Below are 57,516 nucleotides of genomic sequence, written 5' to 3'. Positions count from 1 at the left end.
CGCCGGCTGCACAACGGGAGTATCGACGCCGCCGTGGTCGGCGACACCATGGCACCGGAGGCGATCGCCGCCGAGCACGGCTGGCAGTTGCTCGCCTTTGTCGGCGACCACTTCCAGATTCCCACCGTGGGCGTGGCCGTCGACCCCACCTACACCGACCCGGAGGACCCCGCGGTCCAGGCGGAGTACGAGCCCACCGGCGCGCCCTGCAGGTGATCCACAACGACCCCGACACCACGGTGCGGCACATGCAGACCTTCCTCGGCCGACACACCGCGGACGAAGTTCGAGCGCACTACGAGAAGTTCATCGCACCCTATTTCACCACCGACGGCCAAACCGACCTCGCCGCCGCAGACACCGCGATCACCACGGTCGCCGCCGAACTCGGCGTCCCCGCCACCTTCACCGCGGCCGAGTTCTACCGCACCGCTTAGTAGTCGAAGGTAGTCAGTGGGCGGCTGACCACCTGGCCGGTCCGGAAGATGCACCACACCGTGGCGGCAAGGGCCCCGACGCGCTGGGCCACCCCTACGACGGCACCCTGGACGGCGCGTGCTCCGTGGTGTTGCAGGTCGAGGGGCACTTTCGCAGTGTCGTTGACCGATGCGACGAGCTCCGGATCGGCCGGGACCCAAAGGATGGGCATTCCGGCCGGGACGCATACCAGGGACGGCAGGTCTCCGGCATACCGGTCGCCGCGACCCGATCGCCACCGCACCGGCCGAAGACGCAGTCCTAGACCTCCAGGCGGCAGGCGCACTCCACATAGCGGCCTGTTTGCATGCGGACAGAACCGACTCTTCCGGCAGCCTCAGGGCCCCTCGCAGACGATCGCGAAGCCCTGCGTCCCCCGAAGAAACAAGCCCGAAGGAACAAGAGAGGAAGAGACCATGAAGGAGTTCCTGGTCGAGCTGACCGTCAGTGTGCCCGAGGGAACCCACCAAGCAGAAGTCGACCGGCGCCGCGCCGCCGAAGCTGTGCGAGCCAAGGAGCTCGCCGCCGAAGGTCACTTGTTCCGGCTGTGGCGCCCAGTCGGGGAGGATCGTGTCATCGGCGTGTGGCGCGCCGACGACGAGGCGGAGTTGCGTGAGAAGGTCCTCGGAAGCCTGCCCCTGCAGCCCCACCCCAACGATCCGGACCTGACCGGATGAGTGTTTTGGTGCGGCACCTCACGGCCACCGCTCACTGTGCTGATCAGGACCACCGCACTGAAGCGGGAGTCCATGCCTTGAGAAGCCATCCGCTTACCGAATCGGAAACAGGGGTTCCGCGATCGACAGCGGCCCGGGACGGAGGCAAACCCATGTCTGACAAGAACCATGCCACGGTGGCGGTCACCGGGGTGACCGGGGCGCTGGGCAGCCGGATCGCGGCCCGACTCGCCGGCCACGGAGTTCCCCAACTCCTCGTCGGACGCAGCCCCGACCGCATGCCCGAACTGCCCGGCGCCCAACGTCGCGGTCCGGCCGCCTACGCCGACGCCTCCGCCATGCGCAAGGCGCTCGAAGGCGCGTCGACCCTCATCCTGGTCTCCGGACACCGAACGGGGCACCGGCTGGAGGAACACGCCACCGTGGTCGAGGCCGCGATCGCGGTCGGCGTGGACCGCGTCCTGTACGTGTCCCTCGTCGGCGCAGCGCCCGCCGCCACCTACACCAACGCCCGCGACCAGTGGCTGACCGAACAGTTCCTGGCAGGGGCCGGGATCCGCCACACAGTGCTCCGGGCGGGCTTCTACACCTCGGCGCCGGCCGCCCTCGCCGACGAGGAGTTCGTCGTGAGCGGCCCCGCGAGCACCGGCCGGGCCGCCTTCGTCACCCACGAGGACATCGCCGACGTGATCACGGCCGTCGCCCTCGACGAGGGTCCCCGCTCCGAGCACGACGGCGCGACCCTTGAGATCACCGGGCCCGAAGCCCTGACCCTCGACGAAGCAGTCACCAGGATCGCCGCAACCACCGGCCGGCCCTACCGCTTCGAACCCGAGACCCTCGAGGACGCCTTCGCGCGGCGATGGGGACTGGGCATGAGCGGGGAACAGATCGAGACCTGGATCTCGTGGTACCAGGCGATCGAGAGGGGCGAGGTTTCCGTGGTCACCGACGTCGTCCCCCGGCTCACCGGCTCACCGGCGACCCCGATCTGGAACGCAGCCTGGTGGCCTGCGCCGAAGACAGCGCGCGGTACCCGCTAATCTCGCGCTTTCACGAAGCGGGCTGTCCGGCGACTGATCAAGAAAGCAGAAAGTGCCTCTGACCAGTGAGAATGAGGATTGCTGAGGTCTTTGTTCCCGCCACCGTCGGAGGCACTTCCCAGGTGAAAAAGCGTATCGGGTCCTACCCGCGTGACCGCGTCGAGGGCGGCGGGGCAGTGGTCTCGCAGGCGGGAGCCGTGCTGCTGGTCGACACGGTCCGCAAGACCGGGCTGGACCAGGCGATATCGGCGGCGCTGTCGCCCTGGCGCAAGCCCCGTGCGGTGCACGATCCCGGCAAAGTCCTGCTGGATGTGGCAGTCGCGGTCGCACTCGGCGGAGACTGCCTCGCTGACGTGGGAATTGTGCGGGCCGAACCGGGCGTGTTTGGGCGGGTGGCGTCCGATCCGACCGTCTCCCGTCTCATCGACACCCTCGTCACGGCGGGAGACAAGGCCCTGGTGGCAGTCCGCTCGGCGCGCGCTGAGGTCCGTGAATACGTATGGAAGTTGGCCGGTGTCTCGGCGCCGAATGGCGGCGGGCAGGTGATCGTCGACCTGGACGGGGTGCTCGTTCTTGCGCACTCCGATAAGCAGGACGCCGCCGCGACGTGGAAAAAGACGTTTGGGCACCACCCGCTGATGGGCTTCGTCGACCACGGAGCGAGCGGCAGCGGAGAGCCGGTCGCGGGCCTGCTGCGGCCGGGCAACGCGGGCAGTAACACCGCCGCCGACCACGTCACCACCGCCGGGCTCGCGCTGGCCCAGCTGCCGAAGAAGTACCGGCGCGGACGCCAGACGCTGATCCGCTGTGATTCGGGCGGTGGCACCCATGAGTTCGTGGCCTGGCTGACGAAGCGTGGCCGGTGGCTGTCGTACTCGGTCGGGATGACCGTCACCGACGCCATCCACCAGGCAGTCCTCAAGGTTCCCGCGTCCGCCTGGACGGTGGCCGTCGAGCCTGGCGGCGAGGTCCACGACGGCGCCTGGGTGGCCGAGCTGGACGGAGATGTGCTCAAGGACTGGCCCAAGGGCATGCGGCTGATCGTCCGCAAGGAACGCCCGCATCCCGGCGCCCAGCTGCGCTTCACCGACGCCGACGGGATGCGGCTGACCTGCTTCGCCACCAACACCAACAACACGCCGATCGCCGTACTGGAGCTACGGCACCGCCAACGTGCCCGCGCCGAGGACCGCATCCGCGCCGCCCGCGCCACCGGCCTGCGCAACCTCCCCTTCCACGACAGTGCGCAGAACCGGATCTGGCTGGAGATCGTCCAGATCGCCCTCGACCTGCTCGCCTGGATGCCGATGCTCGCCCTGACCGGCCAAACCCGTAGATGGGAACCCCGCCGCCTGCGCCTGCGGCTTTTCTCCGCCGCGGCCCAACTCGTCACCACCGCCCGCCGCCGGTACCTAAGATTCGCGGCCCACTGGCCCTGGACCGACCTCATCACTGACGCGACCGAACGGCTCCACGCCCTCCCGAACCCCGGCTGACCAGCAGATCCCACCATCCCGACGAGCCTGGACCACCCCTCCGGAGCTGTGGAACCCGGCGCCTACCCGACGCGACAGCCGGGCCGCTGGCCTGCCCACCAACACCCAGACAAGCCAAAACGGCCGGACGGACGAACCCTCCGACCGCCATGAAAGATCGAGGCTAGGACCGTCCTCAAGATCAAGTAATGGCGTCCGATTGAATTTTCGCTAGAGCGACCAGTCCGCCCAGTTGCCCCTGCGGCCCCGACGGACAGCCGCTCGGCTTTGACGGCCATTCAGCTCAGCGTGTGTGGCGACCAGAAGCCGGCCACGACCTCCGGCGGGAGGCTTGAGCGTCGAGGAGTGGCTCTCAATTTCGCCGCCCTGATGGCTCCGAATCATCCTGCCGAAAACACCTTGGGATTCACGAGATCGCTGACAGAACCAATTTCAGGAATCCTCATCAAACCCCGCCTGCGCGGGGAGGACAGAAGCGCGCGGGCGTCCAGAACCCGCGCGGCTCACCCCCGCCTGCGCGGGAGGACTCGCAATTCACGGAGATAGACGACGAACTCCGCGGCTCACCCACGCCCGCGCGACCGTTTCAGAATGAGGTGCGTAGTCGTCTCAAGTCCGGTCACAGCACTCCTAGCGGATCCTGCCGAGCCGGAACGCAGAAGCGGCGGGGTACCGGAAAGCCATCCGGCACCCCGCCACGGTCGACGACACGGTCACCGCGTCGCGTCCGAGCGCGGCAACGCGGGGCCGCGCGTCAGGGGGGCAGGAGGTCGTCGGCGGTGTACGGGTGGAGATGGAGGGGGAACGCCAACCGCCGGGTGACGAACCACTCGGCCATCGGCCCGCTCAGGCGCGCCAGCTCCCCGGGGTCGAGGACGGCCAGCTCATACGTCTCGGCGAACCATTCGGCCCGGTTCACCTTGGAGTACTCCGTGAAGGGCTTGAATCCGGACGCCCGGACCACCCACTGGAAGTACTCCAGGTACCGGGCGGATCCGCCGTACGCGAGGGCCTGTCGCAGCACCTTCGGCGTCTCGGCGAAGAGCATGTCGCAGACCTTGAGGAACCCCAGGCACTGGGCGCGCAGACCGGGGGTGCCGAAGGTGGCCTTCGCCAGCAGTAGGTCCCCGTAGGCCTTGATCTCCTCGTCGATCTCCTTGCCCACCCCGTAGGCCCAGCCGCCGAGGTCCTCGCACGCGTTCCGGGCGCCGTTGACGACGCGTCCCCATCCGGCCATCTCGTCACGCGAGACGCCGTAGCGTTCGAAGACGTCCGTGTAGGCCCAGAGGTCGTCGAAGTCCCGCCGGAGCGATTCCAGGTGCTCGCGGAGGCGCGCGTAATTGGACGTCCAGCGCCCGTGGAGCCGTAGGACGAATTCCCTCACCTTCGGCGCGTCCGCGTCGGTCGGCACGAACCGGTCGGCCTGCGCGACGGCCTCGCCGTGGAGAGCGAGGACCCGGTCGACGCCGTCGAGGAACGCTCTCCTGTTCCCGCGCACCAGGGTCGCTTCGGCGCGCAGATGACCCAGCTCGTGCAGGAGGGGGAAGTTCTCCCGTGCTTCGAAGAACACTCGTTTGTCGAAGGCGGCGTCGTAGAAGTGGATGTGCTTGACGTCTGTGTACCCATAGACGTTCTCGCCGTCCTTGGCGTCATTCCACTTGTAGTGAGAGTTGGCCTCGACACGGCCGAGGGGACTGGAGAGATCGCCTTCCCGGTACATCCAGCAGTCCCGCAGAACCCCCAGGTCCCATTCCGGAACGCAAGCCAGCTGTTCCAGGATCCGGGTCGCCTCGGCCGCCGTCCACCGGCCGTCGCCGTCGTTCAGGGTCACGCCGTACCGCTCCGCGACATCGGCTTTGATCTCCGTGATGCCGCGAGCGGGGGGCAAAGCGCCCGCCAGGACCCTGTCCTCGCCGCCCAGGGCAGCGGGGTCGAGCACCTTCACCTCGTCCCCCGCCGTACCCGGCAGCACCGCCTGCGCCCGCAACGCCCGATCGGACCGCGGATCCCGCGCGGTTTCATGGAACACGGATGCCGTCCGTCCCACTCGGGGTGCCGTCGCCGTCGGCGCCGCCCGGGACGCCGGCGCCCGGCATTCCCGTCACCGCGGCGTGGTCGATCTGGTTGACGATCTGCGGGCGCACGAACATCTGCTGGTACAGCCGCATGCGCTGCTCGTCGTTGTCCGACACGATCTTCAGCGCCAGCCGCAGCCGTTCTGCCTCCAGTTCGCGGAGCTGGTTCGCCGCCTCCTTGGCGCGTACCTCCTGCTCCTGCAGGCCGGTCGAGTAGGTGTCCAGGCCGTTGCCCTCGCCGAGGAAGGCCTCCACCACCACGCCGTCGGTGCGCAGTACGTGCTGCTCGGCGCCAACGATCACGCCGGGCACCGTCAGCGTCCGCCCGTCCGGCGAGGGGTAGGAGGAGGTCGCGTCCGGGTTGACGCGGGCGTAGGCGGTGGCGGGGTCGTCGCCGTCGCGGACGACCTCCACGAAGTCGGCCCGCGTCTCGCCGCGGTGGTCGGTGATCCCGCGCAGCTGCCCGAGCAGGTTCTCGTACACCGCGTCGACCCGCTCGGGCAGGACGCAGTCCTCCAGCAGGCGCCGGAGCTCGCCGAGCGGGACCTCGTCGCGGGATTCCGCGTGACCGTTGAAGAACGCCACCCGCACGTCCACCAGATGCAGCAGCGACACATACTCCTGGTTCATCTGGCGGAAGACGAAGTTGAGGGTGCGGCTGACGTTGATGTTCTCCAGGGTCCGTTCGACCGCCTGCTCCTCGCCCTCCTCCAGCTTGGTGTCCAGGCTGGTGTCGACCTGGATGTCGCGGCGGGAGGTCGCGCGTGCGGCGTTCTGGCTGACCGCGTTGGTGAGGTTCTTCGCGAACTCCTCCCGGGCGCTGTTGTTGCCGCCGGAGACGCCGCCGCTCACCTTGGCCTTCGCGCTGCCCCAGCCCCAGGTGGCCTGTCCCTCGGCCTCGGCGGACGCCCGGTACTCGAAGTTCTTGCTGGCGTTCTCCTGCGTGGACTGCTCCCGGTTGACGCTGTTGGTGAACTCCTGCTCGGTCTCGCTGTTGGTGGAGTCCAGGATCGACGACGCCTGCTGGAGGGCACTGCTGGACCGCTTGTAGGTGTTCAGCCGGATGTTCGTCCGCTCGCCCGGGAGCAGGGAGAACGTCTTGATCACCCGGCCGGCCCCGTAGCGGGCGGGATAGGCGGTCAGCCGGTAGTTCTCGACGAGGACGAGCCCGGGGTGGCAGTGCGCCGGGACGTCCAGGAAGCGGTAGTCGTACTCCCCGGTGACCCCGCGCTGGACCGCCAGGCGTGCGCCGGACAGCAGTTGTTTCACCACGGTCGTCTCGTCCAGCGGCGCCAGCGCCGCCATCACTCCGGCCAGCCCCGCCGCGTCCTGCGCGCCGCCGATGTTCGGGAACACCGCGGGGTCGAACCAGCCGGTGGACTTGGCGGTGCGCCACGCGGCGCCGATGCGCTCCGGGGTCAGCGCGATCGGCGGCACCCGGGTGATCGGCGTCTCGTAGCCGGAGTCCGGGTCCTCGTAGCCGTGCAGGTACAGCAGCGGCGTGTCGGCGTCCGTGGCGGGCAGGTCCCGCTCCCGGCGGTTGAGGGTGGTGTCCGCGACCGGCCGCTGGGCCAGGGTGAAGTTGATGGAACGGCGGTTGAGCGCCACCACCAGGGCGTCCCCGAAGTCGAGGGTGAGGATCAGGTCACGGACGTTCACGCTGTTGCGGTAGTTGAACCGGAACGTCAGCGACGTCCCAGGGAAACGGTCGAGTGTCAGGGGCACGCCCACGGCGTCGCCGCCCCACGGCCGCTTCGGGTTCTCCACCACGAGGTCCTGGACGTGCTCTCCGGTCTCGTTGAAGATTTGGCAGGTCAGCTCCAATTCCTCGTCCACGACGCGCAGACCGAACGATGTCGTGGAGACCGGAATCCCGATGTTGGGAGCGACGTGGTAACTGATTCCGAGGAACTGGAGCCAGTCCTGGTCGTCCACGCCCAGCGGGATGACGTACTGGCCGCGGTGGACCGCCGGTTCGGGCAGGTCGTCCCCCACCGCGGCGATCGCCGGCGACCATGACTCGATCTTCGCAGAACCCTCTGGCATGTTTCCCCCCATATTGGCCTTCGGACTCGACAACGTTTCTACGGGGAGGTCGCACCGGCAAGGCGCGGTAGCGTCATGAGAGCCCAAAATGAAGTCGACGGCGAACGTCCGGTTCCCCTGCCTTTCAAGTACCGCCGACTGCTGTGGAAGCGCGGCATCAAGCCCCTCATCGCCCGCCGCGGCGTCACCCACGGCTCCGGCCTGGGCAAAGCCCGCTGGGTCGTCGAGCGCACCTTCGCCTGGCTCCACCGGTTCAAACGACTCCGGACCCGCTACGAACGCCGCGCCGATCTCCACCAAGGCCTCCTGGAGCTGGCCTGCAGCATCATCTGCCTCAGGCGACTCCGTACGTCATTCCGCCAAGTCATTGCCGGAGCCCTGAAGAACGGGTCCCGGCAGCCGGATGTCGGAAGGACTGGGCGGCGCCGTCGAAACGCCGCTGGTCGAGCCGCTGCCTCCCCGCGTAGGCGGGGGCGCCGCCTACGAACGCCGGTCGGTGATCGTCACCTCGAACCTGCACCCCTCAGGCTTCGATTCGATCATGCCCAAGACCCTGGCCACCGCCGCCGTCGACCGGCTCCTGCACCATGCCCACATCGTCCTGACCGAGGGCTCCAGCCTGCGGTTGACCCAGGCCACGAGCGGTCAGGGGGTCATTCCGTTGGCTTCGTCATGAGTGATCAACCACCAGCCGTCAGAACGTCCCTTTGCCTCCGGTCACCCGGCCAGCCAGGGGCTGCCGGAACTCGTCGAACAGGCGGAAGAACGTGTCCAGCGGCGGCTCGTCGGGAAGATGCCGCTCAATCGCGCTGGCCCAGCCCAAGGCCATCGGCAGGCCGTACTCCCGACTCAGCCACGAGGCGAACGGTCCGGAGGAGGGATGGAAGGCGAACTCCTCATCCACTCCGTGGACCCGCAGGGCGACTGAGTAGCCGAACAACATCGTGCTCAGCTCTTCCAGCGAGCCGCCACGAACCCACATGCCGGGCCGCAGCCGCACCTGTTCCACGAACTCGAAGGCGTCCCGCCACTCGGCTATCGGCCGGGGCCGCAGTTCCCGATCATCTGGCACCCGGCCACCCTACGCAGAACGCACCCACGGTGATAGCCGCGGGCCAGTCGCCGGAACGTTGAGCCGCGCGGGCGATGAATTGTCATACCGGACAAGGAGATCAACCCAGCAAGGATCTGACGCGTAAATAGATCCTGGTCAGGGCGGGTGTGGGTAGGATTGTGCGCCCGGTGACCGTGGCGGGCCGCCGGGTGTCTGGGCTGCCGGTCAGGCGGCGGCCTCCCTCGGGTTGAGGGTGACGGTGTAGCCGAGTTGGTTGAGCTGGTTGACGGCCCGGCGGGTGGCGCGTTCGGGGTCGCGTTGGGTGTAGTAGGTGGCGCCGAGTTCCTGGTAGGGCACGTTGTCGGTGAGCATGTGCCAGAGCGCGGTGATGATCGAGTGCTCGACGGCGACCAGCGCCCTGAGCGGGCCGCGGCGGGCGGTCAGGCGCTTGTAACGGGCCTGCAGATAGGTGTCTTTGGTTTTCACGGCGCCGAACGCGGCGATGCCGAGGGCGCCCTTGAGGTAGGGGTTGCCGGGCCGGACTTTGGTGTTTTTGGTGCGGCCGGCGGACTCGTGGTGGCCGGGGCAGACCCCGGCCCAGGAAGCGAGGTGTTTGGCGGTGGCGAAGCGGTTCATGTCGCCGCCGGTCTCCGCGATGATCACTTCGGCGACGGCCCGGTTGATCCCGGGGATGGTGTCGAGCAGGTCGAGGGCGCCACGAAAGGGTGCCATTGCCTCCTCGATGCGTTCGGTGAGCTGCTCGATCATCGTGGTGAGCTGGTCGTACTGGTCCAGATGCAGGCGGGCCAGGAATGCGTGGTGCTCGCGGAACCGTCCGGTCAGGGCCTCGGTGAGTTCGGGGATCTTGTTGCGGAGCTTGCGTTTTGCCAGGTCCGCGAGGACCTGTGGGTCGGCTTCACCGCGGGTGAGGGCTTCGAGCATGGTGCGGCCGGAGACGCCCATGATGTCGGAGGCGACCGCGGAGAGTTTGATGCCGGTGTCCTCCAGCAGTTTCTCCAGCCGCTGGACCACGCGGCTGCGTTCACGGGTGGCGGTGGTCCGGGCGCGTGTGAGGTCCCGTAGTTCGCGGACCGGCTCGGGCGGCACGAAGGAGGGCCTCACCAGACCGTGGGCGCCGAGCTGGGCGAGCCAGGCCGCGTCCGAGACGTCCGTCTTGCGGCCGGGTAGGTTCTTGACCTGCCGTGCGTTGACGAGGATCACGTTCAACTCGCCGGCCGGCACGTAGTAGAAGGGCTTCCAGTAGTCCGAGGTCGCCTCGATCACCACCAGCGTCACCCGTGCGGCGAGCAGATGGTCCCGCAGGGCGAGGACCGCGTTCGTCGTCGATCCCCACGTGGTGGTCTCGGTCGTGAAGGACCCCCGCGGCTTCGTGCTCGGGGTACGGACACACGCCTTGGCGTCCTTCTTGCTGATATCGAGGCCCACGCAGCGTTCGTGCAGCACGTCCACGGCCTTGCTCCCTCCCGTGCCCAACAGTCGAGTACGCCGTTCCGGGAGGGCCAGGGTGAATCAGGAATTCTGACGCACGTGCTCACAGCAACACTCCACGGTTCCCGTGGACGGCCCCCAGCACCACGCTGACCTGCGAGCTCGCCGGCATCACAGAAATATCGGTTTCGTCCGGAACGGACACCACCACGATTCCGAACGGCATCACCCCAGGTCAGGGCGGACAGAAGCACCTCCGGCGCGCACTCGGGATTTACCACGCCCCCGGCGCGCACCGAAGGTGCGCTGGATCGCTGACCTGTCCACTCACCCGGATGTCCCACTGTCCGTGGACAGGGGGTGAGCCGACCACTGACGTTGTGCAGTCCGCGGCCACGGCGTCCTCCCCGCGCAGGCGGGGGTGAGCTGGACAACCCGGTCCTCAAGCGCATGCAGCTCCAGTCCTCCCCGCGCAGGCGGGGGTGAGCCGCGCATCGACAGCGCCAACGAAGAGCGGCACCGCGCCGTCCCACTGCGCTGCCCGCCGCATGGGCGCACGGCGCGGCCAGAACCCGCCGATCCACACCGGCGGACCGGGCCGCTGCACGATGGCGGGCAGCAGCGCCACGTCCCGGACTTCGTAGTGCCGGCCGTGGTGGTTCACCGGCTCGCCGGACCAGAAGCGCCCCAACAACTCCAGTCCCTCGTCCAGCCGCTCGGCGAGGAGGCGTTGCTCGACAGTGTCGCCGAAGCTGCGGTATTCGTCCTCGATCGGACCGCCCAGACCCGCGGCGAAGGTCACCCGGCCGCCGCTGTGGTGGTCCAGGGTGGCCACCTGGCGGGCGAGTTGCTGCGGACGGTAACGGGGGACCGGCGTCAGCAGGGTGCCCAGTCGGATCCGTGAGGTCGCCAGCGCGGCCGCGGTCAGCAGCATCCAGGGGTCTCCGAAGGGACGCTCCTGGTGCTGCCGGTGCAGTACGTGGTCCCAGACGAAGAGTCCGTCCCAGCCGGCCTGTTCGGCGGCAGCCGCAACGGTCGCGACGTTACGGGGGTCGGCGAAGTCACCGAAGTTCGGGATGTTGATGGAGAAGCGCATCCCAGCAGGATGCGCATCCGGCCATGAAGCGGCGACTGGATTCGGATACAGGCGGCCTTCACGGCAGACTGCGGACCACGTGCGATTCGTCGGGATCCCCGAAACACAGCCGGCCTGTCGTATTCGGGCAAGGCCGTCTACCGGGTGTTCGCCTCCGTCGGCCAGGAAGCCTTCTTCGAAGGCCACGTGCACGCGCTGCGGGTGCTGGGCGGGGTCCCTCCTACAGGCTCGCCTCCACCCGGGCCCGGGTGGAGGCGAGCCAGCCAAGGCCGGCTGAGAGGTAGGCCCGAAAGGGGCCGTGGGAGGGCGAGGGGGCAACGCAGATCTGCGGCACAAGCAAGCGCTGCGCCGAGCTCACTGCCCATTGGCCACCGCGACGACGGCCTCCGCTCACGGGGTACTGGGGCCCTCGGCGCACAGTGCGTCCGGTTCCTGCCCGACCTGATCCAGCTCATCTGGGACCGCACGATCGACCCCGGCAAGGTCTTCGACCTCACCCTGCCCCTGGAGCAGGCGGCAGAGGGCTACAAGGCCATGGACGAGCGCCGCGCCACCAAGGTGCTCCTCACCCTCTGACACGCCTGCCCATGAGCTCGGGGGCCGCTCCGCGCCACGGCGACGGAGCGGCCCCCGCGGGCTCGTCCGCTACCGTCGACGGCCGGAACCCCAGGGCCTCGCGGATCTGCTTGCGGTGGTACTCGGCAGTCCGGCCGCCCAGCGTGTACTTCGCGAAGTCGGTGGATGGGACCTTCACCAGATCGGCGACGTACTCCACCGCGGCTGTCAGGACCTCTTCAAGCACATCAGGGAACTGGCCCTCCATCTCGAAGAACTTCAGCAACAGGCTGAAGCCGAGCCGGGTCGCCCCGCTCTTGTTCGCCACCAGGTCCCAGTCGCCGTCTACCAGCGTCCAGTTTGCCAACAGCTCCTCTCGGCGAAACCCGCGGCGCGACACCGCCGGCCTGGCCCGACGACAAGGGCTTCCTCGGCAAGCCCACCGACGCCGACACCGGCCTCACCCACATCGGCGCCAGCGAGTACGACCCGGCCACCGGACGCTTCCTCTCCGCCGACCCCGTCCTCGTCCCCGACGACCACGAATCCCTCAACGGCTACGCCTACGCCAACAACACCCCCGTTACCCTCGCCGACCCCACCGGACTCCGCCCCGACGGCATGTGTGGCGGTGCCTCGAGCTCCTGCAACGGTGGTACCGAGTCCTGGACCTAGAGCAGGAACGGCTGGGACTGGAGCTACACCAAGACCTACACGAGCAATGGCACAGTGGGGGTGTAACCGGCACCTTGACCGCGGTAGTCACTCAGACCCAGAACAGCACAACGGCCAAGATCACCTTCAAAAGGGGCCCAGAACCGGTCCCTGTGAAGAAGTTCGGTCTCACAAACATCCTGAGTCATTTGGCCGGCGTAGCCGACGGTGTGATGGCGGCAACCGATCTTATAAATCCGCCTTGCTGGATCATTTCAGATTTCTGCCATTATCACCACGAAGCAACTGGGGATAGTGGCGTCCTGGCCCCCGAGGAGCTGGAAGGTCACTTCGGAAGCACGTTCAGATATCAGGAGGCCGGTGTGGCTGGGATCGCCAAAGAGCTGATCAAGGCAGGCGACGGATCAAGAGGAGTTATCTTCGCCTGGCGAGACGGTTCGGACATAGGTCACTTCTTCAACGCGGTGAACCATGGAGGGAACGTGAAGTTCCTTGACGGGCAAGCAGGCGGATACGCCGACCCAGATTGGGATCACTGGGAATTTATGTGCACGGGGGGTGGTGCGCGGTGATCACGCTGGAGGCCGCCACGCTGGCTGCACAAGAATTCGGATCCCGCAATCTTCCCGAAAACGATGAATTGCAATGGGGATTTCTCTTTCGAGGAATTTCGGAGTCTGGTCTCTACGTGTTCCAGATAACCGTGAATCCACCGGCTCCGAATGGAAGGCCAAGGTTCGGTGGCAGTCCCGGAGTCGTTGTCGACTCGAAGAGCGGGAATTGCCGCTATGTGCGAGGTCACTCGGAGTACAAAGATCTTCTGAGTCAGATAGCTGGCAGAGCATCGTAAGAGTCGAGGCGCCCCGCCAGTGACGGTAAACTGCTTCTGGCGAATCCTGTTGAACTCCTGCAGCCTGACGAGGTCTATTCTCGATCGAACAGGGTGTAGCCTGCCGCCCCCGAGTAGGGGTGACGGTGATCGGCGCGTCCTTCCTCGGCTGGCCGCCCGAATCAGCAGATCTTCAGTGGCCTTTGTCGCGCCCGGCGCGGACCTCCCCTTCCCGGGGAGTGTTCGTGCCGGGCGCGCGGTCGCCAGGCGGAGCCGAAGCTGATCCAGGCCTCGCCCCACCAACCGCCCACTGTTCGGCCTGCGGGACGGCCGGACGATGGGGTACTTGTAGTGGATTAACCCGCCGCCCTCAGTGAACGCGAAGCCGGGGGGAATTTCGCCAGTCTGGAAGTTCGGCATCAGTACTCCTTGTCCGTCACGACTTCGGTGCCTCGGGAAGTGACACCTCGCCGCAGCCCCACAGACCACGGCACGTCGCTGGTCATGACGGGGGCGCCGACCATCTGGTCGGCGTCGCCCCGAACTTCGCGCGTTTGATCCGCGGTGCTTGTGCCGGTGTACGAACAACGTGACGTCCAATAGGCGCCGGGTCAGCCAGTGAGCCCTTTCCAACCTCAGGTTGAGGCGTGGTGAAGGACGACGACAGCCTTCACGATGTTGGTGATCCGGTTGGTGCTGCAGCGGAGCTTGCGTAGCAGGCGCCAGCCCTTCAGGACGGCCATGGCCTGCAGGGCCTCGGCGTGAAAGTGAAATCAGCGGGTTCACCCCAACTTCCGTCGCTGGCGGCATAGGTGACGACATGCGGCAGGCACGGTCGCCAGCGATCATGTGAGTGTCTACGTCCCATGAGCTGGAAGACCATGCCTGCCGTTGCTGAATCATCCCCCATGCAGCTACGGGGAAGGTCAATTCTCCTGCGGCTGCGGCTGCGGCGGACAGGATGAACGGGTTCGGACACGCCAGGTGAGATGATTTTACATGTATTCAGACTGGCCGTAATAATTTGATTCCAACTGCGATGCCTGTCGAATTTCTGCTGAGATCGCCTTAATGAGTGGCCTTCCCAGACCGGAGCGGCGTGCTGCAGCAATGCTCCGAACCGGCCCTGTATGCCTTGAACGTTACTGAGGCGAGGAAGGGGCTGGAGACGATGGTTGGGCGAAGGAAATTCCTCATGGCCGGTGCCATGGGGGGTGCGGCTATGCTTCCACAGGGTGTTCTGGGAGCGCGGGCGTATGCGGGGACGGCTCACGGGGCAGTGTGTCCGGACATGCCGATCACGCATACCCCTGAGCTGACGAGGTATGTCGACCCGCTCCCCAGGCCGTTGCAGGCCGTCTCGGATCCTTCCGTCTATCCGGGCGCCGACTACTACGAGATCACGATGCGGCAGGGCTCGTGGCGCTTCCACCGGGATCTCAGGCCGGCAACCGTGTGGGGTTACTGGGCCAATAACCCGCACGATCCGCACAAGCCAACCGGCATGGGCTATCTCGGGCCGACCATCAGCGTGACCGCGGACCACCCGACGGTCGTGAAATACCGCAACGAGCTGCCGACGACCCACCTGTTCCAGTTCGTGATCGACGCCATTCGCAGCGGGTGCGACGAGCTGACCCCGACCCCTCCGCCCCCCTACAAGTCCATGGTGCCGTTTCCCTCGAATGTCAACGTGTGGAACGTCGTGCACCAGCACGGCGGTTTCACGGCGCCGCAGTCCGACGGCATGCCGCTGCAGTCGTTCAGTCCGGACGGTATCCATGCCGAGTCCTACTCCACCTTGGAGCCGGGCCGGGTCAAACCCAACGAAGCGATCTACGCCTACACCAACCACGACCGTTCGTGCATGCTCTGGTATCACGATCACGGCATGGGGATGACCAGCGTCAACGTCTATGCGGGCCTGGCCGGTCTCTGGCTCATTCGTGACCCCGCCGACGAGCGGCTCGGGCTGCCGCGAGGCCAATTCGAGGTCCCCCTCATCCTGCAGGACCGGACCTTCCACCCGGACGGTTCGCTCGCCTACACCATGACCCTGAGGGAAGGCGAGGACACCCCGGTCGTCAACGGGAAGGCGTATCCCTTCTTGGAGGTCGAGCCGCGACGCTACCGGCTGCGCTTTCTCAACGCTTCGAACGAGCGTTTCTGGCGGCTGAGGTTCGAGACTCAGCCCAGGGACGCAGTGCCTGAGGCCCAACTGCCGTTCTGGCTGATCGGTACCGACGGCGGTTTCCGTGCCCCGTTGCAGATGCTGAACTTCCTGATCTCGCCGGCCGAGCGGTACGACCTGATCATCGACTTCAGTCAGGTGCGCATGGGCACGAAGGTCAGACTGGTGAACTATCATGCGCCGGTCCACTACCCCGGCATGCCGGGCGAGGGGCCGGAAATCCGGGAAATCATGGAGTTCCGGGTCACTAAACCATTGTCCGGAGGCGGGGACAGGTCGAGGCCGCCCAAGGAACTCAGGCTGCCGACGCCCGCACTGGTCAAGCCGAAACCGCACACCCGTCGGCGGCAATGGGTCGTGTACCAGCACAAGCTTTTCAGGACCATGACGTTCAACGCGGTGCCGTTCGAGGCGCCTTCTCAGGACTTCATCGAGGAGGGCTCGACCGAGATCTGGGAGTACATCAATCCCAACCACGACGCCCACCCGATGCACGTCCACCTTGTCAACTTCCAGGTGCTGGACAGGCAGCCGATCGACGCGGCCGCTTACCAGGCCGATTACGACAAATGGATTGACGGTGGCCGCAAACCGAAGGACCTGCCGGTGCTGGAGAACTATTTCACCGGCCCACCGGTACCGCCGGACCCGGACGAAGCACGGTCCAGCAAGGACACGTTCAAATCCTATCCGGAGACGGTGACCAGAATCATCATCCAGGAATTCACCCCGCCGACGGCTACGATCGCGTCCATTCCGGGCAGCGGTACCAAGCTCCCGGCGACGTACATCCACCACTGCCACATTCTCGAACACGAAGACGACGACCTGATGCGCCCGTGGACGATCGTCGGCCACGGCGGCCACGGCCACTGACGGATCGATTGACCCGCGTGCGCCGGTCCGCGCCCAAGGGGCTCGGACCGGCACTGGCGCCATGACCCGGCCCTCCCCTGGATCCTTGCGAGTACCGCGCCCGCAAGAGGACGGATGCTCTGGGTGTACCTGGCGCACTGCGTTGCGGTCAGTAGCTTTCCGTGTCAAACGGCAGCACCATAAGGTCCGGTCCATGGACGCGTTGGCCCCTGTGAACCCTAATGCTGTCTGTCAAGCTCCGAGAGTGGTGGGTGGCAGGGTCTGGTAGGTCCGTCCGTCGCGGAGGAGGGCCCGGAGGACGTTGACGCCCCGGCGGGCCAAGGCCAGAACTGCCTGGACGTGGCGTTTTCCCTCGGCTCGCTTGCGTTCGTAAAACCGGCGGGACTCGTCGCAGTGGCGGATGCTGAACAACGCGGAGATGTAGAAGACGCGTTGGAGTCTGCGGTTGTAGCGCCGTGAGCGGCGGAAGTTGCCACTGATCTTGCCGGAGTCGCGGGGAACGGGTGCGACGCCACCGAAGCCGGCAAGGCGGTCAGCAGTACCGAAGAAGGCCATGCCGCCTCCGGTGGCGGCCAGGAACTCGGCCCCGAGGATGAGCCCATGCCCGGCATGCTGGTGATCACTTCGAAGTCCTGATGTTCGCGAAACCGGGCCTCGATCGCCTTGTCGAGCTCGGCAACTTGCTGGCTGAGGACCATCACCTGCCTCGCCAGCGTGTGCACCATGTGGGCGGTCAGCTTCTCCCCGGGCAGACTGGTGTGCTGGCGCTCAGCGGCGTGGACGACGGTCTCGGCGAGCCGGGCCGGCGTGGATGACCTTTCGGTTACGCAGCCAGGTCTCCAGCCGTTTCACGCCGATACGGCGGATGGCGGCCGGGGTCTGGTATCCGGTCAGCAGCATGAGCGGGCCGGCGTTGGTCAGGTCCAATGCCCGTTCCAGCCCGGGGAAGATGCCGGTGAGTTGGGCGCGGAGCCGGTTGACGCTGCGGGTGCGGTCGGCGACCAGGTCCGTGCGGCGGCCGGTGAGGATCTTGAGGCCGGTGACGGTTCCGTCGCTGGTGCGTAAGGAGTGCAGGTCCCGCCGGATGCGCGCTTGGTCGGCGATGACAGCGGCATCCTTGGCGTCGGTTTTGCCCTCGCCGCGGTAACTCTCGGAGGCGCGGTGGATGGCCCTGCCGGAGATGTAGTACACGGGTGGTCGTGGTTGAGGAGGATCGTGATGGCCAGGGCGGCACCGCCGTCGGCCAGGTCGATGCCCCAGGTCGCATCGTCGCCCAAGGCGAGGACGGCGGTGAGGAGTTCGAGCAGTTCGGGTTCGTCGTTGGCGACGCGTCGTGACAGAAGTCGGCGGCCGCTCTCGTCGATCGCGACGCAGTGATGATGGGTTTTGCCTGCGTCGATTCCGGCCCATATCGTGGCCATGTGGTGCCTCCGTGCGGTGTGCTGCTGGTGCCTGCCACGGACGACCTCGCTGTCGATTCCCTACTCAGCGATCATTCGCAGTTCCTGATTGGCAGCCGAGTCGTCGGGGGGGGGGGGCGCCGGGCGGCCAATCAGTGGAAGCCACAAGCGGCAGAGCTTTTTGAACCACACCCGGCACCCCTGGGCGGGTCAACCATACGAAGGGTTCACCACATCCCACTGAAACGTAGGGAGCTTCTTCAGCGTTGCCTCTCCAGGGCAGGACCTCGGCGTAAAGCGGGTATGACCGTTTCCTGATCATGGAATGTCCAGGATGTGTAGCGGCCGGGTGGCGTCGCGGGCGTTTCTCCTGAGGGTGGCGGCGATGCCGTGACGGCCGACAAGGCGGAGGGCTCCGATGGCGAGGTTGCGCCAGGTGGCCATGGCGCGGGGTGCGTTGCCCGTCCGGAGCTGCGAGGCGTCCTCGTCGAAGGTCCTGTCTCTGACGTGATGCAGCGCTTCCACCGACCAGTGCCCGCGGATGAAGGATGCGAGCTGGGCAGGGTCGGCCTGTTCGGCGCTCAGGCTGGTGACCGCGTACTCCGTCTTGATGCTGATCTTCCCGGTCCTGCGCTTCACCCGGCGGCGCTTGAGTTCGATGGCCTGGGCTGCTCCGGGGAAGAGCAGGCCGGTGACGGTGCAGACCTTGATCCGGCGGATCTCAACTCGGCCGTGCCCCTTCTCGGCTGTACGGTTTTGTAGCGGGATCTGCTTCCAGGGAAGGGACTTCATCTGTTTGCGGAGCTTCTTCTGGTTGCCCTTGACGATCACGATGTAGTGGGCTCCCCGGCCGGTGAGGTACTCGGCGTGCTCGCGCTGGGTGTGCATCGCGTTGCTGGTCATGACCGCTCCGCGCAGGTCGACGTCGTCCAGCAGGGGCTGGAAGCAGGTGATCTCGTTCGTCTTGGTCTCGACGTCAACCTGCCCCAGGACGACGGAGGTCGCGTGGTCGACGGCCGCCAGGAGGTGGATCTTCCGGTCGTGCGCGCGGGGGGCGCCGCGCAGGGACTTGCCGTCCACCGCGATCGCTCGCAGCATCCTCCCGTCGGCCTGCGGGCGTCGGGCGGACAGCCAGCTGCCGACTGCCCGGTCCAGTACATCGCCGTCGACCTTAGTCAGAACCCGGGGGATCGTGGTCTCGCACGGGGCCTGGTGGCGGCCGGTGAAGGGGTCGCGGCGGGCGCCGAGCCGGGCCAGGACCGGCTGCGGAGCGTCGGCCGCCCACTCGCTGATCGCCAGCAGGGAGGTCGCACCGGTCAGTACCGCGGCGGCACAGATGGCGAGCACACCGACCAGGGGATGCATCCGACCCCGTGGATCACGAGGATCGCTCACCGCCGCGAGGCAGGTCAGCAGGCCGGGGCACTCCTGGGCCGTCAGAGGCGAGGCAGGGGTGAGCTGGTCAAGCGCGGCGGGCATGGGGGATGATTCAGCAACGGCAGGCACGGTCTTCCAGCAGGATCATGGGACGTAGACACTCACATGATCGCTGGCGACCGTGCCTGCCGCATGTCGTCACCTATGTCGCCAGCAACGGAAGTTGGGGTGAACCCGCTCATTTCGCTTTCACGCCGAGGCCCTGGGGCGACCCCAAGGTCATCTCCTTCCGAACCTCGGCCCCTGCGGGGGCGATCCAGCGCCGAGTGAAACGGCGCACGCTCTCACCGCACCGGGCTCTCCACGGTCTCTGCCGTTCAAGCGTGGTTGAGTGTCCAGGGGTTGGGGATCGTGTTGCCCCGGTATCGGTAGCGGGTGACCGCGATCGAGACCATGGGGAACAGTTCGATCCCGTCCGCCGAGAGCTTGTGCCACCGGCCGTTCGGTCAGTGAAGCGTCGGCGGATGTCCTTCCACCTCCAGCGATACAGCACCATCCACCAGCTGGTCACCCGGCGCCATACGAACTGGTCCAAGGCTTTCAGGGTGGTCTTGCATACCGCGTGCCTGAAGTAGTTGACCCAGCCGCGCAGAATCGAGTTGATCCTCTTCAGCACGGTCCCCGGGTCCTGCTGCGACGTTCTGTTCGTCAGGGCACGGACCTTGTCCTTCAACTGCCGGATGGGCCTCTCGGCGATGAAGGTGTAGACGTACCACTTGTTCGAGCCCCGCTTGCGGCGCCACTGGATGGGGAACCCAAGAAAGTCGAACCCGTCCGACATGTGCACGATCTGCGTCTTGGCCGGTGACAGCCTCAGCCCGAGAGGGTGCAGAACGTCGGCGATGTCCTCGCGCAGACGGGCGACGTCGTCGTGACAGCCGTCGGCCAGGACGACGAAGTCATCCGCGTAGCGGACGATGCGCCAGTTCGGGCGGCCGTGATGACGGTGATGTGCCCGCCTGCCTCTGGTAGACATCCGCCCGCCCGGCTCCCATGGCTCCATCACGGGCGTCGTCAACTTGGCTGAGATCTGGGATGATCTTGGGGTTGTGAATCGCGGGGAGGGCAGTCTTGGACGCGGGGTCGCCGTCGTATAAGGGGTTCCGGTACCCGGCGGAGATCATTGCCCACTGCGTGTGGCTGTATCACCGCTTCCCGCTGAGCTTCCGCGAGGTTGAGGAGCTCATGCTCGCCCGCGGCGTGATCGTCTCCTACGAGACGATCCGCCAGTGGTGCGCCAAGTTCGGACCCGCGTACGCGGCCGGGCTGCGCCGCCGAAAGCCCCGGGCCGGTGACAAGTGGCACCTGGACAATGTGTTCGTAAAGATCAACGGCGAGCGGCGGTACCTGTGGCGCGCGGTCGACCAGGACGGCAACGTGCTGGACGTCCTTGTCCAGAGCAGGCGCGACGCCAAGGCCGCCAGGCGGTTCATGGCCAAGCTGATGAAGAAGCAGTGCCGGATACCGCGGGCTCTGGTCACCGACAAGCTCCGCAGCTACGGCGTCGCCCACCGCGAGCTGATGCGCTCCGTCGAGCACCGGCAGTCCAAGTACCTGAACAACCGGGCGGAGAACTCCCACCAGCCGACTCGCCAGCGCGAACGCGCCATGAAGGGCTTCCGCTCACCCACCAGCGCCCAGAAATTCCTCTCGGTGTTCAGCGCCGTCTCGCCACACTTCCGGCCCCGCCGCCACCTTCTGACCGCCCCCGATCACCGCGCCGAGATGACCATCCGCTTCACGATCTGGAACAAGATCACAGGCGTACCTGCGGCACCCTGACCGCAGCACCGGCCGACGGCTCCATTCGCCCCGTCAAGCCCAACACACTTCGAACCCCCACCAAGTTGACAAGACCCTTGCGCAGCCTCCACCCGATGCCCTCGGCCTCAAGCTTGCAACCTACCGGGCCGTCACCATCAAGTAGCCGATCTTCTTCACACGGCCGTGGTGGGCGCCAATCGTCACGGGGTAGCGGCCCGGCTTGATGTCTGTACGGACGGTGGCCGTATTGAAGTAGCGGGGGGCATCGCCGTCGGCGCTCTTGCTGGAGTCGCGGTTGAGGTGGAGTACGTGGGTGAACGCGGGTGAGGTGGCGGTCAGCCGTGTGTCCTCGCCCGCATCCGGCTCCTTGTCGTGCCACACGACCGAGACCCGCCCTCCGGGGCGGACCTTGAAGTCGTGTCCGTGACCGCTGTCGGGGCCGCCGGTGCTTGGGTCGTAAAAGTCGGGGCCGTACGCTTTGCCGAGGTAGTCGGGTTCGCCTGGACGGGATTCCCGGACCGTCAGGCCCCTTGCGGTGATGGGGTGGCCTTGCGGACCGTACAGCTCAAAGGTGTAAGGGCCATCCGCAAGGCCGGGTTTGAGCTCCGGCTGGGCCGAAAAGGCCCGAGGGTTGTAGAAGTCGTATGTGGTGTCGTGGACGAGACGCACGGGCCTGGGCAGAGCTGCGGACCGTACGGTGAAATCGGTGCCCCGCTCACCTGGGTACAGGTCGTCGAAGTGCAGCGACACCGACTCCCCGGGGCGGGCCACCCTCGACGACGCCAGCACGGTGAACGACGGGCGCTGGGAGCGCACGACCTGAACCTTGTCGCGGGCCACTGTGTGGCCCGCGACGGTGACCGACAGCGGGTACCAGCCGGGCTTGTCCGACATCGCGAGGGTTGACACGGTCCAGTAGACCCCGTCCTGCCATCGCATCCGTGCGGGTGCAGCGAACGCGCGCGAGTCGGCGGTCACCCCGTCGCGTCCCTGGGTGCGGCTGATGCCGTCGATTCGTATGTCGACCAGTTCCCCAGGGCGGGCGTCGAGCTGGCCGTTCAGGATCAGCACGGGCTCGCGGTGCGTGGCGGTAGACGTGCTCGCGGCGTTGTCCGGGGTCTTGTCCGCCCTGGTCGCGGACACGCCCGGACTCTGCCTCGCTCCGGGTGTACACGCCGACATGGCGCACCCGCACAGCGCGAGACCAGCCGCCGTGACGCCCATGAGCCTGGACCAGTTCATCCTCGCCCCCAGCCTTTGTCGTACCAAAAGACGATGGAATGGCGCTGTTGGTTGTCGGCGGACAGGTCCAGGTTGGTGGGTGGGGCAGGCCGGCCAGGGGACGGCGAGGGGATCGGCGCCTCGGGTGTCTTCTCGCGCGCGATGACGGGGCCACGCGCGACGTCTGGCAGACAAGCTGCCTGGCCGAACTCCTCTGCCGCGTCGGCGATCTCAAGCGCTGGGCCCGCGACCGGTCCTGCGCCGCCTCCGGCTCCACCGGCCTGGAGCGAAAGGACCGCTGTGCGGGTAGCATGACTGCCCCCGTGTCCGTGTGCAGCGGGGATGCAGTGTGTCCGGGGCAGGGATCGTGCCTGGTGGCCGGTGGGTGGGTTCGCAGTGCCGGCTGTTGTTGCTGAAGGCGAGTCGGGGTCGCGGTGCTGCAGTTCCTGGCGGAGTTGGGCGAGTGCCCGGTGCAGTGTGCTCTTGACCGTGCCGGGCGCCATGCCGAGGGCGGTGGCCGTCTCGTTGGTGGACATCTGCTCCCAGTAGCGAAGGACCAGGGCGGTGAGCTGTTGGGGCGGCAGCGTTTTGATGATGTCCATGAGCAGTGCACGGTCGGCGTGCTGCTCGGCCCAGTCCTCGACGGGCGCGTCCGGCAAGTGGTTGGTGGGGAGTTCTTCGAGTTTCCGGGCCCGCCACCACTCGGTGCGGGTGTTGATCATGACGCGGCGCAGGTAGGCGTCCGCGAGGCGTTTGTCCGCTATGTGCTCCCACCGGTGGTAGGTGCGTAACAGCGCGGTCTGCAGTAGATCCTGAGCATCGAGCGGATCCGCGACGAGGCGTCGGGCACAGCGCAGCAGAGTGGCATGGCGTGTACGTACGTAGTCCTCGAAGTCCAGTAGTTGCCCATGGTCTTTGAGTGGATGCATGTGTCGGCTTCCTTTCGCGCGATTGCCTGAAGAGCAACGAGGGATGAGCCGGGGGTGAGAGCGGGTGGGCCGGGTTACGACCGACGGCCTGGTCTTGTTTCTCACCGGTTGGAGGAGGCTCAGCCGAGTCGTTGCGCGCCCCCGCCCTGCCCAGGGCACCGCCGTGGCCGACTGGACGATGGCACTGGCAGGAACCGGCCACGTGGTCTGCGGCGTGGCGGCGTTGCCAGTGGGGGTCTGGCCGATGCTCACCCCCGCTGGGCATCGGCCAGGCCGGTGACACGAGCCGCACGTCTGGGGAGTGCACCGCAGAGGTCGGCTGCCGGGTGAAGTCCTACGACCGGACACACCTCGTGATGATGTGCCGGTCGGGCGTCAGCACGATCAGGCACCCCGGCCTGACGAACTGGGCGTCCACGGCGCCCGCGATGCGGGCGGCCGGCCGGCCTGCTGAGTCGAGGACGACCACACCCGTGTCCGCGGTGAGCGCGACGAGCCCGGTGTCCGGGTCGAGGTCTCCGGAGTGGATTCCGGTGTCGGTGCGCTCCCAGCGGACCCGCCCGGACCGGTCGAGCAGGCGGGAGACGGTCTGGGCGCCATCGTCCGTGCTCCCTGTGAACTCCTGGGTGAGCAGGGCGTTGGCGCTCGCGGAGCACTGGCCGATGTTCTTCGCCGGCAGTCTGTGCGGGGCTGTCCCGGCATCGGCTTTGAGGAAGGTGTCGTTGCTGCCGTAGAGCAGGACGGGTCGGCCCGACCGTCCTAGGCAAGCGCCGTCCAGCGGTGCAGTGTGGGGCTCGGACATCTCCCACCCGTTTGGGCCGTGGTTCAGCATGCGGTACGAGGCGGTGCCGCCCTGGGTGAGGACCAGCACGGCGTGGGAGGCGTCGGGAGCGGTGAACAGGTGAGGGTCGGTTCCGACCACCCTGTGAGTGCTGGTTCCGCGGGCCCCGCGGAGGTCGATGAGGCTGTGCTCTCCCTCGTCGCGGGCCACTATGGAGTCCTGTGGGGACCGCGCCCACAACACCGTGCCGGTCACCGGTCCGCCGACGCTCCGGCTGGTGCCGGTCCGCCAGACCACCGGTGGCGGTGCGCCGCCGTCGGGGGAGCCCGAACCGACCGCGTCCGGGCACTGCGCAAGGCATGAGACGTACAGGCGCCCTGCCAAGTCGCGGTCCCGCCAGCGGACCGATCCGTGCGCATCGAACCCGATGACCTCGCCGGACGCCACGTCCAGCACGAGAGCGCCGTGCTCGTCCGAGTCGACGATGAGCGGCTTCCCGGAATCGCTGTCGAGCGAGCCGTCCGCGCTGGCAGCCGGCGCGTGGTGAGAGAGCGTGGCCCACGCCACGAGGGCACCGATCGCCGCCAGGAACACCAGCGCCCACACTCGCCGTTTCATGGTCTGTCCTCCTGGGACTGGGGCCCGCGGCCGACCGGTGAGCCGGCCGGTCGCGGGTGCGGTTCCGGTGGCTACCAGCCGATGTGGCCGTAGGCGGTGCAGGACGGGTCGCGCCCAGGAACGTCAAAGGTGGCGTGGACCTTCACGTAGGGACGGTGGGAGATCGGGATGGTGTAGATCCGCCCGATGCTGCCGTAATAGGGCACGCCGCCCTTGATGTTGTCGTCGCTCGTCCAGGCCCAGTGATTGGTGTCCCCGCCGTTGCTGCGCAGCGCGAAGTACACGTTGTTGTGGGCGCGGCTGTTGTTCCATACCTTGTAGTTGAGCTGCTTGCCGACCTTCACGGTGCTCCGGCTGGGCTTCGTGTAGTGCCACCAGGTGCTCAGGCTGCGGCGCTCCTGTTGCAGCCCACAGACTTGGTCGCTGCGCCGGCCGACTGCGGAACGCTGACGAGCAGCGTCGCCCCCAGCGCTGCCGCGCCCGTGAGAGCGGCAATGCGTTTAGTTGCCTTCATGCTTTGAATTCCTCCCCTTGACGGATGAGGCGGCGCGGGGTCTAGGCCGCGCTGCCGGAGATGTCCACACCGGCTCCCGCCGACGTTTCTAGGCGTCGGCCGGCTGGTGCCTGACATCGAGTTCAGCGGTCTGGGGATTGAATGGGCAGCCGGATTTGCCACCCTGATCAATGGCGGCATCGCAGGTCACGGGCACGGCGTTGCGGTGCTGACCAAAGAACGCGCCTCTGGCTTGCCCTCCTGTCACGGGCGCGCCTACCTTCTGGGGCCACAACGCCGCGTCCACGGGGGAAGCGGGACGGGGAGGGGAACCGTTGATGGCAGGGCGTCAGGAAGGCCCGCTGGATCCGAATGCGGGGCCGGTGGCGCGGTTTGCTGCCGAGTTACGCAAGCTGCGGGCGGAGGCCGGGAGTCCGACGTACCGGGTGATGGCGCAGCGCACCGGTCAGGGGGCGAGCACCTTGTCGCAGGCGGCTGCGGGGGAGCGGCTGCCGACCCTGCCGGTCGTGGTGGCCTACGTGCGCGCCTGCGGCGGCGATGAGACGGAGTGGGAGACGCGGTGGCGGGAGGCGGCCGCAGAAGTGGCGGCCGAGCCGCGCACCGAGGACGAGGACGCCGTGCGGCCCTACCGGGGACTGGCCCGCTTCGAACCAGGCGACGCCGACTTGTTCTTCGGCCGCGATGAGCTCATCGACCGCTTGGTCCATCTCGCTTCGTCTCGCCGTTTCACCGCGGTGTTCGGCCCGTCGGGCAGCGGCAAGTCCTCGCTGCTGCGCGCCGGCCTCATCCCCCGCCTGCGTAGCGCCGAGGCGACCGGTCCGCATCCGGCCGCGCTGCGTGTCCTGACCCCCGGCGAGCATCCCTTACGCGCCCACGAGCAGCGGCTGATTCCGAAGGATGCCGACGGGGATACGTGGCTGCTCGTCGATCAGTTCGAGGAGCTCTACACCCTCTGCCATGACCCGGACGAGCGCGACCAGTTCGTCGACCGCCTCCTGACCGCCACCGATCCCGGGAGCAGACTGCGCGTCGTCATCGCTGTGCGCGCCGACTTCCTCGGCCGCTGCGCCGAACACCCCGGGCTGACCGCTGCACTGCAGGACCGTACCGTGCTGGTCGGACCCATGAGTCGCGACGAGCTGCGTGAAGCAGTGGTCAGACCCGCCCAGGCCGTTGGGCTGATCGTGGAGCGGTCCCTGACTGCCCGGATCCTCGACGAGGTCGAAGGCGAACCCGGCGCCCTGCCGCTGATGTCGCACGCCTTGCTGGTGACCTGGCACCGTCGCAAGGGCCGCGCGCTGACCGAGGAGGCGTACGAGGCGGCTGGCGGCCTGCACGGTTCGGTTGCCCGCACCGCCGAGCGTGTCTTCTCCCGGTTGACGCCCGGCCAGGCCGGGGTGGCGCGCCGCATCTTCCTGCGGCTGATTGCCCCGGGCGACGGCACGCAGGACACACGCCGCCCCGTCACCCGCGCCGAACTCGGCGCGGATGGCCCCGGCGACGTCGCGACCGTCCTGGAGCGACTGGCCCGCGCCCGGCTGATCACCCTGGACCACGACACCGTCGACCTGGCGCACGAGGCGCTCATCACCGCCTGGCCCCGGCTGCGCAGCTGGATTGACATCGACCGCGAACGGCTGCGCGCGCACCGCCGGCTGACCGAGGCGGCGCAGGCCTGGGACGCGCTGGACCGTGACCCTGGTGCGCTCTACCGCGGCACCCGCCTGGACGCCGCCGAGGAGACCTTCACCGTTCGGAACGACCTGACCAGGCTGGAGGGCGCATTCCTGACCGAGAGCCTGGAGGCTCGGGTTGGCGAGCAGCGGGCGGCTGTGCGTACCACGCGACGCTTGCGCCAATTTGCCGGAACATTGTCCGTCCTGCTCGTCCTCGCTCTGTTAGCCGGTCTGACCGCCTGGAACCAGTATCGGGTCAGCGAGCAACAACGGCACAGGGCCGTCACAGCCCAACACGCCGCGCTGTCCCGGCAGCTAGCCGCGCAATCAGCCGGCCTCCTTGAGACGAATCCAGACCTGGCCGCGCTCCTGGCCGTCCACGCCTATCAGGCCAGTCACACGACCGAAGCGATCACCAGCCTCTTCGCTGCCGAAGCTCTTCCTCTCCGTCACCGTCTCACTGCACACGCTGGCGCCGTCCGGTCGGTGGCGTTCAGTCCGGATGGTCGTGTGCTGGCCAGTGGTGGCGATGACGGGGTGGTGCGGTTGTGGGATGTGGCCACCGGAATGCAGCGCAGCAAAGTGGTCGGGCACCGCGGAGGTGTCCGGTCGGTGGCGTTCAGTCCGGATGGTCGTGTGCTGGCCAGTGGTGGCGATGACGGGGTGGTGCGGTTGTGGGATGTGGCCACCGGAATGCAGCGCAGCAAAGTGGTCGGGCACCGCGGAGGTGTCCGGTCGGTGGCGTTCAGTCCGGATGGTCGTGTGCTGGCCAGTGGTGGCGATGACGGGGTGGTGCGGTTGTGGGACGTGGCCACCGGAAAACAGCGCAGCAAACTGGCCGGGCGTAGCATCTTTGTGGCCTCGGTGGCGTTCAGTCCCGACGGCCGCACCCTGGCAAGTGGTAGTGAAGATGGGCTTGGAGCGGTGAGGTTGTGGGACGTGGCCACCGGTCGGCTGCGCAGGGCACTTGGACCGCCAAGCACGGCGTTCTCGGTGGCGTTCAGTCCGGACGGCCGCACCCTGGCCAGCGGAGGGCTTGACGACTCCACGACGGTGAGGTTGTGGGACGTGGCTACCGGCCGGCTGCACAGGCTCGGACACGGAGGCGTCGTGACCTCACTCGCGTTCAGCCCTGACGGCCGCACCCTCACAAGTGGAGGCGAGGACAGGACACTACGGCAATGGGATGTGGCCACCGGAAAGCAGCGCAGCACGCTGACCGGACACACCGACACGGTGCAGTCAGTGGCGTTCAGTGCGGACGGCCGCACGCTTGCCAGCGGGAGCAGCGACCGGACAGTACGGCTGTGGGACATGACCACGGGTAAACCAACCACACCTCTGCGCCTGAACGCCGGCGTACAGGCGGTGACGTTCAGCCCCGACAGCCGGACGCTTGCCAGCGGAGACGACGGCGGAGCGGTACGCCTGTGGGACGTGCCCACCGGCCAGGCGCGCTACGCGCTGACCGGCCACACAGGGACTGTCCTGTCGGTTGCGTTCAGTCGTGAAGGGCGCACGCTCGCCACTGGAAGCGAGGACACCACAATCCGGTTATGGAACATACCCACTCACAGCAGCCGCACTGCACTCACCACCAACGTCGGCGTGAATTCGCTGGCCTTCAGCCCTCACGGCAGCACTCTGGCCAGTGGAGGAAGCGAAGGGCTGGTCGGGTTGTGGGATGTGGATAGGGGCAAACTGCGTACGACCTTCACCGAGGACCAACAAGAAGTGTCGCTGGCGTTCAGTCCGGACGGCCGCACTCTGGCAGGTGGAAGCGAGGACAGCACCATCCGGTTCTGGGACGTGGCTACCGGCAGGCAGCGCACCGTCCGGACATCAGACGTTGCAGTTCGGTCTGTGGCGTTCAGTCCGGATGGGCGCACTCTGGCCAGTGGCGGCGATGATGGGGTGGTGCGGCTGTGGGACGTCGCGACCGGCCGGCTGCTCAGTACCCTCGCTGGAAGCAGAGATGCTGTCAGGTCGGTGAGGTTCAGTCCGGATGGGCGCACTCTGGCCAGCGGGGGCGATGATGGGGTGGTGCGGCTGTGGGACGTGCCGACCGGACAACTACGCGATGCGCTGATCGGTCACACAGACATTATCCGGTCTGTGGCGTTCAGTCCCGATGGGCGCACGGTGGCCAGTGCGAGCGACGACAAGACGATACGGCTGTGGCCCATCTCCCTTCCCGACCCGCCTAGATCCATCAGGAAGATCTGCCAAGCAGTCCACAGAGATCTCAATCATGCTGAATGGTCGCGTTACCTGGCGAATCAACCGCCCCACAGAGGCTGCCCGTCATAGCATCCACAGTGCTCTGACTCATACTCACGATTACAAACCTCAGCGACGCATGCTGGCGGCGCGCGAGTTCGGCAAGCGGGTGGGAGGGAGACCAAGCCCAGCAGACACTGTCTCTGATCGCCGACCTACCAGGCAGTGAGCAGTACCGCTGTTTCCTCCCAGGCCGGGGAATCTGGGCGCACAACTCCACCGATCAGCTTTTCGAGATCGCCTTCTGCTTCCGCTGCCACGGTGCCCGCATCTGGGGGCCGGACCTTCCTGTCGAACAACAAGGCCAGACCTTCGACACGGAGAGCCCTGCTGCACTTGAACTGCTCCGCCGATTTCGCTCCTGCTGCCGGATTGAAGTACAGGTCTCCCAAGCCACTGGCGGCCGACCAGCCCGTCACGCATCACGGATCTGCTCATAGCCCGGCCAGGCGGTGTCCTGGACCAGGACTGCGTCCGGCGCGGCAGCCGCCAGGCGCACGGCCTCGTCGTACGGCTCTGAGACCTCGGTGACCTTCGCCTGTTCGGCGACGATGGCCGCAACGGCCTGCGGATGCACGCCCTGGGGGACGAAGACGTGGGCGTTCTGACCGAGGCGGGTTGCCATGCGGGCCACCGCGCGGCCGTGATTGCCGTCGGTGGCGGTCACCAGGGTGATCGGGCCATGCTCTGCGCCGTTCGCGGTCCGCTCGGCAAGGGTGCGGTGGACCGCCCAGGACGCACCGAGTGCCTTGAACGCGGGCGCACACCACCGCAGGCCGACCCACCGGGCACACCACCGCAGGCCTACCCACCGGCACCATCGGACCCGGCGGCCGTCGCGACAGCGGCGGAGCGTGAACGTGAACGGCGGATGCTGCGGACGCAGTGGGCGATGGTCACGGTGACCGGCCTGCCCGGGCTAGCCGCCGTCATCGCGCTGATCTTTACCTTCGCCACCGTGCAGCAAGCACAGGACACCCTGGGCGTCACCGAACAGGGCCAGATCAGGCTGGCGCGAACATCAACGGCGCGCACCTCAAGGGCGCGCACCTTAACGACGCGGACCTCAACGACGCGAACGTCACCGACGCGAACCTTGATACCGCAACCCTCTTCAGCGCGAACCTCACCGACACGCACCTCAACGGCGCGGACCTCACCGAAGCGAATCTCCTCAACGCGAACCTCAAGGGCGCGGACCTCACCAGCGCCGGCCTCAGCTATGCAAACTTCAACGGCGCCGACCTTGGCCACGCGAACCTCAGCGACGCGGACCTCAACAACGCGGACATGGCCGAGGCCAAGCTCATCACGGTGGGACAGGTAGTAAGTGCCCGCCCTGACTCATCTACCAAGCTTCCCAAGCGGCTGGCCTCGGACCCCCAGGTTCAGGCGCGGATAGCCGCTGTGGCGAAACTACCGTGGATACCTTGACGAGCAGCTGCAAGCGCGTCGAGCACGTCATGCGCACGTTCAACATCGTCGGGCTGCACCTGCGCAAGAAGGTCCGCACCACCATTCCGGAGCCGTCAGCGACACCGGTGCCGGACCTGCTGCGGCGCGACTTCACCGCAACTACCCCGAACACCAAGTACATGGGGGACATAACCTACCTCCCGATCGGGGGCGGCCAATTCCTCTATCTGGCAACGGTGTTGGACCTGCGCTCGAAGCGGCTGGCGGGCTGGTCGATCGCCGACCACATGCGCACGGAGCTGGTCACCGACGCGCTCAGGGCCGCCGCGCGAGCCCGCGGCGCCGACGGCCTGCGCGGGGCCATCTTCCACAGCGATAACGGGGCGCAATACGTGTCGAAGGAGTTCGCCCTGGTCTGCTCGGAACCAGGCGTGACCAGATCGCGCGGCGCGGTGGGCACGAGCGCGGAAAACGCCACCGCGGAGAGCCTGAACGCGACCATGAAACGAGAGACGCTCCAGGGGCGGAAACGGTGGAACGGGGCCCGTGAGGCCCGCCTGATCAGCCCCCATCACCTACGAACAGCGATCAACTACGCTGGCCATCGCCGCATGACAACCGGTGTCCACGATCACGGGGAAGCCCCCCTGTCAGGCAGTGATTGATGGTGGACGGGGCGTACCCGGCCTTGAGATTGCTTTTGCCGGTTCGAAGGTTCACCGATCCCGGGCGAGGCGCGTTCGGGCTCCGGCGGCGTCGCTGTGGGTTCGGAGCGACCCGCAACCAGCCCACCAGCGCGGACGCCTCAGCCTCGGATGCTCGGTCCCAGGGAACATCAAGTAACCACAGCAGCCGGAACCAGCGCAGAAGGTCGTACGCGTAGCTCTGACCAGTCAGGGGCCGGTTGCCGTCCAGGGCGAGACCACGGAGGCAGGGCACGGTGGGGGCGACGGTGTTCCCGTTGCAGTCGAAGACGGCGTACCGGGGGTGGAAGGTCTCCAGCTCAACAACCGAGCGAATCCGGGGCACGTCGATGTCCTTCGATGAGCTCGCGATGTAGGTCCTTCACCACAGATCTCCTTGGCAGGGTGGCTCGCCCCGCTTAACGAGCCAGAGATGGTGCAGTTAACACAGCACCGTCGTCCGAATCCTCACGGATCTCCTCCACGGAGCCCGGGTCGCGCACATCGGGCCAGGCACGCGGATCCATCAGCACGACCTCCACGAGCGCCATCACCTCCTTCCGGGCCCGGTCGTCGGGCAACTGCGCCATGACCTCGACCGCGAGCTCCTCCACCACCACGCCGTACCGCATTCCGCACACCCCCGTGTGATCGACTCGGGCAGCAGCGTACGGAGGAACCGCCGAATCGTCGTCCCGCACGGCAAGGACGGTGTCGGCGAGGTCGTACTCGGTGACACCGAAGAAGGGGGCCCGCCGGGGATGAGCGGAGGGAAGGAGCCGGCCTTGAGGTGGTCGCGGATCTCCGCGGCGTACCGGTCTCGGCGTTCCTTCTGTGCGGGGGTGAGGTCACCTCGAGGGCGCCGGCCGCGCCGGGGCAGGGAGGCCAGGGCCTTACAAGGGCCGGTTATCGGGCCAATGTATCAACCCCCTCCTCCGCGTTGGGCATGGAGTAGCTTCATGTGCATGACGGCTATGTCGTCGCGGCTGGTGGTTTGGTGCCGAGCGGCGACGCTATCGCGGCGGGGGAGCCATGCGCAGTCACGGTACGACGGACGGGACTTGGCAGTTGGTCACAGGACTGCCGGATCCGCGCCTGCGCCCCGGTGTGCGCGGTTTTCGGGGGTATTCACTGGAGCTGGACCGCGTTCAGCGCCGTCTAGAGGTCCCGAACGGGACCGTTTCGCTTGTGGTCAACTTCGGTGCCCCGGTCCGGCTGGCCCAGGCTGTGGCCGAGCAGCCCATCTGGACTCCCTACCGCTCTCTCGTCTCGGGTCTGCGTACCAGCTCTACGCTCGGCGAGCACGGCGGCAAGGTCTGCGGGGTCGAAGTCATCCTGACCCCCTGGATGGCGTTCAGACTCCTGGGTATGCCCATGCACGCGATCAAGGAGATCGCCGTACCCGTGCCCGAGATCCTGGGGACAGACGGACGTGTACTCGAAGAGCAACTCACCGCGGCGGCCGACTGGCGCGCGCGGTTCGCGCTCCTTGATGCACTGCTCCTTCGGCGATGCGCCCTGGGACCGACGCCGGCTCCCCAGGTCATAGCGGCCTGGACCGAGCTGTCTCGTCAAGACGGGCTGGTTCCCTTGGCCCGGCTTGCACAGGACGCGGGATGGAGCGCCCGTCATCTGGAGTTGCGCTTCCGGGAACAGATCGGGCTGTCGCCGAAGAAGGTGGCACGGGTCTTCCGTCTTCGGCGCGCGCTGCCGCTCGTGGCGGCCCTTCACCCTGGAAGCGAGATCGCGGCAACGTGTGGCTTCTACGATCAAGCGCACTTCAACAGTGAATTTAAGGCCATGGCGGGCTGCACCCCGTCGCAGTTCGCGGTGCACCGGGGACTCACCGTGGCCGTCCGGCCGGTGGACCGGCTCCCCGGCCAGCTCACCAGCACTCTGATTCCCGGGCTGCTTAAGGAGTAGCGGGTTTTTCCAATACAGGGCTCCTCCGTCTTGGGACGGTGGCTTCCACATTCTCGACTTCAAGGAGGACTACCTGATGCTTCGCATCGCACGTCCGCTTGCTCTCAGAATCGGTGCCGCGAGCCTCGCCGTCGTCGCGCTGACTGGGGGTGGCCTGGTCCTTGCCGCACCGGCCGATGCCGCAGCGTGCGATACCTGGGGGGCGACCGGCACCCCTGGCGACATCGCCGGGGCCTACGCACATGGGAGCTTGTGCGACGACCCCGTCACCGGTCGGCTGGACCTCGAAGCGCTTCTGAAGGACACATCCCCAGACGGTATGTCAGCGTGCGTCCAGATCCACGCCACCTACGCGGACGGCGGAACCCGCGACGAGTGGGTTTACAACAGCGGCGGATCCGGCTCAACGAAGGTGGCTGATTACACCTTCGCCTCAAGTGTGCGGAACATCTGGGTGCGGGAAGGCCTGGGTAAAGGTGGTGTCTGCACGAGCATGGCCGGTGGCGTACACAGTATCTACACCTACTGAGATCGGCGCGGCCCGCAGGCGCTGATGTGTACGGTTGTCAGCGGGCGCGGTGCTCGCCGGGGTTCGCTGGAGATCCACGGGCAGCTCCTGCGGTTCGGCTGCTCCTACCAAGGCGATCGCTGACACGACCTGCTCGGCCACGCAACCGCCGCGACGAGTGGATCCAGCTCGGCCTCTTCGCCCGGCTCAAGCAGATCGCGCTGGAGTCCTACTACCGGATCGTCGGTCCTCGACCAGATCGCCGTCGACGGCGATCTGGTCGAGGACCAAAGCCGGCGGCGGTGATGCCGCCGGGCGTTCCCCGGTCGACCGCAGCAAACGGCCGGGCAGATGCCCGACTCGGTGACCGGCCGCCCGTCCCACGGCCGTACGCCCGGTGCCCTCTCGGTGTCCGGCTCGCACTCCAGGGGCACGGTGAACACCGGCATCGTCGGGGCCGTAACGTCCTCCCCCGCCACGGGCCGGGTGGCTTGCGGGCGGTGCTGCTCATTCATCGTCCCTGTTCGTGATGGCGGCGAGTACGGATGCGCCGGCCCGCCGTTTGGTGGGGATGCGGGTCCAGCGCTGGGCGAGGGCGGTGACGCGGCGGAGGGCGTCACTGGCGTCGTGGCCGGCGCGGCCGGGGCCGGAACCGGCTCCGGGGCGGGGGTGGCATCGCGGCCAGCGTGGCGGTGGCCAGGGCCCGGCGCCACCACTTCTACGCGAGCTTGCGCATGTTCCGGTACTTCTGGCAGTTGGCGGGAGGAGGGCAGCCGTGTGCCGGGTGCCAGGCGGCCGCTGCGGACAGCGTCGCGCATGGCTGCGGCCAGCGCGCGGCGCACACCCCGTCCGGCTCGAATCAGATCACTCTCAAAGGCCTGCCGTAGCCGCGCTGGACTGGTCGTACCGCAGGCGGCGAGGGGCTCGACGGGCATGGCGGAGGTCAGGCCCGGTGGCCGTAGGTGTGCGGATCCACAGGCTGCTCGGATTTTGGAAGTCCGCCGACCACGAGACGGTAGGAGTCGATCACGAGTTCCTTCACCAGCTTCTCGTCGACGGCGCCCCCGCCTTCCACCGTGATCCAGTGCCTCTTGTTCATGTGATACCCGGGGGTGATGTCTGTGTGCCGTTCACGTAGGGCTGCGGCGTCGTCCGGATCAGCTTTCAGGATCACGACAGGGTGCCCCGGCATGTCGGTCATGAGCATGAAAACCTTGCCGCACACCTTGTAGAGGTCCCAGTCGGGGCCGAAACGATGCTCCAGGTCGGCGCCGGGCAGTTCCACGGTGCAGTCGCCCGCGATCTTCTGCAGCTCCTGTCCGTCCATGGTGCTCAACTCCTCTATCAATCGAGTGCCCCGGCCGACCGGCCAAGGCCCCAAGGTGGGTTCCGGCGACCGCCTGACGGCGCGGCCTTGGCGCTCCCGAGATCCTGGGCGAGAAGGCCCGCCACGGATGCCAGGCCGTCGGCGCTGCGGGCCTTCCACGCTCTTGCCGTCACTCCGTGAACCTGTTCAGGTCTAGAGCGTCCCGTTGGCTCTGCTGCGGGCAGCCCCCGTCTATCAGGCTCACGGAACTGCTGCTCTGCTCCCTCAGCGCCTGCCTGGGGCGGTAGACGTACGCGCGAACGTAACCGGCGGCGGCCGGAGGGGGCGTCGCCGCCGGGCACGTGCTCCGCCGGTTTCGAGGCGCTCACCGGTTTGCCTGGCCTGAGCAACAGCGCAGCCAGGGCAGCCCGCTGCCCCGGCTGGCCGGCTCCGGCCTCGACCCCCTGTTTGCGTAGCCGGACGGGACCGACCATTGAGCACTGGACGTCCACGTGCATGGTGCTTACCGCCCTGGAGATCCTTGTGAGGCTTGACCGCTCAGCTGTCCGCAGGAGACCGCTCTCTCCAAACGTACCGCAAGTCGGCCATTTTTCAGGACCAAATAGTCCTCTCTTCTGGAGAGGGCCTCCGCTTTTGACTTGAGGCTGGGCTACGCACAGGCGCAGAAGGGGCTACGCCGGGCACGGAATGTGAGGGCGGACGCCTCCTTCTGCCGGCAAACCCCCTCCGGCCCGGCTAAGGATGTCGGGAGGCGGTGAAGGTCCGGTGCCGGAGACTGCGAAGCGACCGCCTGCGGTGCGGCACCAGGATTTCTTGGTGCCGCTCTGCCGCAGACGGCTTAGTGCCCTGAAGGGCCTTCCGCCGGCGGACTGGTGTCCTCGGCAGGCGCGGTATAGGCCTTGACGTGGCCGATCGCCATGTCCAGGGCGATCCTCATGGGTTTGACGTCCTGGGCTGTCTGCGCGAGGAGGTAGCCACCCTGAAGGGCGGCCATGAGGCCGGTGGCCAGCTCTTTGGCATCTGCGTCGGCCCTGAGGACTCCCGAGTCCTTCATTCGCTCGATCCCGGCCTCGAGGAGTCCCTCCCAGCTGTCGAAGTGCCGGGCGAGCGCCTCGCGTGCCTCTTCGTCCTGATCGGCCAACTCGCTTGCAAGGGATCCGAGCGGGCAGCCGTACGCCCCGTTTCGGAGCGCGTTGTGTTCGATCAGCACGTCCCGCCAGCGCTCCAGCCCGCGGAGGGAGTTGAGCCGCTGAAGTAGCTGGTGCTGACGTTTGAGCAGTTCAGCAGCCTGCAAGGCGACAACGTCCCGCACCAGTGCATCCTTGTCGGGGTAGTGGCGGTAGAGCTGGGATTTGCTCGTTCCGCTGGCCGCCCTGACCTCGTCGAGGGTCGTGGCAGACACGCCCCTGACGTACATCATGTCGGCGGCAGCCCTCAAAATGCGCTCCCGAGTCGCCCGCCCGCGCTCAGTCAGCCGGGAGTCGTTTCTGTCGCGCGCCTGTTCCGCCACATAGGCCAGATTACCGCTGCGTAGGCTAGCAGGATTGAAAAGGGACCTCAAGGTCCTTTTTTCTGTGCGCCTCCCGGGCGGCGGGACCGGCCGGAGCCGCACCCGGCCGAGTGCGCCTGGGTTCCGGGCCGGCACTACCACGGGACGATCCAGGCCCCCGGCGCCGCCTCTGAGGCCGAAGCGGTCCCCGCCCCTCTGTTTGTCCCCTCCCCATTGACCAGGCGCACGTGACCATCGGCAACGTCCCGATCCGGGATGACGCCGCTGTCGCCTTCGATCCGACCGAGCGGATCACCGGGAGGACGAACGTCGGCGTTCGTCGATACACGCAGTCGGCCGGTGCCGCCCCAGAGTGACCGGCCGCGTGGACGAGGCCTGCTCTGCGGCAGATAGTTGATGAAGGACGACGAGGTCATATCGCTCGACGATGAGGGTGAGCGGCAAATGGACGCCTCGGACGAACTTCTACAGATGGCTACACCGTCGGCTCTTTTGACCCTGGCCGGAGCGATCCGCAGCCTCAACGCGGCAATGGCCAGGACACTGGGCAGGTCCGTGGAGCAGTGCGTGGGTCGTGGCTTCGGTGATCTGTTGCCCGCAAGCCAGCTGACTGCGGTCAAGAGTCTCGTGGCCCACGCCGCGACGACGAAGACGGTTGCGATGCGGGTGCTGGAGTTCCCCGGGCCAGGTACAGCATCTGTCGTCTGCCTTGTCGAGGCACGACCAGTGAATGATCCCGTAGGTGGCGAGGCGCTGGTGTGGGTGCACTCGTTGGAGGCGGGAAACGACCGGGGCGGCCTGTTGATCCCGTTCCGTCTGGCGGCCAAGGCCGCCAACCTCGGTCTGTGCATGTATTCACCCCAGGAGCGCGAGCTGGAGTGGCTGGGTGGTGCACCCGCCTTGGCGGCGCTGTTCCCGGAGGCCTCCATGTCGTTGTCCGAGGTGGTTCGGCGAGTCCACCCCGATGACCGCGGGGCGCTGCGGCGGCTCGTGCGTTCGACGGCCGCCCGGTCCCCCTGGATCAGGTTGCGGTTCCTTACCGAGCGCGATGGCTGGCATTTTCTGGTCTGCCGGGCCCGTCGGCTCATTCTGGGGTTTGGCGGCCCTGAGCGGGTCTTCGGAGTGATCCGCGATGACACCAAGAGGCAAGCGCGCCGACGCAGAGCGTTGGTCGCGCTGAGTGCTGAGCGTCAGCGCGCCGACGAGATCGCGGCCTTCTCCTCCGCCGTGATGACCGCAGTCACGGAGCAGGAAGTACGGCAGGTCGTCCTGACCCGGCTCGCCGCGACATTCGGTGGTACCGGCGCCGCGCTAGCGTTCATCACGCAAGGCCGCCTATGCGTTTCCTCCGATGCCGGGATCCCGATACCGGTGGCCGCCCTGCAAGGCCTGCCGCTAGACGCCCCCAGCGCGCTGCCCTATGTGATCCGCACTGGCGAGCCGCAGTTCATTCCCAACCAGGAGGACTACATCCGCCGCTGGCCGCACGGGGCCATGGTGCCGTACTTCGACCAGCTCGACTCCGGCTTCGCCATCTCGATCACCTCCCTCAGCCCGATCGGCGATCAGCCGCTCGGGGCCTGGCTGGTGACCCACGACAGCGAACATCACTCGTCCCCGGATGAGCGCGCCCTCATGGGTACTCTTGCCGATCTTGCAGGCCAGGCACTGAAACGCGTTAGCTTGCAAGAGGCACGAGTCGAGCTGGCCACGGCGCTCCAGCAGACCATGCTCCCCACGCTGCCCAAGCACCTCCCGGGCCTGGAGGTCGCCGCCCGATACCGACCAAGCCGCGACGGGCTCGATATTGGCGGAGACTGGTACGACGCCTTCGTCATGCCCGACGGTGCCATCGCCCTGGAGATCGGCGACGCCCAAGGGCACGACGTGGGCGCCGCCGCAGCCATGGGACAGGTGCGCGCCTCCATGCGCGCGATCGCCGCCCATGAACCGGATCCCGCAACCGTGCTGACGCGCACCAACGAGCTGCTCGTCACGATGGACGCGGCACGATTCGCCAGCTGCACCATGCTGCGTATCGACCCAGGCGACGGACGGGTTACCGGTGCCAGCGCCGGCCATGTGCCGTTGCTGTGCGCACGCGACGACGGCAGCCACAGCATCCACGAGTTGCCGGGAGGCCCGGTGCTAGGAGTCGTGCTCGGCACCGAGTACGGCGAGGAGACCTTCACATTGCACGAGGACAGCGCGCTGGTCATGGTCACCGACGGCGTGGTCGAAGGACCGGGCCTCACATTGGAGGCCGGACTGGAACGAGCCGGAACACTGGCTGGCGCGGCCCTCCACGACGGGCTGAATGCCGAGGAGACCGCTGACCGCGTCCTCGACGCCGCTGTCGCGGTGGACCACCTGGACGACGTGGCTGTGCTGGTCATCCGGCGCGCATGAGACTCGATGCGTCCGTGCGCCGGGCAAGGTCGTACAGGTAGCTGCTCCAGACAGGTGGCGGCGGACCCGAACGCGCTCCTCGAACCGCGAAGGTGGGCTCAGTTGCGAGCGAAGAACGCGATGTGGTCCAGCGCCATGTCCAGCGCGACGGCCATCGGCTCGGAGCTGTGCGCGTTCTGTGCAAGCACGTAACCTCCCTGCAGAGCGGCCAGCAGACCAGTGCCCAAGCGTTGTGGGTCGGCGTCCTCGGAGAGTACGCCGAGGACGCGGAGCCGGGTCAGTGTCTCGACGAGCATCCGTTGCCAGGCATCGAATGATGCGTTGAGCGCTTGGCGGGACCGCTCATCGTTGTCGGACAGCTCAATCGACATCGCTCCCAGCGCGCACCCATACGAGCCGTCCTGCAGTGAGTTGGCGTGGACCAGGGCGTCGCGCCAGCGGCGCAGACCGGCGAGGGTCTTCACACCGCGCAGGTGCTGTTCCTCGCGGGCGAGGACGAACTTCGACTGCACGTCGATCACGGCGTGGATCAGCGCGCGTTTGTCCTCGAATTGGTTGTACAACTGCGACTTGCTCGTTCCGCTCGCCAGCCGGACGTCATCGAGCGTGGTGGCCTTGACGCCCCTGACATAAAACAGCTTGGCCGCCGAATCAACGATCCGTGAACGGGTCTCCAGGCCGCGTGACGTGCGGCGAACATCGCTGGTTGCGGACACGGTGTCTCCCTCAGGCACGTTACTCACTCGTGCTGCTCAGCCGTGGAGCGCATCACAAGCGCGGTGGCCTCGATCTCCAGGCGGATCAGTTGTGGCACCAATACGATCATAAAGGCCGACCAGCGAGAGACGACGCCCTTGTGGTTCTTCACGCAGGTATCCATGACGTCGCGGCCTGTAAGCCGGGACCGGACCTGGCCGACATCGCCCAGATCCGCGGCCGCCCGCCGCAGCGCCCCGGGGTCCGGGGCTTGCCGGGCCTCCTCGGCGAAAACCTCCTGCAGGGTTCCGTCCTGATGCAGTGACGGAGAGGGCCGGCGGGGTGCAGCCCGGGATCGTGACGCATCAAGGTAGGCGCCGAGGTGGCGCGACACCCTGGCGTCGATGACCTGTACTGCGACAGCCATGTCAACCAGTACCTCCTCGTGGACGGATGCGAGATGGAGGTGCAGGCAGAGCCGGCAGGTCTTGTCGTCGTTCCCGCGGATCCCTCAATCTAGCTTGGACTAAATAGTTCACTCAGCCAACCGATCCGGATCGAGTCAGGCCGACACGAGCCCGCGCGGTCCGACTGGCACAGTCGCTCACAACGAAGCTCACCTGCAGCTTTGAACTGCACATTTAATGACGAGGCCCGATCTCGACCCGCCCGCAGCAAACCTGGCGGACCCTCCCCTTCCGGGAGCGGGGTTGCACAGGCGTTTCTGGTCTGTATAGTCCTTTCTATGTGGTGTCCGAGGTGATGAAGAGATCCGCAACTCGCCACCCACGGAGTCACCCCTCTCAACGCAGGCCACCGGGCGCAACCGACGCGACCGTCGAGGTTGCGGCCGACGCAGGAAGAGCCTGCGGCGGAGCTCCGAAGCACTGCGAGCCCGGCTCGGGCTCGTCGACTATTCACACCCCGATCGGAGGTCGATTCGCCGTGTCACGACTGAACGTTCCCGCTCCAGAGGACGTGCCTGCCGGCGCACAGCAGATACTCGGCAACGTTGGTGCGCAGCTCGGCTTCGTCCCGAACATGTTCAAGACCCTCGCGTCCAATCCGGCCGTTCTTGAGGTCGTCACGACTCTGCAAGGCACCCTGAACCGGGTTCTCGACGGAAGGACGCGGCACAGCATCGCGCTGGCCGTGTCGCAGGCCAACGGCTGCGGTTACTGCTTGGCGATGCACACCCACGTCGCGACCGAATTCGGTGGCATGTCGGACGACGACATCAAGCTCGCCCGCGTCGGGAGCTCGGTCGATCCCAAACGTGCCGCGGCCGCTCGCTTCGCGCAGCAGGTGGTCGAGAGCCGCGGGCAGGTCAGCGACACCGACCTCGCGGAGGTACGGGGCGCCGGATACACCGACGCGCAGATCCTCGCCATCGTCGCGGTCGCGGTGCAGTTCCTGCTCACCAACTTCATCAACAACGTCAACCAGACCGACCTCGACATACCCGCCGTTGACTCGGTCGATACGACCGTGCCCCAGTGAACCCGCGCCCCGAACCGCCCCCCGGCGGCCTGCGGAGAGACCCACCACCGTGCTGCGGGATACATGGGAACTCCGGTGGACGAGGGCACACGCCGGACCCGCCTCGTCGAGTCCGCAGAATCGCCCACGGCCCGCGTCATCGCGTCTGTTGAGGCCGGGCGGCGTCAGGAAGCGCCACGCGGCCGCCGGCAACACCCCACCCGCCGGTTGTTCTTTGGAACCCTCGACGCGGCTCAGGCACGCAGTCGGCACCCCCACTGAGTCAACGAACATTCAGGAAGGCTCGACATGCCGGGCTCCGAACTCTATGAGCAATTCATGGCGCTGCACACCCGCGACGGTGGCCTCGTCATGCCCAACGCCTGGGACGGCCTCTCGGCGCTGATGCTGGCCGATGCCGGCTTCGAGGCGGTCGCGACATCGTCTGCGGCGATCGCCGCCACGCTCGGCCGCCTCGACGGACGTCACCAAGTCACCCGCGAAGAGCACCTTGAGCATGCACAGCTGCTCGGCCGCCTCACGGGGCTACCCGTCAACGGAGACTTCGAGGACGGATACGGCGACACGCTTGAGGACGTCGCCGCGACCGTTGAGGCCGCCGTGGAGTCCGGCCTGGCCGGGATCGGGGTGGAGGACACCTCGGGCGATCCCGATATGCCGATCCGCGACTTCGACGAAGCAGTCAGCCGCGTACGTAGCGCCGTTGACGCTTCGAAGGGACGCATCGTCGTTACCGGCCGCACCGACAACTTCATCCAGGGGCGACCGGATCTCGACGACACCATTCGGCGTCTGACGGCCTTCGCTGAGGTGGGCGCAGATGTGGTCTACGCGCCGTTCCCACCCGACCGCGACGCACTCGTCGCGATCGTCACCGCTGTCGCCCCGACACCGGTCAACGTCCTGGTGTCTCCGTCGGACAAAGTGCTCACCGTCGCTGAACTGCAGCAGGCAGGAGTCAAGCGCATCAGCTTGGGTCCGTTGCTCTACGCCCACGCGATGGGAGCGGTCGAAGAGGCCGCGAAGGCACTCCTCGCGGGCGACCTCGCCTCGGCGGCGACGGGCATGAACTTCGCCCGCGTCAACGAACTGCTGGCCCGCGGCAAGAACTAACCCGATCAGCACGAATCACTGACTCTTCATCTCGTGATCACAAGACAAAGGCAGGATGACATGGATCTCGGAAAGCTCATGAACAAGCACCTCACCAGGTACTTCGACCCCAGCAAGACGATCCCCGAGGAGACACTCCAGCAACTGCTGGGATTCCTGCGCTCGACGCCGTCGTCGACGAACGTGCAGCCCAACCACTTCTACGTCCTCGCCACGCCCGAAGGCAAGGAGCTGCTGGCGGCCAACCTCGGCGAACGATTCCAGGACAACAGCGACAAGATCCTGAACGCCTCACACACCGTCATACTCACCACCAGGGCGGATCTTCCCGGAGGCCACCTCCAGGCCGTGTTCGACAAGGAGCGGGCCGACGGCCGGTTCCCCGACCCGGCAAAGCAGGCGCGGTGGGAGTCCATGACCCGCGACTTCCTCAACCTGCGCAACTACGGCTACAAGGACCTGAACCACTGGATGGAAAAGCAGACCTACCTCGCGATGGGTCTGACCATGATGGCGGCTGCTGAGCTCGGCGTCGAAGCCATGCCCCTCGAAGGGTTCGACCCGACCAGTGTCGACAAGGCGTTCAAGATCCGCGAAACCGGACACACCACGACCGTGCTGCTGGCCCTCGGCTACCCCGACCCCGCGAAGGTATACAATAGCCCGATTTCACGCTTCGAAACCGACCAACTGTTCACGTTCGTCTGACCCACGACGGCACCTGGAACGACCGGGGCCGAAGTCCGCAGGCTGCGGACGCCGCTGGTCCTCGAGGCCGACCCACCCCGGAGAGCCAGACCGGCGGCCAGCGCCGCCGGTCACCGGTCGGCGCCCCCGGTCGTCGGTGATCCGAATGATCCAACGGCGTCGGCGGACCTCCGGCTTGCCCGGCAACGGCTTCTCCGACCCGCACCGTGAGGTCGTCCAACGGCGCAGCACGAAGCGGCGCGGAACCTGGCGCCGGCGGCAACGCTGTTGCCCGAAGCGCTGGGGACCTGGAACCAGTCGGTCGAACTGAGCGCGAGGACAAAGATCTACTGTGAAGGCGTGCGGAATGCCCCTATTCGGCACCGCTGCCGGATTTGGGTTCCCGGCCCGTACCTCCTGGTCGGCCGGACCGAGTGAGAGGACAAAGATCCACTATGAAGGCGTGCGGAGTGTCCAGGACAGAGACGGAAGTCGCCCTGCTGGAACTGCCCGAACCGTCATCTCCCGAGCCGGGCCAGATCCTGGTCGCGGTTGAGGCCGCCGGGGTCGGACCGTGGGACGAACTGGAAATCGACGCTCGTTGGGACGTGGGGCTGCGCCCCCCGGCGGCGCTGGGAGTGGAGGGCGCAGGCAAGGTGCTGGCCGTCGGTGCGGGTGTCACCCAGTTTGCCGTGGGCGACCGGGTGCTCGCGCACGAAGCCCCGCTGCCCGGAGGAAGCGGCTTCTGGGCCGAACGCGTTCTGATCAACGCGGATCACGCGGCGGCCTGCCCACCAGGCTTGGACGCGGCACACGCAGCGGCACTGCCTGTCAACGGGCTCACCGCGCTGCAGGCTTTGGAGAAGCTGGACCTCAGCCGAGGACAGCGGCTCCTGATCACCAACGGAGGCGGGGGCACCGGAGCCCTGGCCGTCCAACTCGCCGCGGCCCAGGGCATCGAGGTAACCGCGACCGGGTCTGCTACCGCTGCAGAGCGTCTGCTCGGTCTGGGAGCGGTGGAGGTCGTCGACTACCACGATCCGCACTGGTCGACCGAGGTACGCGGCGGGTTCGACGCTGCCCTCATCATCGCCGCCGGCACGGCGGCCGCAGCCCTGCCTTTGGTGCGTGACGGCGGCCGGCTGTGCTCCCTGACCTCGGACGCGCCTCCGGAGGAAAGACGCATCACGAGTTGGGACCTCTACATCGAGCCCAACGCCGCGCAGCTTGCCCAGCTGGCGGAGCAGGCCGCGGCTGGAACCTTGAAACTCGCACCAGAACCCCTGCCGCTCAGCGAAGGACCGGCCGCATTCACCCGAGTGGTTGCCGGACGGGCCGGCGGTAAGAAGATCGTGCTCATGCCAGCATGACGCGCCCTGCCACCGACCGATCCCGATGGTGGGCCACGGTGTGCGCGGTGCACGAGCCGCGAGACTGCGCATCGGCGTGGCCATGCAGTCACGGGACTTGGACGCGTCCCACCTGTCGGCCGCGTCGACCGAAACGGAGCCGTCCCTGCGCCCGCTGCCCACTAGCGCCGGGCAGTAGTGAGCAGCGGCGGGCCGGAGCAGCTACGCACGCGACTGAGTGGGTGGCGATACCGGCGAAACTCATCACGAGATCGGACCAGCGAGGCGAGCGGCCTCCCAATCACTGCCTGCAGTGGCAGCCGGGCTTTCCCATCGACGCGAACGTGACCCTGCCGGGTCTGCGCCACGGCCGCGACGACCCTGCCCGACCGGCCGAACACGTTGTGGCGCCCGGCACGCACACCGTTCCCGTCCACCTCGCGACGGGAACGGACAGAGCTTGTACAGAAGGAGGAAACACAAATGAAAGCGATCGTGGTCACTAACCCCGACGCCGGAATCGCCGGGATGACGCTGGCTGAACGACCCGATCCGGAGACGGCGCGCCTCGCCAGCCTTGACGGCGCGAACTACGGCGACGTCGTCGTCGAAGTTCATGCGTCGGGTTTCACCGGGGACGAGCTGGAGTGGCCCTCGACCTGGGTCGATCGCCTCGGCCGGAATCGGACGCCCTCGATCCCCGGACACGAGGTGGCCGGCGTGGTCACCTCTCTCACCTATGGAACGGCAGGGCTGTCGGTCGGGCAGCGCGTATTCGGCATCACGGACTGGACCCGCGACGGCACCCTCGCGCAGTACGTCGTCGTCGAGGCGCGCAACCTCGCGCCGCTGCCCGGCGACATCGACTTCACGGTCGGCGCGAGCGTCGCGATGACGGGCCTGACTGCCTGGCAGGGACTGTTCGAGCACGGGCACCTCTCGGTGGGGCAGAGCGTGCTCGTGCACGGCGCCGCCGGCGCGGTCGGATCGATGGTGGCTCAGCTCGCGCGAGAGGCCGGTGCGCACGTCATCGGCACCGGACGCGCCGCCCACCACCAGAGCGCACTCGACTTCGGCGCGCACGAGTTCGTCGACCTCGACAACGACACGCTGGAAGACGTCGGCGGAGTCGACTTCGTCTTCGACGTATTCGGCGGCGACATCGCCGCTCGATCGGCCCGGCTGGTGCGAGGTGGAGGAACATTCGTCACCGTCACCGGCCCGCCGGAGGTGCGGCCGGCCGACGGCCTGGCGGTCGACTTCGTTGTCGTCTCCGACCGCGCCCAGCTGGGCGAGATCGCCCGGCGGGTACGGGAGGGACGTCTGCGGACGCATATCGGCCAGGTCGCGCACCTCGACGACGCTGTCGCCGCCTTCAACCCGGCCCAGAAAGTCAACGGAAAGACGATCATCCGCATGCAGTGAAGCCGCGGACGACATCTCACGCAAGCCGAGGTGACGGGGTGTCGTAAGTTGCCCGCGACCCGGTTGAACGCCACCAACAGCGTCGCCGGGTCGTGCACGAAGTTGAACAGGTCATCGAACCGGCGGCCGGGATCGGCCACCGTCCAACGGTGAAGCTTGGTCTGCATCTCCAGCACCCGGGCCCGAGGGCCCAGAGTTCCGCCATTCGGCGGGGCGGCTTCTGGCATTGCAGCTTCCTTCCCTTCTCGATACCGCTGCCGCCCTTCCCCATGTGGCCGGCTCTCCCGGCCTCGGAGTACTACGGCGGCTCCGCCCCGTCCCCAACCGATCAGCAGTCGATGCGCTCAGCCCCGGCAACCTGCTGGAGACAGGTGACGGAGCGAGGTTCGGGACGGTTCCCGTGTTCACCGTGGTTCGCTCGATGAAGGAGGAGCCCAACTGTGTCCCTGCGGCATCGCCACTCAGCCCCGGCGACAGCACCCCGAATTGCGTCAGGTTCGGACCGCACTACCAGCTGTCGCGGGTGCTCTTCATCTCATCGATGCTGTGAGCTGAGGTGGCTGCCACTGCCCGGCGGCGATCAGGTGCCCGGCGCGATCGCCCAGGCTGACACGCAGACCCAGGTCCCCCCACGCTTCTGATACGCGCCGACTGCGGGACGCGCCGAAAACACCGACCCGGCCCCCGAAACAGCCTCCACAGGGGCCAGAGTGCGGCCGTACGTGCGGGCGACCGGCAGCAGCATGACCCGGCCGCGCATCCGCGTCGACGTCTCCCGGTGCTGCCGCGCCATGACACCGGCCTCCGTCAGCCGCGCCAGCACCTTCCTACACACGTATGCACGCAGCGTCACCGAGACGGCCGTCAATGCCGCTGGCCACGGTCTTCTCGACCGCGAGGCGAGGTTCTGCCAGAGATGGAACCGGTGGGTGACCTGCATACGCACCGCTACCGGTCCTGATCCACCAGGTTCGAGCCGGAGGCACTTTAAGAGAGGTAAACGCCGGTTCCTCGCGTACTCCTCTCCATCACGCTCGCCGGACCCGCCCCATCTGGCAGTACTGGAAACGTCCCGGCTTTGTCAGGGCCGCTCTCACCCTCCCCGGCATCACCCGGATCAGGCTGCCCTCAGCTTCAACCCGACTGCTGCGACAGCGGGTTGGTGCAGGTCTTCCACCTCCACTCGAACCAACAGCGCATCACGGCGCAAACGGAACTTGTGCCAGACCCCATTCACCCCGCCGAAAGCAGCCAAGGTCAGGGCCGCGCCAGGATGCGGGCTCGCAAGAGCGCGAGGACGCGCGACGACCGTACATGCTTCTCTTGAGGAGCTTGACCCTGCAGACATGCCCTTCGACCACGCCCGAGCTGTATGCAAGGGTGAGTGCGGCGGCGACGGCGTCGAGGTCCTGGCGGGGGAAGCCGGCGAAGGACCGGATCGACGGCTGGCCGCATCGTTCGCCCTGCCGGATCCACTCCGTGAGGAGATGGCCGCGGCGGTTTCGGACCAGGTCGGTGAAGGTCGGCGACTGGACAGGCTCGATGCCTGCTCTGGGTGACGCAGCGAGCCGTTCGGCTGCAGAGCTCTGGCTGGTCGCTGTCGGCAGGCTCCCGGCCGACGCCGTCTGATGGCGTGCTCGCCTCGACTGCGGATCCTGCTGTGCGCCGAGGTTGCCCTGACGGTGACTGTGCTGATGCCGACCGGACTTGCCTGCGTGCAGGAGCGGGCTCCTCCTGGCAGGAGGAGCCCACTTCGGGGGGATGTGTGAGGGGTTATTCCGTGCGCAGGCCTTCCGGGCGCATCATCCGCAGCAGCGGCGGCAGGCTGAGCAGCGTGACCACGCCGACCACGGCCGCGCCTACGCCGGTCATGGTCAGGACACTCGCCCAGTCCATGGCCACCGGTGTACGGGTCATCTTCAGCAGCACCGAGCCGAGGGCGATACCCACCGTTGTGGCCAGTACGAGGCCGAGCCCGACCGGGAGGGCCGTCTGCCACAGCACCGACAGGCTCAGCGTGCGGCGCCGGGTGCCGAAGGCGACCAGTGCGGAGAGCAGCTTCCTGCGCTCGCGCAGCTGCTCCAGCTGGGAGACCAGCAGACTCGCGCCGATCAGTGCCAGCACGAAGGCGGAGCCGACGAACAGGCCGGTGCGGATGGAGGCGTATTTGGCGTCCTCCTGGGTCGCCGACCAGCTGTAGGTGCGTGCCAGGGGGTCGATCCGGGCGACGACGTTGCGTATGTACTCCCGTGAGTCCGGCACCGACGGGTCCAGACGCAGGTAGACACCGTCCGAGAACACTGCGGGCGCGGCCTTGGCGGGCAGGGCGGCGGGGGTGACCAGCAGACCGTTGGCGTCCTGCAGTGAGTCCTTGCGCGCGTCCACCACTTGCACGTTCGCCGGAACGGTCCAGGGCACCTCGAGGCCGCGTTCGGCGCCGTCGTACGACGGGTCGACGTAGAGCCGCCGACCGGGCTTCACCACGGCGATTTCGTCGGCGTTGCTGGGGGAGGTGTAGTGGCTCCTCGTTCGCGTGATGAACACGTCGCCGTCCTTGCAGGAGGGAAGCGTAGCGAGTTCGCGCAGGGCGGTGCAGTTACCCACGGTGAGGCCGTTGCTGTTCTTCGGGTTGCGACGTGCGTCCCCGTACTGCGAGATGGCCGGGGCCACTGCGGCCCGTACCCCCTTGGTGCCGGTGAATTCGCGCTCGACACCGGACAGCGGCTTGCGGTCGCTGAAGTCGACCTGCATCTGGACCCGGCCGGGGTCCTTGCCGGTGGCCTTGGTGTACTGGCTCTGCGTTCCCGTGAACAGCATCTGCAGGGCGATGGCTCCGGCCACGGCGACGGCGATGCCGTTGACCATGCGTGCGGCGGTTCCGCTGCTCAGCTGCAGCCGCCGTACCGCGAGCTGCCAGGACAGCGCGCCCTTGCCGAGGCGGACGACGACCGCCTCCACGACCCAGGGGAGCAGCGCGGTGACGCCGATCAGCAGCAGCAGCACGCCGCTGATGACGAGGTACTGGTTGAAGTCGCCGTTCTTGCGGCCCTTGCCGATCATCGGGTAGAGCATCGCGAGGCCGGCCAGCGGCGGCAGCAGCCGCCACCACAGCCGGCGGCGGCGCTGCTTGGCCGTGCGCACGACGCCAAGCGGTTCCACCACCACGCCGCGCATCGCGAGTAGCGTGACGAGTACGGCGGCGGCCGGGATCGCCACCGCGACCAGCGCGGCGAGCACGGGGGAGGGATCGAGGTAGCTGGGCCAGACGCTCACGCCCAGCACCTCGGTGGAGCCCAGCGTTTGACGGCCGAGGAGGAAGAAGCCGGTGCCGACGACCAGGCCGAGCAGGGCTCCGGCGAGTGCTTCGCCCGCCGCGATCCGCCGGGTCATGTGGCCGTCCGAACCGACCAGGCGCAGCGCGGCCAGTCGGCGGTCGCGGCGCTCGCCGCCGAAGCGGACGGCGGCGGCGATGAACACGGCGACCGGGGTCAGCAGCACCACGAACACGACCAGGACCATGAGCAGCAGCACCGGGTCGGTCTTCTCGGGTGTCGCGTCCGGTTTGCCATACTCGGTCAGCCGGTGCACCGGGGAGAAGCCCGTGAGTTTCAGCCCCGAGGCGCCCGCGTAGTAGGCCAGTTCGTGGGAGCCGATGAGTCCGCTCTCGCCGATCGTGCCGGTGATCTTGTAGGGCAAGCGTTCCCGCAGCAGCGTGGCGTCGTCCGAGGCGAGCAGGTTCTTGAGCGCGGGGGAGACCACCATCTCGCCCTTGCCCGGGAAAGCGTCGACTCCCGGGGGCAGCGGCGCCCGTTTGCCCTCGGGTTCGACGAACCGGCCGAGGATGTCGTCGTCGTGCCAGGTGGTGTCGGCTTGGGCGATCAGGAAGGTGTTGTCGGCCTTGGACGGGACTTTCTGGGAGTACACGTTGGCGTAGCGGGCGTCCTCCACCCGGGTGCGGGCGGCGAAGACGTTGGGCAGGGCGGTGCACAGCAGGAGCAGGGCCACGCCGACGCCGACGCCGACCGCGGTCAGCGTCATTCGGACCCAGCCCTCGCGGCCGCCGGTGACGGCGAAGCGGGCTCCCATGGCCAGGTCTCTGGACCACTGGCGAGGACTCATACGGCGCGCTCCATGTCGCGGGACTTGCCGTCGCGGACGACGATCTCGCGGTCGGAGTAGGCGGCCACGCGTGTCTCGTGGGTGACGAGGACGACGGCGGCGTTGGTGGAGCGGGCCGCGTCGGTGAGCAGGTCCATGACGCGCTCGCCGTTGGAGGAGTCGAGTGCGCCGGTCGGTTCGTCGGCGAACAGCAGGCGCGGTCCGGTGACCAGCGCGCGTGCCACGGCGACGCGCTGGCCCTGGCCGCCGGAGACCTCGCCGGGCCGCTTGCCCTTCAGGTCGTCGACCTCCAGGCGTTCCATCCAGCAGAGCGCCGCCCGCTCGGCTTCCTTGCGGGAGGTGCCGTTCAGCCTGAGCGGCAGGGCGACGTTCTCCACGCAGGTCAGTTCCGGCACGAGCTGCCCGAACTGGAATACGAAGCCGAACTCGGAGCGGCGTAACGCGCTGCGCTGGGCGTTGCTCATCGTCGTCACCTCGCGCCCGTTGTAGGTGATCGACCCGGAGTCGGGCGGCAGGATGCCCGCGAGGCAGTGCAGCAGCGTCGACTTGCCGGAGCCGGAGGGGCCCATGACGGCGACGACCTCGCCGGGGTGGATGGAGAACTCGGCGCCGTCGAGGGCGTGGGTGTGCCCATAGGTCTTGCGCAGGTCCTGCGCGGTGAGCAGGGAACCAGGGGGAGAAGGGGTCATCGGGCTACAGCCTCACGGAGTTTGTCGAGTCGGGCGGCGGTGAGCTCCAGCCAGCGCAGGTCCGCCTCCAGGTGAAAGAGGGCGTGGTCGCAGATCAGCTGGTCCACCAGATCGCCCTTGCGCTTGCGGTCGGTCAGGATGCGCATGCTGCGCAGATGCTCGGAGCGTTGGGCGTCCAGGATGTCGACGGCGTCCCGGTGGGTGAGCAGCGCGAGGACGACTTTGGTGTAGAGGGCCGACTGAAGGTATTCCTCCGGTTTCTGCGGGGTCGCGAGCCACTGCGCTACGTCGGTGATGCCGGCGTCGGTGATCGCGTAGCGCTTGCGCTCCGGGCCGCCGCCGGCCTCGATGCCGTCGACCTCGACGTGGCCGTACTTCAGCAGCCGGGACATCGTCGAGTAGACCTGGCCGTAGTGCAGCGGCCGGTCGTGACCGAACGTCTCGTCGAAGGCCCGCTTCAGGTCGTAACCGTGTCGCGGGCCGGACTCCAGGAGCCCCAAAAGGGAGTGACCGATGGACATGACCCGCACTCTACACACCGTGTATACGCGGCGTGTATACGCCGCGTGTGCAGGTCGTGGCGGGGTGTACGACAGTGCAGGTGAGGGAGCCGGGAATTCCGATCGTCCCGATTCGGAAACAGGCAGTCACCCCCGCCTGCGCAGGGGTGAGTCGGCCGTGCGCTTCACGGCCAACGGCGCGCCCAAGTCCTCCTGGCGCAGGCGGGGGTGAGCTGAGTTCTTCGACTGCTCGGCCACCTGGTGGTCGCGGGTGGGGACCAGGGTGCCGTCCACGATCAGCACCGTGTCTCTCCGGAACCGTCTGCGGGGCTGAAGTGCGAGCGACGGCCCGAGGTGGTCGATGATGCGGTCGGCCGCAGACAGCAGAACCCGGTTCTCTAGGGCGGATCGGGAAGAACGGAGAGGTCGGCGACCTGTGGTGGCGGCTCTGGACGCGCCGCTGGATGGTCCGTGGCTGGTTCCCTTCGGGCTGGTGCGTCTGCTCCCTGCCTGTTGTCAGTGTCGCGTCCTACCGTGGTTCTGACGGCATTTCATAAGGAAAAGGGGGTAGTGAGTGGCCAACATCGTCTGGCACACAAACTGCGTATCCATCTGGATCTGACCCTGGATGATCTCGGACACGAGGAACACGAGGGTCTGTGGGGCAGCGTGGTGCACTGGGCCGACACGGGCAAGCCGCCTGATCTCGACCTCGCCCTCGCGAGGAAATGCCACAGATTTGAGACTGATCCGGCCCGGCACCGCCGAGCATCTGGACTCCCTTCCCGGCATCACGGTCCTGGACCTGGACCTGGCCGCCGCCCTGGCCCTCGCGCGGCAGAAGACGTGGGCCGCGGCACACAGGCAGTACGCGGCGCAGCCCACCCCGGACCGCCCCGACGGCGCGGTCATCGCCACCACGGCTCCGCACCGGTGGGCCGGCGAACCGGTCCAGGTACTGGACCTCACCCCCTGATCACAGCAGCAGACGTCTGCGGTATCGCCGGACCCGGCGGTACCGCGGTGTTCTGACCGGTGGCGTCCCGCCCGGCGCGTCTGTGGCGGCCGGTGTCACCCGCTGGGCTTGCCTTCCCTCCTTTGCATCTTCCAGACCGGCGTCGGCGTCTACGGTCGGCGAACGCGTACGGGAGCGGCGCACAGGGCGGGGGAGTGGGGTGAGGAGTTGGGAGAGGGCGCTGTCGGTGCTGGAGGCGCTGTGCGAGCGTGGGCAGACGGCTGGGCATGGCTGGACGCTGGAGACGGAGCTCCTTCCGCCTCATCAGCAGCAGGTGAACGCCCTGGAGAGCCAGGGCCTGGTGGAGCTTGCCTGCCGGGAGGACCGTGCGGAGCTGTCGGCTCTGGAGGGGCGGCCCGTGCGGTGGGCGGCTCGGTTGACCGCCGTACGGCCACGACGCTCTCGCCTACGGCCAGTCCCGCCCCCGGACTGAGCCCTCTCCCAGTATTGTGGGCCTGAACCGGCAGTTGGTGGAGCTGATCCCGTCGCAGTTGGCGGCGCTGCGCGTGTTCGTCGGCCTCGCCAGCCGGCTCCATGTGCCGCCGCCGCGGGTCTGGCGGAGCAGGTCCGTTCGGCCTCGTGTGATCACGGGATCAAGCGGTGGCGGCTGTATCTGACACAGGAGCAGATGGAGTCCGTGGTGTACGGGTTGTGGCTGCACCGGATGACGGGCTCGGCTGCGGAGCCCAACCGCTTCGGCCGCGAGTACGGCGTCGTACACAGCCCAGTCCGAGCCTCGGACGAAGAATCTCCGGCCGTCGACGGACTGCCGTCGGTGGCCAGAGCGGACGCGCGGGGTAGTGCGGGGGTCAGCGGGCGAGGGTGACCGTGATCGGCTGGTCGGGGCAGATACTGAGGGCCTCGGAGAGCGCGGCGTGTTCGGTGGGGTCGATGGACAGGCCCCACCGGGTCTTGTCGGCGCCCCAATCGGTCGCGTACGGGCAGCGGTAGCCCTGGGCGTGCGGCTGCCAGGCCAACGCCTTCAGCACGACGGTGACGCCAAACGAGTCGGAATGGTCCAGCTCGATCGAGGCGAAGGAGAAGTTCACCGCGGCCCGGATCGGCGGCGCCGGCTCACCGCCGGGCTGCGGCGCGGGGGCCGGCCTCAGGCAGGGGCGACCAACGCCCAGCCTCCGGGGCTCGGGACAGGAGCTGCTCGCTGTAGGGGAACCGGTGCAGGAAGTTCCCGTTCCGGAGAGAGCACCAGCACGGCGCCGGGCCGACGATCGGAAGCTCGCCAGCAGGGTCTCCCAGGCGAGGGCAACCTCGCTAGCGCTGGCCGCGGCGGCGATGTTCGCGAGTTCGGCGATCCCGGCGAGCGCGTCTTGGCCGACCTTCAATGGACGGACCCAGATCAGCCCGGCCGCTTTGCCGCGCACCAGGCATCATCAGCGGGCGCGCCACCACCCCCTCGCCCAGCGAGGCGGCGCACGTCTCCTTAGTACTGCAACGGCGTTTGGCGTGACTGTTGGCCAGGTTGGTCGTTGGTGTGGTTATGGGTGGGGACCTTGCTGGTGCCAGGCAGTGGGCGGGCGAACTGGATCGGTTGCACGAACGGTTTGAGCACCGGTTCGCCCGCAGTGAGCCGAGGGAGTCGGCTCTGGCGTATATGCAGGGACTGATCGCTCCGCTCGAGCGGAAGAACGGCTGGACACTGGCTGAACAGGCAGGTCACGCTGCCCCGGACCGCATCCACCGGCTGCTGAACCGGACCGACTGGGACGCAGACGAAGTCCTCGGCGACGTGCGCGACTACGTTGTCGAACACCTCGGAGACCGCGAGGCCGTCCTGATCGTCGATGACACCGGTTTCCTCAAGAAGGGCATCCGCTCGGCCGGCGTGCAACGGCAGTACTCCGGCACCGCCGGACGCACCGAGAACAGCCAGATCGGTGTGTTCCTCGCCTACGCCACCGGCCGCGGGCGCGCCCTGATCGACCGCCGCCTGTATCTGCCCACCTCGTGGACGGACGACCGGGAACGCTGCCGGCGGGCCGGTATCGACGACAGCGTCACCTTCGAGACAAAGGTGGCCATGGCCAAGGCGATGGTCCGCAAAGCCATCGCCGACCGGATCCCGTTTCGGTGGGTGACCGCGGATGCCGCCTACGGCTTCAGCAAGGGCTGGCGCTTCGAGCTGGAACAAGCCGATGTCTTCCACGTCATGGCCACCACCCGGCACGACACCGTCGTCACCCGCTGGTCCATCGATCATCCTGTCCACGACCTGTTCCCCGGCCTGCCACGGCAGAAGTGGAAACGCCGCTCCTGCGGCGCCGGGGCCCACGGCCCGCGCGTGTTCGACTGGGCCCGCGTCGAGGTGCGGCCCTGGCACCGGGAAGACCGCCGGCACTGGGTCATCGCCCGCCGCAGCGTCCGCCGTCCCGAGGAGATCTCCTACTACATCGCCTACTGCCCCGCCGACACCACCCTGGACGAACTGATCCAGATCGCGGGCAGCCGGTGGGCCGTGGAGGAATGCTTCCAGACCGCGAAGCAGGAGTGCGGCCTGGACGACTACCAGGTCCGCCGCTACCCCGGCTGGCACCGCCACATGACCCTCGCCATGGCCGCCCACGCCTGCCTTACCGTCCTGCGCGCCCGCGAACTCGACGCCGACAAAGCAGAAACGGATCCTCCCACCTCATCCACTACAGCGTCGCTGAGATCAGACGCCTGATCCACAGGCTCACCCACCGCTGGCCCACCCCCGTTGACCACATCCTGCACTGGTCAACATGGCGCCGCAGACGGCAGCATCAAGCACGCGTCAGTCACTACAAACGACGCGGACACAGCCCCTGAAACTGCCCAGCAATCAGCACAAACACCGTTACAGTACTAAAGCGGGTGTCGCAGGTTCGAATCCTGCCTGGGGCACCAAGGAGAAGGCCACCTACGGATCTCCGTAGGTGGCGTTTGACCAGTCGGCCGTGACCGTCGAGTCGGTGAAGTCGGCGGAGGGGATCTGATGGTGCGGCTGTACGAGTCCCCGGGGCGGGCGGGCGCGTGCCACCTCGGTCCGGATTTCCCAGTGTGCCGGGCCGAGGTGACAGACCTGCTAAAACGGCGGCTGCACGAGGGCGACTTGGCCTTCGGGCTACGACCGTTCCAGATCCTCACGCGGAGTCTGCGCCCGGAGTGACTACTTGCGTCCCACGCCCTTGTCGCCGATGTGGAAGATCCTGTGGCTGTTGCGGGCCATGTCGACGACGAGCTTGGTGGTGGTGTTGCCCCAGGTAAGGGTGACGACGGCCTCCGTGTAAGTGCGGGTGGTGCCGTTGTCGGTGACCTTCCAGGCGAGCGGGACGTTCTGGGCGCGCAGGACGCCGTCGGCGTGCTCTCTCTTCTCCCAGGCCGCCAGCTCCTTCTGGAAGGCGGGGGTGAGGTAGTGGCTGCGCAGGGCCTGTCCGAGGTGGCCGCGGTCCTCGTGGAGCACCGCGTCGCTGTAGGCGCCGTAGAAGTCGGCGATGCGGGTGATGTTGTCGGACGGCTTGCCGCTGACGCTGCGCGGGGCGCCGGCGGATGCCTGGGCGGTGGCGCCGAGGCCGAGAGCGACGGCGAGGACGCCGGCGGTCAGGACGGTGCGGGTCTTGCTGCTCATGTGTGTTCCCTGCTTTTCGAGTCGTGACGAATCGCGCCGAATGGCGCTGTCGGTGGGCGATGGGCAGCCCTCCCCACCCCCGTGGCGGAGGGCGGCCCCGGTCATGCGGTCAGTGGAGCTTGTTCACGGCCGTGGCGGTCCTGCCGTCCCAGCCGACGGAGAGCAGACGGAAAGCAGTCGGATGTCGGAGGCACCCCAGGAGATCACCGTGTGCAGGCTGTGGACTTGGGTGCTCTCCTCGACAGGCAGCGTGCTGTAGTCCTTCGCCGTGGCCTCGGTCTCCGGGTCGGCCTTCTCGATGGATGCCGCACAGGACTTGATGTTCTTGGTCAGCCGCGAGCCGAGCCGTCGTCGCCCGGCTTCATGCTCAGGCAGCGGTCCTGTTCCACCGCCCCGGTACGCCCGCGGCAACCTTGCCGGTCGTTCAGGAGGAGCTCGGGTGCGGCGGGAGATCGGTCGCCGCGAGGAGCCGGGCGCCTTGGCCGAGTCGTTCGCCGGTGTGGCGAGCGTCGCGCCGAGGGCGAGGCCCGTGGCTGTGAGCGTGAGGAGCGCGCCCGCTCGGGTGCGCTTGGGCATGGGTGTCCCCCGTGGATGAGTGGGTGGGTGTCGTCTGTCGCCCGCCGCCGGGTGGTCGGTCCGGCCCTGGTCGGTGCGACACCAAGAGCATCGGCCGTCACGGCGGCCCAGCGCAACGCCGGACGCCCGTCCAGCGACGGTGGAACCATCCCAGCCCATCTGACGTGCAGGTATATGGACCGCCTGGGATACGGGGATACGGGGATACGTGGGAAGACGGGGAACGGTGTCGACCGGGGACGACGTCGAGCAGTTCGCGGCGCTGCTGCGCCGGCTGAAGGACCGCACGGACCGGAGCTACGGCTCCCTGGCCCGGCGCCTCAACATGAACACCTCCACGCTGCACCGCTACTGCGCGGGCGAGGCGGTCCCGCAGGACTATGCCCCGGTGGAGCGCCTGGCCGCCTTCTGCGGAGCGCCACCAGAGGAACGCCTCGAACTGCACCGCCTGTGGCTGCTCGCGGTGACGGCACGACAGCGGTCGAGGACGGTTGAGAGGGCGGCAGAGCTGGCAACGGGCGAGGAAGTAACGGAGCCGACGAACGCCAAGAGGGTGCCGGAGCCGGCAGGTGGCCAGCGGGCTTCGGGTCCGGACAGCCGGATGGCGCTGCGCGCGGGCGGCATCGGTGGTGGCGGGGACGGCACGAACGGTGCACCACGGCGACTCGACGCGGGAACATCCGACGCGGGCGCATCTGACGCCGGGCTGCCCGCTTCCGACGCTCCCGGACCAGGCAGTCCCGAGCCGACGATCCAGTGGGATGCCACCCGCTCGACCGGACGGACCTGGTACCGCCGTCGCCGCACCGCCATCGGCGCCGCCACGGCGACCGTGCTGCTGGTGACGCTGGGCAGTTTGTCGGCGTTGTCGGCCGACCGGTCTCACGACAACTCGCCAAAGGCCACCGGTCGGTCCCGTACGACAGAAACCGGTGCGTCACACCGACCCTCGGCCACTGCGACCAGCCCCACCCCCAGCCCTGCGCCGGCCTCGCCGTCCGCAGGAGCACGGGCTACGGGAAGTCCCGAGGTAAAGGGCGGACCCTCGGCGGGCACGAAGAGCGACGCCCCCGCGCCGACCGGTGTGCCGCTCGTCTGGACCGTCGACTCTCATATCTGGGACGGAGGTTGCGGGTACGACTACGTCATCGACAAGGAGTCGGCCCAGGTGCCCCCGCCGCCGGTGGAGCAGGACGCCGGAGTGTGGGCGGCGACGCAGGGGGCGGTGCCGGGGCGGCAGACGATGGTGCAGATCTCGGTGCAGGGGAAGTCGTCCACGGCCGTGGTCCTGGAGGCCCTCCAGGTGCG

44 protein-coding genes and 13 pseudogenes (2 of these 57 running past the window's edge) are annotated in these 57,516 nt (G+C 67.6%); 29 read left to right on the top strand and 28 right to left on the bottom strand.

What is annotated here, in order from left to right; translation table 11 throughout:
• From AAFF41_RS00935 to AAFF41_RS00915, 5 genes are all read left to right on the top strand, one after another.
• Positions 1-216, top strand: the 3' end of a protein-coding gene (locus AAFF41_RS00935; protein WP_343323232.1) for an ABC transporter substrate-binding protein. The gene continues 516 nt to the left of window position 1, outside the view; 216 of the gene's 732 nt are visible here — the last part of the coding sequence; the start codon falls outside the window, past its left edge; its stop codon occupies positions 214-216.
• On the top strand, positions 213-437 hold the full coding sequence (locus AAFF41_RS00930) for a hypothetical protein (protein WP_343323231.1): 225 nt from the start codon (positions 213-215) through the stop codon (positions 435-437). Before AAFF41_RS00935 ends, AAFF41_RS00930 begins: the two co-directional genes overlap by 4 nt.
• A gap of 456 nt (positions 438-893) precedes the next feature.
• Positions 894-1,154: a muconolactone Delta-isomerase family protein gene (locus AAFF41_RS00925; RefSeq protein WP_343323230.1), complete on the top strand. Its 261-nt coding sequence runs from the start codon at positions 894-896 to the stop codon at positions 1,152-1,154.
• Between the two features lie 152 nt (positions 1,155-1,306).
• Positions 1,307-2,197, top strand: a complete 891-nt coding sequence (locus AAFF41_RS00920) for an NAD(P)H-binding protein (protein ID WP_319754465.1) — start codon at positions 1,307-1,309, stop codon at positions 2,195-2,197.
• A 122-nt stretch (positions 2,198-2,319) separates the two neighbouring features.
• Positions 2,320-3,693, top strand: coding sequence for an IS1380 family transposase (locus AAFF41_RS00915; RefSeq protein ID WP_319754464.1), 1,374 nt, complete (start codon positions 2,320-2,322; stop codon positions 3,691-3,693).
• A gap of 754 nt (positions 3,694-4,447) precedes the next feature.
• Here AAFF41_RS00915 and AAFF41_RS00910 read toward each other — a convergent pair.
• Together AAFF41_RS00910 and AAFF41_RS00905 are read right to left on the bottom strand one after the other, a co-directional pair.
• Complete coding sequence (locus AAFF41_RS00910) at positions 4,448-5,722, bottom strand: hypothetical protein (protein ID WP_319754463.1); 1,275 nt, start codon at positions 5,720-5,722, stop codon at positions 4,448-4,450.
• Complete coding sequence (locus tag AAFF41_RS00905; RefSeq protein ID WP_319754462.1) at positions 5,712-7,814, bottom strand: hypothetical protein; 2,103 nt, start codon at positions 7,812-7,814, stop codon at positions 5,712-5,714. The genes AAFF41_RS00910 and AAFF41_RS00905 overlap by 11 nt, the downstream gene beginning before the upstream one ends.
• A 132-nt stretch (positions 7,815-7,946) precedes the next feature.
• On the opposite strand from AAFF41_RS00905, the pseudogene AAFF41_RS00900 reads away from it, so the two are divergent.
• Both AAFF41_RS00900 and AAFF41_RS00895 read left to right on the top strand, forming a co-directional pair.
• Positions 7,947-8,147, top strand: a pseudogene (locus tag AAFF41_RS00900) (transposase); the annotation flags it as partial.
• A gap of 142 nt (positions 8,148-8,289) precedes the next feature.
• Positions 8,290-8,490, top strand: a pseudogene (locus tag AAFF41_RS00895) (ATP-binding protein); the annotation flags it as partial.
• Between the two features lie 18 nt (positions 8,491-8,508).
• Here AAFF41_RS00895 and AAFF41_RS00890 read toward each other — a convergent pair.
• The 3 genes and pseudogenes from AAFF41_RS00890 to AAFF41_RS00880 form a co-directional block, all read right to left on the bottom strand.
• A complete protein-coding gene (locus AAFF41_RS00890; protein WP_343323229.1) occupies positions 8,509-8,823 on the bottom strand; it encodes a hypothetical protein in 315 nt (104 codons plus the stop codon).
• Positions 8,824-9,093: 270 nt separating this feature from the next.
• Positions 9,094-10,338 (bottom strand): IS110 family RNA-guided transposase, encoded by a 1,245-nt coding sequence (locus AAFF41_RS00885; protein WP_343323228.1) that lies wholly within the window; start codon positions 10,336-10,338, stop codon positions 9,094-9,096.
• Positions 10,339-10,816: 478 nt separating this feature from the next.
• Positions 10,817-11,413, bottom strand: a pseudogene (locus AAFF41_RS00880) (LLM class flavin-dependent oxidoreductase); the annotation flags it as partial.
• Between the two features lie 426 nt (positions 11,414-11,839).
• Here AAFF41_RS00880 and AAFF41_RS00875 point away from each other — a divergent pair.
• Positions 11,840-11,989 (top strand): annotated as a pseudogene (locus AAFF41_RS00875) (IMP dehydrogenase); the annotation flags it as partial.
• On the opposite strand, the gene AAFF41_RS00870 reads toward AAFF41_RS00875, so the two are convergent.
• The gene (locus AAFF41_RS00870; RefSeq protein WP_319754669.1) at positions 11,979-12,335 is read right to left on the bottom strand and encodes a DUF4158 domain-containing protein; all 357 of its coding nucleotides are present in this window, start codon (positions 12,333-12,335) and stop codon (positions 11,979-11,981) included. The pseudogene AAFF41_RS00875 and the gene AAFF41_RS00870 sit on opposite strands and share 11 nt — an antisense overlap.
• Between AAFF41_RS00870 and AAFF41_RS00865 the strand changes: the two genes are divergently transcribed.
• Together AAFF41_RS00865 and AAFF41_RS00860 are read left to right on the top strand one after the other, a co-directional pair.
• Positions 12,329-12,643: an RHS repeat-associated core domain-containing protein gene (locus AAFF41_RS00865; RefSeq protein ID WP_343323227.1), complete on the top strand. Its 315-nt coding sequence runs from the start codon at positions 12,329-12,331 to the stop codon at positions 12,641-12,643. The genes AAFF41_RS00870 and AAFF41_RS00865 overlap by 7 nt on opposite strands.
• 74 nt (positions 12,644-12,717) lie before the next feature.
• The gene (locus AAFF41_RS00860; RefSeq protein WP_343323226.1) at positions 12,718-13,215 is read left to right on the top strand and encodes a toxin glutamine deamidase domain-containing protein; all 498 of its coding nucleotides are present in this window, start codon (positions 12,718-12,720) and stop codon (positions 13,213-13,215) included.
• Positions 13,216-14,107: 892 nt separating this feature from the next.
• On the opposite strand, the pseudogene AAFF41_RS00855 reads toward AAFF41_RS00860, so the two are convergent.
• A pseudogene (locus tag AAFF41_RS00855) lies at positions 14,108-14,221 on the bottom strand (IS5/IS1182 family transposase); the annotation flags it as partial.
• 542 nt (positions 14,222-14,763) lie between these two features.
• Here AAFF41_RS00855 and AAFF41_RS00850 point away from each other — a divergent pair.
• Entirely contained in the window at positions 14,764-16,539 is a 1,776-nt protein-coding gene (locus tag AAFF41_RS00850) for a multicopper oxidase family protein (protein ID WP_319754674.1), read from the top strand.
• A 231-nt stretch (positions 16,540-16,770) separates the two neighbouring features.
• Here the strand turns inward: AAFF41_RS00850 and AAFF41_RS00845 are convergent.
• The 3 genes and pseudogenes from AAFF41_RS00845 to AAFF41_RS00835 all read right to left on the bottom strand — a co-directional run bounded on the left by AAFF41_RS00845 (position 16,771) and on the right by AAFF41_RS00835 (position 20,352).
• Positions 16,771-17,960 (bottom strand): annotated as a pseudogene (locus tag AAFF41_RS00845) (IS110 family RNA-guided transposase).
• Between the two features lie 297 nt (positions 17,961-18,257).
• Entirely contained in the window at positions 18,258-19,418 is a 1,161-nt protein-coding gene (locus tag AAFF41_RS00840) for an ISAs1 family transposase (RefSeq protein WP_343323225.1), read from the bottom strand.
• Between the two features lie 136 nt (positions 19,419-19,554).
• Positions 19,555-20,352 (bottom strand): group II intron maturase-specific domain-containing protein, encoded by a 798-nt coding sequence (locus tag AAFF41_RS00835; protein ID WP_343323224.1) that lies wholly within the window; start codon positions 20,350-20,352, stop codon positions 19,555-19,557.
• 95 nt (positions 20,353-20,447) lie between these two features.
• Between AAFF41_RS00835 and AAFF41_RS00830 the strand changes: the two genes are divergently transcribed.
• Positions 20,448-21,158 (top strand): IS6 family transposase, encoded by a 711-nt coding sequence (locus AAFF41_RS00830; protein WP_343323223.1) that lies wholly within the window; start codon positions 20,448-20,450, stop codon positions 21,156-21,158.
• Positions 21,159-21,278: 120 nt separating this feature from the next.
• On the opposite strand, the gene AAFF41_RS00825 is transcribed toward AAFF41_RS00830, so the two are convergent.
• The 4 genes and pseudogenes from AAFF41_RS00825 to AAFF41_RS00810 all read right to left on the bottom strand — a co-directional run bounded on the left by AAFF41_RS00825 (position 21,279) and on the right by AAFF41_RS00810 (position 25,033).
• Positions 21,279-22,322, bottom strand: coding sequence for a hypothetical protein (locus tag AAFF41_RS00825; protein ID WP_425526225.1), 1,044 nt, complete (start codon positions 22,320-22,322; stop codon positions 21,279-21,281).
• Positions 22,323-22,779: 457 nt separating this feature from the next.
• Positions 22,780-23,290, bottom strand: a pseudogene (locus AAFF41_RS00820) (SigE family RNA polymerase sigma factor); the annotation flags it as partial.
• Between the two features lie 334 nt (positions 23,291-23,624).
• Positions 23,625-24,689: a hypothetical protein gene (locus AAFF41_RS00815; RefSeq protein ID WP_319754169.1), complete on the bottom strand. Its 1,065-nt coding sequence runs from the start codon at positions 24,687-24,689 to the stop codon at positions 23,625-23,627.
• Positions 24,690-24,760: 71 nt separating this feature from the next.
• Positions 24,761-25,033 (bottom strand): hypothetical protein, encoded by a 273-nt coding sequence (locus AAFF41_RS00810; RefSeq protein ID WP_343323221.1) that lies wholly within the window; start codon positions 25,031-25,033, stop codon positions 24,761-24,763.
• A 487-nt stretch (positions 25,034-25,520) separates the two neighbouring features.
• Here AAFF41_RS00810 and AAFF41_RS00805 point away from each other — a divergent pair, with 487 nt between their 5' ends.
• A complete protein-coding gene (locus AAFF41_RS00805; protein ID WP_343323220.1) occupies positions 25,521-29,189 on the top strand; it encodes an nSTAND1 domain-containing NTPase in 3,669 nt (1,222 codons plus the stop codon).
• A gap of 397 nt (positions 29,190-29,586) precedes the next feature.
• Here AAFF41_RS00805 and AAFF41_RS00800 read toward each other — a convergent pair.
• Positions 29,587-29,961, bottom strand: a pseudogene (locus AAFF41_RS00800) (pyridoxal-phosphate dependent enzyme); the annotation flags it as partial.
• 83 nt (positions 29,962-30,044) lie between these two features.
• On the opposite strand from AAFF41_RS00800, the gene AAFF41_RS00795 reads away from it, so the two are divergent.
• A complete protein-coding gene (locus tag AAFF41_RS00795) occupies positions 30,045-30,593 on the top strand; it encodes a pentapeptide repeat-containing protein (RefSeq protein WP_319754172.1) in 549 nt (182 codons plus the stop codon).
• Positions 30,594-30,604: 11 nt separating this feature from the next.
• Positions 30,605-31,190 (top strand): annotated as a pseudogene (locus AAFF41_RS00790) (IS3 family transposase); the annotation flags it as partial.
• A gap of 487 nt (positions 31,191-31,677) precedes the next feature.
• On the opposite strand, the gene AAFF41_RS00785 reads toward AAFF41_RS00790, so the two are convergent.
• Positions 31,678-31,890, bottom strand: coding sequence for a hypothetical protein (locus AAFF41_RS00785; protein WP_425526086.1), 213 nt, complete (start codon positions 31,888-31,890; stop codon positions 31,678-31,680).
• Between the two features lie 556 nt (positions 31,891-32,446).
• Here AAFF41_RS00785 and AAFF41_RS00780 point away from each other — a divergent pair.
• The 3 genes and pseudogenes from AAFF41_RS00780 to AAFF41_RS00770 form a co-directional block, all read left to right on the top strand.
• Entirely contained in the window at positions 32,447-33,181 is a 735-nt protein-coding gene (locus tag AAFF41_RS00780) for a helix-turn-helix domain-containing protein (protein WP_343323219.1), read from the top strand.
• 76 nt (positions 33,182-33,257) lie between these two features.
• A complete protein-coding gene (locus AAFF41_RS00775; RefSeq protein ID WP_319754175.1) occupies positions 33,258-33,710 on the top strand; it encodes a hypothetical protein in 453 nt (150 codons plus the stop codon).
• A gap of 8 nt (positions 33,711-33,718) precedes the next feature.
• A pseudogene (locus tag AAFF41_RS00770) lies at positions 33,719-34,032 on the top strand (IS5/IS1182 family transposase); the annotation flags it as partial.
• Between the two features lie 600 nt (positions 34,033-34,632).
• On the opposite strand, the gene AAFF41_RS00765 reads toward AAFF41_RS00770, so the two are convergent.
• Positions 34,633-35,016 carry an MmcQ/YjbR family DNA-binding protein gene (locus tag AAFF41_RS00765; protein WP_319754176.1) on the bottom strand — a complete coding sequence of 128 codons (384 nt, stop codon included), beginning with the start codon at positions 35,014-35,016 and terminating at the stop codon, positions 34,633-34,635.
• 838 nt (positions 35,017-35,854) lie between these two features.
• Positions 35,855-36,526 carry a TetR/AcrR family transcriptional regulator gene (locus tag AAFF41_RS00760; protein ID WP_343323218.1) on the bottom strand — a complete coding sequence of 224 codons (672 nt, stop codon included), beginning with the start codon at positions 36,524-36,526 and terminating at the stop codon, positions 35,855-35,857.
• Between the two features lie 396 nt (positions 36,527-36,922).
• Between AAFF41_RS00760 and AAFF41_RS00755 the strand changes: the two genes are divergently transcribed.
• On the top strand, positions 36,923-38,935 hold the full coding sequence (locus AAFF41_RS00755; RefSeq protein WP_343323217.1) for a SpoIIE family protein phosphatase: 2,013 nt from the start codon (positions 36,923-36,925) through the stop codon (positions 38,933-38,935).
• Between the two features lie 98 nt (positions 38,936-39,033).
• On the opposite strand, the gene AAFF41_RS00750 is transcribed toward AAFF41_RS00755, so the two are convergent.
• Positions 39,034-39,651: a TetR/AcrR family transcriptional regulator gene (locus AAFF41_RS00750; protein WP_319754179.1), complete on the bottom strand. Its 618-nt coding sequence runs from the start codon at positions 39,649-39,651 to the stop codon at positions 39,034-39,036.
• A 23-nt stretch (positions 39,652-39,674) separates the two neighbouring features.
• Complete coding sequence (locus AAFF41_RS00745) at positions 39,675-40,058, bottom strand: hypothetical protein (protein ID WP_343323216.1); 384 nt, start codon at positions 40,056-40,058, stop codon at positions 39,675-39,677.
• A gap of 551 nt (positions 40,059-40,609) precedes the next feature.
• On the opposite strand from AAFF41_RS00745, the gene AAFF41_RS00740 reads away from it, so the two are divergent.
• The 5 genes from AAFF41_RS00740 to AAFF41_RS00720 all read left to right on the top strand — a co-directional run bounded on the left by AAFF41_RS00740 (position 40,610) and on the right by AAFF41_RS00720 (position 45,705).
• Positions 40,610-41,131, top strand: coding sequence for a carboxymuconolactone decarboxylase family protein (locus AAFF41_RS00740; RefSeq protein ID WP_343323215.1), 522 nt, complete (start codon positions 40,610-40,612; stop codon positions 41,129-41,131).
• A 288-nt stretch (positions 41,132-41,419) separates the two neighbouring features.
• Positions 41,420-42,244: an isocitrate lyase/PEP mutase family protein gene (locus AAFF41_RS00735; RefSeq protein ID WP_319754182.1), complete on the top strand. Its 825-nt coding sequence runs from the start codon at positions 41,420-41,422 to the stop codon at positions 42,242-42,244.
• A 60-nt stretch (positions 42,245-42,304) separates the two neighbouring features.
• Entirely contained in the window at positions 42,305-42,952 is a 648-nt protein-coding gene (locus AAFF41_RS00730) for a nitroreductase family protein (protein ID WP_319754183.1), read from the top strand.
• A 449-nt stretch (positions 42,953-43,401) separates the two neighbouring features.
• Entirely contained in the window at positions 43,402-44,301 is a 900-nt protein-coding gene (locus AAFF41_RS00725; RefSeq protein ID WP_319754184.1) for an NADP-dependent oxidoreductase, read from the top strand.
• 462 nt (positions 44,302-44,763) lie between these two features.
• On the top strand, positions 44,764-45,705 hold the full coding sequence (locus AAFF41_RS00720; protein ID WP_343326227.1) for an NADP-dependent oxidoreductase: 942 nt from the start codon (positions 44,764-44,766) through the stop codon (positions 45,703-45,705).
• A 580-nt stretch (positions 45,706-46,285) separates the two neighbouring features.
• Here AAFF41_RS00720 and AAFF41_RS00715 read toward each other — a convergent pair.
• From AAFF41_RS00715 to AAFF41_RS00695, 5 genes and pseudogenes are all read right to left on the bottom strand, one after another.
• Positions 46,286-46,651: a hypothetical protein gene (locus tag AAFF41_RS00715; RefSeq protein WP_343323214.1), complete on the bottom strand. Its 366-nt coding sequence runs from the start codon at positions 46,649-46,651 to the stop codon at positions 46,286-46,288.
• Between the two features lie 827 nt (positions 46,652-47,478).
• Complete coding sequence (locus AAFF41_RS00710) at positions 47,479-49,824, bottom strand: ABC transporter permease (RefSeq protein ID WP_319754738.1); 2,346 nt, start codon at positions 49,822-49,824, stop codon at positions 47,479-47,481.
• On the bottom strand, positions 49,821-50,513 hold the full coding sequence (locus AAFF41_RS00705) for an ABC transporter ATP-binding protein (RefSeq protein WP_319754739.1): 693 nt from the start codon (positions 50,511-50,513) through the stop codon (positions 49,821-49,823). The genes AAFF41_RS00710 and AAFF41_RS00705 overlap by 4 nt, the downstream gene beginning before the upstream one ends.
• A complete protein-coding gene (locus AAFF41_RS00700; protein ID WP_319754740.1) occupies positions 50,510-51,034 on the bottom strand; it encodes a PadR family transcriptional regulator in 525 nt (174 codons plus the stop codon). The genes AAFF41_RS00705 and AAFF41_RS00700 overlap by 4 nt, the downstream gene beginning before the upstream one ends.
• Before the next feature lie 212 nt (positions 51,035-51,246).
• Positions 51,247-51,394, bottom strand: a pseudogene (locus AAFF41_RS00695) (IS5/IS1182 family transposase); the annotation flags it as partial.
• 370 nt (positions 51,395-51,764) lie between these two features.
• On the opposite strand from AAFF41_RS00695, the pseudogene AAFF41_RS00690 reads away from it, so the two are divergent.
• Together AAFF41_RS00690 and AAFF41_RS00685 are read left to right on the top strand one after the other, a co-directional pair.
• A pseudogene (locus AAFF41_RS00690) lies at positions 51,765-51,989 on the top strand (hypothetical protein); the annotation flags it as partial.
• A 586-nt stretch (positions 51,990-52,575) separates the two neighbouring features.
• A pseudogene (locus AAFF41_RS00685) lies at positions 52,576-52,854 on the top strand (DUF6417 family protein); the annotation flags it as partial.
• On the opposite strand, the gene AAFF41_RS00680 reads toward AAFF41_RS00685, so the two are convergent.
• Complete coding sequence (locus AAFF41_RS00680; RefSeq protein WP_343323213.1) at positions 52,838-53,407, bottom strand: hypothetical protein; 570 nt, start codon at positions 53,405-53,407, stop codon at positions 52,838-52,840. The pseudogene AAFF41_RS00685 and the gene AAFF41_RS00680 overlap by 17 nt on opposite strands.
• 116 nt (positions 53,408-53,523) lie before the next feature.
• On the opposite strand from AAFF41_RS00680, the gene AAFF41_RS00675 reads away from it, so the two are divergent.
• A complete protein-coding gene (locus AAFF41_RS00675; RefSeq protein WP_143653969.1) occupies positions 53,524-54,708 on the top strand; it encodes an IS701 family transposase in 1,185 nt (394 codons plus the stop codon).
• Positions 54,709-54,999: 291 nt separating this feature from the next.
• Positions 55,000-55,173 carry a glycosyl hydrolase-related protein gene (locus AAFF41_RS00670; RefSeq protein ID WP_319754840.1) on the top strand — a complete coding sequence of 58 codons (174 nt, stop codon included), beginning with the start codon at positions 55,000-55,002 and terminating at the stop codon, positions 55,171-55,173.
• Here the strand turns inward: AAFF41_RS00670 and AAFF41_RS00665 are convergent, their stop codons facing one another.
• Together AAFF41_RS00665 and AAFF41_RS00660 are read right to left on the bottom strand one after the other, a co-directional pair.
• Positions 55,174-55,632, bottom strand: a complete 459-nt coding sequence (locus tag AAFF41_RS00665; protein ID WP_319754841.1) for a hypothetical protein — start codon at positions 55,630-55,632, stop codon at positions 55,174-55,176.
• A 123-nt stretch (positions 55,633-55,755) separates the two neighbouring features.
• Positions 55,756-56,208 carry a hypothetical protein gene (locus AAFF41_RS00660; RefSeq protein ID WP_319754842.1) on the bottom strand — a complete coding sequence of 151 codons (453 nt, stop codon included), beginning with the start codon at positions 56,206-56,208 and terminating at the stop codon, positions 55,756-55,758.
• A 208-nt stretch (positions 56,209-56,416) separates the two neighbouring features.
• Between AAFF41_RS00660 and AAFF41_RS00655 the strand changes: the two genes are divergently transcribed.
• On the top strand, positions 56,417-57,516 hold the 5' portion of the coding sequence (locus AAFF41_RS00655; RefSeq protein ID WP_343323212.1) for a helix-turn-helix domain-containing protein. It continues 373 nt past the right edge of the window; only the first 1,100 of its 1,473 coding nucleotides appear in the window; it begins with the start codon at positions 56,417-56,419; the stop codon falls past the right edge of the window.

Source organism: Streptomyces mirabilis (assembly GCF_039503195.1).
Taxonomy (GTDB): Bacteria; Actinomycetota; Actinomycetes; order Streptomycetales; family Streptomycetaceae; genus Streptomyces; species Streptomyces mirabilis_D.
This window is presented reverse-complemented; position numbering and strand designations above follow the sequence as displayed.

Bases quoted from the DNA above. Each gene is read 5' to 3' on its own strand.
- AAFF41_RS00720 (WP_343326227.1), top strand. From the start codon at position 44,764: ATGAAAGCGATCGTGGTCACTAACCCCGACGCCGGAATCGCCGGGATG.
- AAFF41_RS00840 (WP_343323225.1), bottom strand. From the start codon at position 19,418: ATGCCCGCCGCGCTTGACCAGCTCACCCCTGCCTCGCCTCTGACGGCC.
- AAFF41_RS00850 (WP_319754674.1), top strand. From the start codon at position 14,764: ATGCCGATCACGCATACCCCTGAGCTGACGAGGTATGTCGACCCGCTC.
- AAFF41_RS00825 (WP_425526225.1), bottom strand. From the start codon at position 22,322: ATGTCGGCGTGTACACCCGGAGCGAGGCAGAGTCCGGGCGTGTCCGCG.
- AAFF41_RS00775 (WP_319754175.1), top strand. From the start codon at position 33,258: ATGCTTCGCATCGCACGTCCGCTTGCTCTCAGAATCGGTGCCGCGAGC.
- AAFF41_RS00745 (WP_343323216.1), bottom strand. From the start codon at position 40,058: ATGGCTGTCGCAGTACAGGTCATCGACGCCAGGGTGTCGCGCCACCTC.
- AAFF41_RS00700 (WP_319754740.1), bottom strand. From the start codon at position 51,034: ATGTCCATCGGTCACTCCCTTTTGGGGCTCCTGGAGTCCGGCCCGCGA.
- AAFF41_RS00925 (WP_343323230.1), top strand. From the start codon at position 894: ATGAAGGAGTTCCTGGTCGAGCTGACCGTCAGTGTGCCCGAGGGAACC.
- AAFF41_RS00815 (WP_319754169.1), bottom strand. From the start codon at position 24,689: ATGAAACGGCGAGTGTGGGCGCTGGTGTTCCTGGCGGCGATCGGTGCC.
- AAFF41_RS00805 (WP_343323220.1), top strand. From the start codon at position 25,521: ATGGCAGGGCGTCAGGAAGGCCCGCTGGATCCGAATGCGGGGCCGGTG.
- AAFF41_RS00730 (WP_319754183.1), top strand. From the start codon at position 42,305: ATGGATCTCGGAAAGCTCATGAACAAGCACCTCACCAGGTACTTCGAC.
- AAFF41_RS00670 (WP_319754840.1), top strand. From the start codon at position 55,000: ATGGTGCGGCTGTACGAGTCCCCGGGGCGGGCGGGCGCGTGCCACCTC.
- AAFF41_RS00920 (WP_319754465.1), top strand. From the start codon at position 1,307: ATGTCTGACAAGAACCATGCCACGGTGGCGGTCACCGGGGTGACCGGG.
- AAFF41_RS00765 (WP_319754176.1), bottom strand. From the start codon at position 35,016: ATGGACGGACAGGAGCTGCAGAAGATCGCGGGCGACTGCACCGTGGAA.
- AAFF41_RS00705 (WP_319754739.1), bottom strand. From the start codon at position 50,513: ATGACCCCTTCTCCCCCTGGTTCCCTGCTCACCGCGCAGGACCTGCGC.
- AAFF41_RS00710 (WP_319754738.1), bottom strand. From the start codon at position 49,824: ATGAGTCCTCGCCAGTGGTCCAGAGACCTGGCCATGGGAGCCCGCTTC.
- AAFF41_RS00755 (WP_343323217.1), top strand. From the start codon at position 36,923: ATGAAGGACGACGAGGTCATATCGCTCGACGATGAGGGTGAGCGGCAA.
- AAFF41_RS00785 (WP_425526086.1), bottom strand. From the start codon at position 31,890: ATGCGGTACGGCGTGGTGGTGGAGGAGCTCGCGGTCGAGGTCATGGCG.
- AAFF41_RS00905 (WP_319754462.1), bottom strand. From the start codon at position 7,814: ATGCCAGAGGGTTCTGCGAAGATCGAGTCATGGTCGCCGGCGATCGCC.
- AAFF41_RS00660 (WP_319754842.1), bottom strand. From the start codon at position 56,208: ATGCCCAAGCGCACCCGAGCGGGCGCGCTCCTCACGCTCACAGCCACG.
- AAFF41_RS00735 (WP_319754182.1), top strand. From the start codon at position 41,420: ATGCCGGGCTCCGAACTCTATGAGCAATTCATGGCGCTGCACACCCGC.
- AAFF41_RS00665 (WP_319754841.1), bottom strand. From the start codon at position 55,632: ATGAGCAGCAAGACCCGCACCGTCCTGACCGCCGGCGTCCTCGCCGTC.
- AAFF41_RS00835 (WP_343323224.1), bottom strand. From the start codon at position 20,352: ATGTCTACCAGAGGCAGGCGGGCACATCACCGTCATCACGGCCGCCCG.
- AAFF41_RS00675 (WP_143653969.1), top strand. From the start codon at position 53,524: ATGGGTGGGGACCTTGCTGGTGCCAGGCAGTGGGCGGGCGAACTGGAT.